The sequence below is a fragment of the Burkholderia sp. FL-7-2-10-S1-D7 genome, from assembly GCF_001524185.1.
In the GTDB taxonomy this organism is placed as follows: Bacteria; Pseudomonadota; Gammaproteobacteria; order Burkholderiales; family Burkholderiaceae; genus Burkholderia; species Burkholderia diffusa.
Genome location: NZ_LOWY01000011.1, coordinates 1 through 57,671, shown reverse-complemented (window position 1 = coordinate 57,671; position 57,671 = coordinate 1). Strand labels below are relative to the sequence as shown.

Sequence of the window (57,671 nt, the reverse complement as noted above, 5' to 3'; positions counted from 1 at the left end):
TATCCGGTCGTCGCACAGGTTCAGCCCGGCACGGCGCTGGACGTGTTCGGTTGCCTCAGCGACTACTCGTGGTGCGACGTCGCGCTGCCGGGCGTGCGCGGCTGGATCGACGCGGAGCAACTCGACTATCCGTACCAGGGCAATTATGTGCCGTTGCTCGAATACGGCGCGATCATCGGCGTGCCGGTGACCGGGTTCGCGATCGGCGCGTATTGGGACCGCTACTACCGCCACAGGCCGTGGTTTCACGATCGCGACCGCTGGGAGCATCGTGCCGAGCCGCGCATCGGCCCCGGCGGGATGCCGCCCGCCCACGGGCACCCGCAGCCGGGCGGACCGATCCAGCGGGCGCCGGGCGGTGCGTCACCGGAGCGGCATGATGCGCGGCCGTCGGCCACGCGCGGCGGCTGGAATGGCTCGAACCGCGCGCCGGCGCCGCAGGCCGCGCCCGCGCCTGCGCAGCAGCCCGCCCCCAGCGGGGGCGCGGCGCGGATGACGGTGCAGCCGACGTATCAGGGCGGCGGCGGTTACGGCGCACGGCCGCAAGGCGGTGGAAACAGCGGCGGGCACGGCGGCGGGAGCCACGGCGGCGGTGGTGGTGGCGGATCGGGCGGCACCGACGAGTTTCGTCATTGATCGATTGGCGGCACGGGTGCCGCGGCTTCGGGCCGGCGCCGGACGAAAAAAAGCCGCTCCGGAGAGCGGCTTCTGGTTCACGCAGGCGGGCCGTTCGCGCGGCCCGTCGCCCGGTGTCAGTCGTCGAGCAGCGACAGGTCGCGCACGGCGCCCTTGTCGGCCGACATCACCAGCTTCGCATAGGCCTTCAGCGCAGCGGACACCTTGCGCGGGCGCGGTTGCGCCGGCTTCCAGCCCTTCGCGTTCTGCTCTTCGCGGCGACGCGCGAGTTCCTCATCCGACACCAGCACGTCGATCGTGCGGTTCGGGATGTCGATGCGGATCCTGTCGCCGTCGCGCACGAGGCCGATCGCGCCGCCCGCTGCCGCTTCCGGCGAGCAGTGACCGATCGACAGGCCGGACGTGCCCCCCGAGAAGCGGCCGTCCGTCAGCAGCGCGCATGCCTTGCCGAGGCCCTTCGACTTGATGTAGCTCGTCGGGTACAGCATTTCCTGCATGCCGGGGCCGCCCTTCGGGCCTTCGTAGCGCACGATCACCACGTCGCCGGCCTTGACCTTGTCGTTCAGGATGTTCTCGACCGCTTCGTCCTGCGATTCGGTCACGTGAGCCGAGCCCTCGAACACGAGGATGCTTTCGTCGACGCCGGCCGTCTTCACCACGCAGCCGTCGAGCGCGATGTTGCCCGTCAGCACCGCGAGGCCGCCTTCCTTCGAGAACGCATGCTCGTACGAGCGGATGCAGCCTTCGGCGCGGTCGAGGTCGAGGCTCGGCCAGCGCGTGTTCTGGCTGAACGCGACCTGCGTCGGGATCCCGGCCGGGCCGGCCATGTAGAACGTGCGGACCGCTTCGTCTTCCGTGCGGACGATGTCCCACTGGTCGAGTGCATCCTTCAGCGTCGGCGCGTGCACGGTCGGCACGTCGGTGTGCAGCTTGCCGGCGCGGTCGAGCTCGCCGAGGATCGCCATGATGCCGCCCGCACGGTGCACGTCCTCGATGTGGTACTTGTTCGTGTTCGGCGCGACCTTGCACAGCTGCGGCACGATGCGCGACAGGCGATCGATGTCCTTCATCGTGAAGTCGATGCCGGCTTCCTGCGCGATCGCCAGCAGGTGCAGGATCGTGTTGGTCGAACCACCCATCGCGATGTCGAGCGTCATCGCGTTCTCGAACGCCTTGAAGCCGACCGAGCGCGGCAGCACGCGCATGTCGTCCTGCTCGTAGTGCTGGCGGGTCAGCTCGACGATGCGGCGGCCGGCGCGCTTGAACAGCTGCTCGCGATCCGCGTGCGTCGCGACGACCGTGCCGTTGCCGGGCAGCGACAGGCCGAGCGCCTCGGTCAGGCAGTTCATCGAGTTCGCGGTGAACATGCCCGAGCACGAGCCGCAAGTCGGGCAGGCCGAGCGCTCGACTTCGGCGACGTCGGCATCCGAATACGACGGGTCGGCCGCGATCACCATCGCGTCGACGAGGTCGAGCTTCTTCAGTTCGACGGTCTTGGTGATCGGGTTCGCGAGGCGCGTCTTGCCGGCTTCCATCGGGCCGCCCGACACGAAGATCACCGGGATGTTGAGGCGCATCGCGGCCATCAGCATCCCCGGGGTGATCTTGTCGCAGTTCGAGATGCACACCATCGCGTCCGCGCAGTGCGCGTTCACCATGTACTCGACCGAGTCGGCGATGATGTCGCGGCTCGGCAGCGAATAGAGCATGCCGTCATGGCCCATCGCGATGCCGTCGTCGACCGCGATCGTGTTGAATTCCTTCGCGACGCCGCCGGCGGCCTCGATCTCGCGCGCGACGAGCTGGCCGAGATCCTTCAGGTGCACGTGCCCGGGCACGAACTGCGTGAACGAGTTGACGACCGCGATGATCGGTTTCGAGAAATCGTCGTCTTTCATGCCGGTGGCGCGCCACAGCGAGCGCGCACCTGCCATGTTGCGGCCGGCGGTGGAGGTTTTGGAACGGTAAGTGGGCATTGTCGTTGCTGAAGAAATATCGCGGGAAAAGGGTGGAGGCACGGGGAATAAAGGCCTCTCGCGCGCCCGTGCGAACAACCTCTTGAGCTGCGCCCTGGGCAAACCCGACGATTATCCCACAGCCGCCGGGCGTGCGGCGCCCGCAGGCGCGGGCGAGCGGGCGCCGGGTGGGGCGCCTGGATGCGGGCGCGGGACACGCCGGTCGAACCGGACGGCGGCTTCATCGCCCCGCCTGCCGGCGATGAAGCCGCGCCTCGCGATCGTGCGTCAGTCGAGCAGCGTCAGGATTTCGTCGTACAGCGCCTTCGGAATCCGCACGCCGTGCGCGATGCTTCGCGCGCGGGCGTCGAAGCGCCGTTGCGACGGCAGCCGCGCGCCTTGCCCGGTGATCGACGCGAACATCCGCTCGCCGCGCGCGAGGCCCGCGTCGAGGTCGTCGCCGAGGAACACCTTCGGGTCGAACGCGATCACGAGCTCGCCGTGGCACGGCGTCGCGCCGACGCCTTCGTCGAAGTCCATCGACTCCTGGCTCGTCATGTCGCCGATCAGCGCGCCGCCGAGCAGCTCGACCATCGCCGCGAGCGCCGAGCCCTTGTGCCCGCCGAACGTGCGCATCGCGCCCTGGAGCGCGGCCTTCGGGTCGGTGGTCGGCTGGCCGTCGGCGCCGATCGCCCAGTGCGGCGGGATCGCCTTGCCCTGTTTTGCATGCAGCTCGATGTCGCCGCGCGCGATCGCGCTCGTCGCGAAATCGAATACGAACGGCACGCCGTCCGGGCGCGGCCATGCGAACGCGATCGGGTTCGTGCCGAACACCGGCTCGCGGCCGCCTTCCGGCGCGACCCAGCTGTGGCTCGGGTTCATCGCGATGCCGACCAGCCCCTCGGCGGCGATCGCCTCGACCTCGGGCCACAGCGCCGAGAAGTGGTAGCAGTGGTTGATCGCCATCGCGGCGATCCCGTGCTGCTTCGCCATCTCGACGAGCACCGGCAGGCCGGTTTCGAAGCTCAGCAGCGAGAAGCCGCGATGGGCGTCGACCGCGACGATCGACGACGATAGCCGGCGCAACGTCGGCACGGCTTGCGGGTCGACCTTGCCCTTCTTCAGCGAGCGCACGCACACGAGCAGCCGGTACACGCCGTGCGAGTGACACTCGTCGCGCTGGCCCTGCGTGATCACACGCGCGATCGCCCGCGCGTGCGCATCGGACATCCCGTGGTGCGTCAGCACCCGCAGCGCGAGCGCATGAACCTCATCGAGCGACAGGACGACTTCGGCGAGCGGCTCAGACATCGCGCGCTTCCCGCGGTGCGGGCACGCCGTCGATGCGTTGCGGCACGTTCAGCGGGTTGCCGTTGCGGATGGCGTCGGGCAGCAGTGCGTCCGGCACGTCCTGGTACGACACGGGGCGCAGGAAACGCTCGATTGCGCGTGCGCCGACCGACGTCGTGCGCGTGTCGGACGTGGCCGGGAACGGGCCGCCGTGCACCATCGCATGACCGACCTCGACGCCCGTGCCGAAGCCGTTGACGAGAATGCGGCCGGCCTTGCGCTCGAGCGTCGGGCGCAGCGCGGCGAACAGCGCGGCGTCGCCGTCGGCGAGATGCGCGGCGATCGTCAACTGGCCTTCGAGCGATTTCAGTACGCGGTGCAGCGTGTCGGCATCGGGGCAGCGCACGATGAGCGACGCGGGGCCGAACACTTCGTCACGCAGTTCGGGGTGGGCGATGAATGCGTCCGCCGAGGTCGCGAACAGCGCCGCGCGCGCCTGGTAGCGGCTGCCTTCCATGCCTTGCGCCAGCAGTTCGACCGCGTCGTGCTTGCTCAGGGCGGCCACGCCTTGCGCATAGCTCGCGTGGATGTGCGGCGTCAGCATCGTCTGCGCGGCGCTCGCCTGCATGGCGGTGGCCGCCGCGGCTTCGAACGCGCGCAGCGCGGGGCCGTCGACCGCGAGCACGAGGCCCGGGTTGGTGCAGAACTGGCCGGCGCCGAGGGTGAGCGATGCGACGAACTGCGGCGCGATCGCGTCGTGGCGCGCGTCGAGCGCGGCCGGGAACAGCAGCACCGGGTTGATCGAGCTCATTTCCGCATAGACCGGAATCGGCTCGTGGCGCGCGGCCGCGATGTTCATCAGCGCGACGCCGCCGCGGCGCGAGCCGGTGAAACCGACGGCCTTGATGCGCGCATCCGCGACGAGCGCCTGGCCGATTTCGCGCGACGCGTCGAACAGCAGCGAGAACACGCCGGCCGGCAGCCCGCATTCGCGCACGGCCTGCTGGATCGCGCGGCCGACAAGCTCGGACGTGCCCGGATGCGCGGAGTGCGCCTTGACGATCACCGGGCAGCCGGCGGCGAGTGCCGACGCGGTATCGCCGCCCGCGACCGAGAACGCGAGCGGGAAGTTCGACGCGCCGAATACGGCAACCGGCCCGATCGCGACGTTGCGCAGGCGCAGGTCGACGCGCGGCAGCGGCTTGCGGTCCGGGCGGGCCGGATCGATGCGCGCGTCGACGTAACCGCCGTCGCGCACGAGCGACGCGAACAGCGCGAGCTGGCCGACCGTGCGCCCGCGTTCGCCTTCGATGCGTGCGCGCGGCAGGCCCGTTTCGGTGACGCAGCGCTCGATCAGGTCGTCCCCGAGCGCCATGATGTTGCGGCCGATCGCATCGAGAAACGCGGCGCGTTGCTCGGGGTTCGTTTCGCGATACGTGTCGAAGGCTTCGTCGGCGAGCGCGCAGGCCGTCTCCAGGTCGTGCAGGCTCGCGCCGCCGAACGCGGGCTCGAGCGGTTCGCCGGTCGCGGCGGCGATCGCGTGAAGGGTGCCGTTCTGTCCGGCGATGGCCGACTGGCCGATCAGGAGCTGACCTGTGAGTTGCATGGGTTTTCCTCGGAAAATGCGGGGCCGGGCGTGGTGCACCCGGCCGGAGTGAAATGGGGAACGCGGGGGTGTCAGTCTTCGTCGTCGTCGAGCTGCAGCTTGTCGGAACGGATGCCGGTATTGGCGCCCCAGTAATAGATGACAAGCGCGACGGCCGCGACGACGACCGTGTCGTACGGATGCGCGAGCTGGCCCGTGCCGCCGAAGCCGCCGAAGTACGACAGCACGATCATGGCCGCATAGAACGCGATCAGCCACGCGGACGAACGCACTTGCTCGGCGAGGCTCAGATGCGCGGTCGGCACCCAGCGGCGGCACGCGAGATAGATCACGAACATGACGATCTGCAGGCCGAGCAGCCAGGACACCGTACCCCAGCCCGACCAATAGACGATCAGCGCGGCGATCACGAACGACGCGGGGCCGGTGATGCCGAACGCCACCGCGCGGAACGGCCGCGGCAGGCCGGGCGCGGTGCGGCGCAGCGCGGCGACCGACACGGGCGCGACCGCATAGCTCAGCACCAGCGCGGCGGACACGATGTTGATCAGCGCTTCCCACGACGGGAACGGCATGGTCCAGAAGATCGCAAGGCCGAACGTGAGCCACAGGCCCGCACGCGGGATGCCCGATGCCTCGTCGACGCGCGTGAACACCTTGAAGAACGTGCCCGTCTTCGCCCAGCCATAGACGACGCGCGGCGTCGCGTTCATGTAGATGTTGCCGCAGCCGCTCGGCGAGATCATCGCGTCGGCGACCACCATCACCGCGAGCCAGCCCACGCCGAGCGCGAGCGCGATGTCGCGGTACGGCAGCGAGAAGGCCTTGCTCACGTCGTGCCAGCCGGCGGCCAGCATGTCGGTCGGGATGCTGCCGATGAACGCGAGCTGCAGCAGCACGTAGATCAGCGTGGACAGGAGGATCGACAGGATCAGCGCGATCGGGATCGTGCGCTGCGGATTTCGCACTTCGCTCGCGACCGACACGATCGGCGTGAGGCCGAGATACGCGAAGATGATGCCGCCGGCCGACACGGCCATCTCGATGCCCGGCGTGCCGAACGGCGCGAAACCGTGCGCGGTGAGGTTGGCGGGCTTGAAGAACGTGAACAGCACCGCGATCACCGACAGCGGCACGATGAACTTGAAAATGCTGATGATGTTGTTCGCCTTCGCGAACGTCTTCACGCTCGAATAGTTCAGATAAAAGAAGAAGCACAGCAGCGCGGCCTGCACGAGCCAGCCGATCGTCGTCGGGTCGCTCGATCCCGCCTTGGTCAGGCCCGGGAACCACGCTGCAGCATACTGGCGCGCGGCGACCACTTCGATCGCGATCAGGCTAGAGAACGCGATCAGCGTGATGAAGCCCATCAGGTAGCCGAGCAGCGGGCCGTGCGAGAACACCGGGTAGCGAACCACGCCGCCTGCACGCGGCAGCGCGGCGCCGAGCTCGCAGTAGACGATGCCGAGCAGCAGCACCGCGAAGCCGCCGAGCAGCCACGAGAAGATGCCGGCCGGGCCGGCGATCGTCGACACGTGACTCGCGGCGAACAGCCACCCCGAACCGAAGATTGCACCGAGGCCGATGAACGTCAGGTCGGTCAGCGACAGCTGCTTCTTGAACTTGCCGTGACCGCCGTCGGCGGGCACGGAGCGGGAAAGCGGGACGGACGGGTGTGTGTTGCCTTGACCTGGCATGGGTTTGTCTCCTGGGAAATATCGGGGCAGGTGTGGCTTGCGCCGCGCTCCGACGCGCCGTGGCGCAACACCTGCCGGCCGGCGTGCGACCGGTTCGAACGGCCGCCGGGGCGAGCCGGGGTCCGTTCAAGTGCGGCGCGGGCAGGCGCCGCGGCGAACGGGCCCGTGCCGGCCATGCCGGACACGGAAGTGGCAATGCGACGGGGGGAGGCCGTTGCACCGCCGGGGGGAAATCGGTCAGCGGTTCGCGCGGTTCCGTCCGGCGCGATGCGCGGCGTCGAAAGCGATGGAAGCGCCCGGTATGAACCGGTTGCTGAGGACGGGGAAAACTCCGGTCAGCTGGATGGCGTTTCGGCTCACTGCAATCTCCTGCTTCGTATCGGTCGACGACAGGCGCGTCGACGTGCAACCAGTATCGCCGTGCAAACACCCATCACGCTTGAGCCGTATCGCGGAGCAAAATGACGAAATCGGCACAGTGGCCGCAAGGGTCGCGAAACGCGTTCCGGACTATGCCGATTTCGTCGCCGTCCTCATCGAAAAGCCACAAGCGAACGGACGCGTGACGGAGGAAGCTATGCTCCTTTCCCCACTTCGGACGGCTCATGATGAAGCGCATTCAGATCATCGATTCGCACACGGGCGGCGAACCCACGCGGCTCGTCGTGTCCGGCTTCCCCCCGCTCGGCAACGGCACGATGGCCGAGCGCCGCGACGTGCTCGCCCGCGAGCACGATCGCTATCGCACCGCATGCATTCTCGAGCCGCGCGGCAGCGATGTGCTGGTCGGCGCGCTGCTGTGCGAACCCGTGTCGCCGGAGGCCGCGGCCGGCGTGATCTTCTTCAACAACAGCGGTTACCTCGGAATGTGCGGGCACGGCACGATCGGCGTCGTGCGCACGCTGCATCACATGGGCCGTATCGAGCCGGGCGTGCACCAGATCGAAACGCCGGTCGGCACCGTCGAGGCGACGCTGCACGATGACCTGTCGGTCAGCGTGCGCAATGTGCTCGCGTACCGCCATGCGAAGGCCGTCGACGTCGATGTGCCCGGTTACGGTCCCGTGAAGGGCGACATTGCGTGGGGCGGCAACTGGTTCTTCCTGATCAGCGATCACGGCCAGCGCGTGGCGGGCGACAACGTGGCGGCGCTGACCGCCTATTCGTCCGCGGTGCGTGCAGGGCTCGAACGCGCGGGCATCACCGGCGCGAACGGCGGCGAGATCGACCATATCGAACTGTTCGCGGACGATCCCGAGCACGACAGCCGCAGCTTCGTGCTGTGCCCGGGCCATGCGTACGACCGCTCCCCGTGCGGCACCGGCACGAGCGCGAAGCTCGCGTGCCTCGCGGCCGACGGCAAGCTCGAACCGGGCGTCGTGTGGCGGCAGGCGAGCGTGATCGGCAGCGTGTTCCAGGCGAGCTACGCGCAGGCCGACGGCGGCATCGTGCCGACGATTCGCGGCAGCGCGCACCTGAGCGCGGAAGCGACGCTGCTGATCGAGGAAGACGATCCGTTCGGCTGGGGCATCGTGTCGTGAGCGAGACTCGGACCGACGTCGTCGTGATCGGCGCCGGCATCGTCGGCGCGGCGTGTGCCCATGAGCTCGCGCAGCGCGGGCTGCGCGTGCTTGTCGTCGACGACGCGAGCGGCGGCGCGACCGGCGCCGGCATGGGGCACCTCGTCGCGATGGACGACAACGCGGCGGAGCTCGCGCTGAGCCATTACTCGATCGAATTGTGGCGCGCGCTCGCCGGTGAGATGCCCGAAGGCTGCGCTTACCGCAACTGCGGCACGCTGTGGCTCGCGGCCGATGCCCACGAGATGGACCTCGCGCGCACCAAGCAGGCGACGCTCGCCGCGCACGGCGTGGCGGGCGAGCTGATCGACGCGGCGACGCTCGCGGGGCTGGAGCCGATGCTGCGCGCGGGCCTCGGCGGCGCGCTGAAGATCCCCGGCGACGCGATTCTTTATGCGCCCGTCGCCGCGAGCTGGCTGTTGCAGCGCGCGCAGGGCATCACGTTGCGGCGCGAGTGCGCGGTGGCGGTCGACGGCCCGAGCGTGACGCTCGCGAGCGGCGACACGCTGCGCGCGGAGCGCGTCGTCGTCGCGAACGGCGTCGCCGCGCGCACGCTGTTGCCCGAATTGCCGCTGCGCCCGAAGAAGGGGCATCTGCTCATCACCGATCGCTATCCGGGTCAGGTGTCGCACCAGCTCGTCGAGCTCGGCTATGCGGCGAGCGCGCATGCGAGCGACGGCACGTCGGTCGCATTCAACGTGCAGCCGCGGCCCACCGGCCAACTGCTGATCGGCTCGTCGCGCCAGTTCGACACCGAGGACACGCGCGTCGAGCCGCCGGTCCTCGCGCGCATGCTGCGCCGCGCGGCCGGGTACCTGCCGGATCTGGCCGACCTGAACGGCATTCGCGCATGGACGGGCTTCCGTTCCGCGAGCCCCGACGGTCTGCCGCTGCTCGGCGAGCATCCGGCGCGGCCGGGCGTATGGCTCGCGGTCGGGCACGAAGGGCTCGGCGTGACGACCGCGCCAGGCAGTGCGCGGCTCGTCGCCGCGCTGATGACCGGCGAACGGCCGCCCATCGACATCGAACCGTATTTGCCGGGACGTTTCCTGACGACGTCCCCCGTAGCCGGAGCGCTTTCTTCATGATCATTCATCTGGACGGCCGCGCGCTGACGGTGGCCGACGGCGCGACCGTCGCGGCCGCCGTCGCGGCGAGCGGCGACGACACGACGCGCGTGTCGTGCACGGGTGCGGCGCGCGCGCCGTTTTGCGGTATGGGCATCTGCCAGGAGTGCAGGATGACGATCGACGGCCGCCGTCGTCTGGCTTGCCAGACGCTGTGCCGCGACGGGATGCGGGTGGAGCGCACGCGATGAAACAGGAACGACTCAGCGTCGACGTCGCCATCGTCGGCGCGGGCCCGGCCGGATTGTCGGCCGCGCGGGCCGCCGCACGAAGCGGCGCGACGATCGCGATCGTCGACGACAACCCGCGCGCGGGCGGGCAGATCTGGCGCCAGGCGGCGGCCGCGACGCCGGCGCCGGCCGCGGCGGAACGCCTTGCCGTGCTGCGTCAGCCGAACGTCACGCATCTGGCGGGCACGCGCATCGTCGCCGAGACGCAGCCGGGCACGCTGCTGCTGGAGGACGACGAGCGCGGGTTCCTGCTCGAATTCCGCACGCTGATCGTGTGCTGCGGCGCGCGCGAGCTGCTGTTGCCGTTCCCCGGCTGGACGCTGCCGGGCGTGACCGGCGCGGGCGGCCTGCAGGCGCTGATCAAGTACGGTCTCGACGTGCGCGGGCAGCGCACCGTGATCGCCGGCAGCGGCCCGCTGCTGCTCGCGAGCGCGGCGACGGCCCGGCAGGCCGGCGCGCAGGTGTCGCACGTGCTCGAACAGGCTGCGTGGAGCGATGTTGCCGGTTTCGGCGCGGGGCTGTGGCGCTGGCCGTCGAAACTCGCGCAGGCCGCGAAGCTCGTCACGGCCGCCTATCGGCCCGGCGCACACGTCGTCGAAGCGTTCGGCGACAAGCGGCTCGAACGCGTGCGGATCCGGCAGGGCGAGCGTGAATTCGAGGTCGACTGCGACCGGCTCGCGTGCGGTTTTGGCCTCGTGCCGAACACCGTGCTGCCGAGCCACCTCGGCTGCCGGATCGAGAACGGCGCGGTCGTGGTCGACGCGCACCAGCGCACGAGCCGCGACGGCTGTTTCGCCGCAGGCGAGTGCACGGGTGTCGGCGGCAGCGAACTGGCGATGGTCGAAGGCGAGATCGCCGGCTGCGCGGCCACCGGGCAGACGGCACCGCTGGCCGGGCTGATCGCGCAGCGCGCGCGCTGGCAGGGATTCGCGGACGCGGTGCACGAACGCTTCGCGATCCGCGAGCCGATCCGCCGGCTCGCGCGGGCCGATACGCTGCTGTGCCGATGCGAGGACGTGCGCTTCGACGCGGTCGCGCCGGCGTCGGGCTGGACGGCCGCGAAGCTGCAGACGCGCTGCGGAATGGGCGCATGCCAGGGCCGCGTGTGCGGTGCGGCCGCGCAGGCGCTGTTCGGCTGGACGCCACCGGTCCCGCGCACGCCGCTCGTGCCCGCGCGGGTCGGCACGCTGATGCTGGACGACACGGTGTCCTGCGACGGCGCCTGACGCGCCACGGTGAAGTGGCCCGGTTCGTGCCGGGCCGCCGCGCCGCTCATTCCACCTCCACTTTCTCCCATCCGCCCACCTGCGGTGCCGCACAGGCACGCAGGCACTCGATCGCGGCGGCCACGGCCGCGCGATTCGCGCTGTCCGGATGCCAGTACATCGACACCGCGCCTTGTCCCTCGAGCCGCATCGGCAGGATGCGGATCGCGTTCAGTTGCTCGAAGCGCCGCGCGGCACGATGCGACGCGACGCCCAGCAGGTCGGTGTTGTTCAGCAGCGTGAGGTTCAGGATCGACGAATTCGATTCGACGCAATGCGGCGGCTGCACGCGGCCGGCGGCCGTCAGCGCGACCTGCAGCGCGTTGTGCACCGGTGTGCCGGACGGCCAGACGATCCACGAGTGGGCCAGCACCTCGTCCCAGCCGACAGCCGCCGCGCCGACGAGCGGATGATCGGGCCGCGCGACGAACACCACCGGATCGACGTACAGCGCTTCGGCGTGCAGATGCGGATCGACGGACGCGGAGCCCGAGCGGCCGACGACGATGTCGAGTTCGCCGCGCGCGAGTTGCGGCATCAGCTGGTTCATCGTGCTCTCCGCGAGCCGCACCTGCGCGCGCGGCATCCGCTTCAGCAACTGCGAGACCGCGAGCGGCACGGTATCGGCCGCCGCGACGCCCGACGTGCCGATCGTGACCAGGCCGCTGCCGCCTTCACGCAACGCGGCCATGTCGTCACGCACGACGTCGAGCTGCGCTTCCACGCGGCGCGCGTGCTCGATCAGCGCATCGCCGTAGGCCGTCGGCCGCAGGCCGCGCGCGTGCCGTTCGAACAGCGGCAGCCCGACATCCTCTTCCAGTTCCTTCAGCCATTTCGACAGCGCGGGCTGGGTGGTCGCGAGCGCCGCCGCCGACTGGCTCAGGTTGCCCGTGCTGGCCAGGCTCAGCAGCACTTGGAGGTGCCGCAATCGCAGCCGATAGGTCCAGTCCATCGCGTGCTCCGTGTCGGAAGGTATATCAAAAATAATATGGATTAGATGATTTCGCCATTTTACCGGGTATGTCTGCGTCGAATATAAATGTGCCGACGGACCGAAGCACGCGGTCCCCGACCCGACACAGCGCCGACCGCGATCGGCCGCACCAAGGAGACGTCATGACCAGCCGACACCCGGATACATCGCGCGCCGACTATTACGCACGGATTGCCGAACAGCGCCTCGCGCCGTTGTGGGAGTCGCTGCACAACCTCGTGCCGAAAGCGCCGCAGCCGGCCGCGCAGCCCTCGATCTGGAAGTACGCGCAGGTGCGTGACCTGGTGATGCAGGCCGGCGGCGTGATCAGCGCGGAAGAAGCCGTGCGCCGCGTGCTGGTGCTCGAGAACCCGGGGCTGCCCGGCAAGTCGAGCATGACGCCGAACCTGTACGCGGGCCTGCAACTGATCCTGCCGGGCGAGATCGCGCCGAGCCACCGGCATACGCAGTCGGCGCTGCGCTTCATCATCGAGGGCAAGGGCGCGTGGACCGCGGTGAACGGCGAGCGCACGACGATGCATCCGGGCGACTTCATCATCACGCCGTCGTGGGCGTGGCACGACCACGGCAACCCGTCGGCGGAAGACGGCGGCGAGCCGGTCGTGTGGCTCGACGGGCTCGACATCCCGCTGGTCGGGCACCTCGACGCAGGCTTCGCGGAGAACTACCCGGAAGCCGAGCAGCCCGTCAGCCGCGCGGAAGGCGACAGCTTCGCGCGCTTCGGCCACAACATGGTGCCGGTGCGCCATCGCGCGAGCGATCCGACGTCGCCGGTGTTCAGCTATCCGTATGCACGCACCCGCGAGGCCCTTGACGCGCTGTACCGCAACGGCGAGCTCGACGCGTGGGACGGCGTGAAGCTGCGCTACGTCAATCCCGCGACGGGCGGCTGGCCGATGCCGACGATCGCGACCTTCATGCAGTTCCTGCCGGCCGGCTTCGACGGCCGCACGTATCGCAGCACCGACGCGACGATCTACTGCGTCGTCGAAGGTAGCGGCACCGCGTACATCGGCGACGACGCGTTCGCATTCGAGCCGCACGACATCTTCGTCGCGCCGTCATGGGCGCGGTTGCGGCTGGCGGCCTCGTCCGACAGCGTGCTGTTCAGCTATTCCGACCGGCCGGTGCTGTCCGCGCTGAACCTGCTGCGCGAAGCGCGCGAGTGATGCCGCCGATTGGCCCGATTCTCCCGATATCCCTGATATCCCCGATTCGTCCGGTGCGCTGCGAAGGCGGCGCGCGGCCCTTCCTTCATGCCTACGCTGGAGCCGTTCATGACTTATGTTTTCCCGCCCGAAGCGCCGGTGGCGCTTCCCGTCGCCGGCAGCGACGCCCGCTTCGCGGTACGCCGCGTGTACTGCGTCGGCCGCAATTACGCGGCCCATGCGCGCGAAATGGGCTTCGATCCCGATCGCGAACCGCCGTTCTTCTTTTGCAAGCCGGCCGATTCGATCGTGCCGGTCGCCTACGGCGCAACGCTCGATCTGGCGTATCCGTCGCAAACGCAGAACTATCACTACGAAGCCGAACTCGTCGCGGTGATCGGCAAGGGCGGTTCCGACATTCCGCTCGAGCGCGCGCTCGAGCACGTGTGGGGTTATGCCGTCGGCCTCGACATGACGCGCCGCGACCTGCAGATGAAGATGCGCGAGATGGGCCGCCCGTGGGAAATCGGCAAGGCGTTCGACCGTTCCGCGCCGATCGGCCCCGTGCATCCGGCGAGCGAGGTCGGGCATTTCGAGCAGGCCGGCCTGTGGCTGACGGTCAACGGCGCGACGAAGCAGAAGAGCGACGTGTCGCACCTGATCTGGTCGGTCGCGGAAACGGTGGCCGACCTGTCGAAGTTCTTCCGCCTCGAACCGGGCGACGTGATCTTCACCGGCACGCCGGAGGGCGTCGGCGCGGTGGTCAAGGGCGACGTGATGAAGGTCGGCGTCGAGCGTCTCGGCGAATTGGCCGTGCGCGTGGTCTGACGCGCGTTATTCGATTTCCTCGAAAGGTCACATCGTGCAACTGCATAGCTTCTTCAACAGTTCGACATCCTATCGGGTGCGCATTGCACTCGCGCTGAAAGGACTGCCGTACGACACGCTGCCCGTGAACATCCGCACGGGCGAGCACCGCGAGGCTGGCTACGTCGCGCGGGTGAATCCGTCGGCGTCGGTGCCGGCGCTGGTCGATGGCGATTTCCGTCTCGGCCAGTCGCTCGCGATCATCGATTACCTCGACCAGATTCATCCGGCGCCGCGGCTGATTCCGCTGGAACCGCGGCAGCGCGCACGCGTGCTGGAACTCGCGACGCTGATCGCGTGCGACATCCATCCGGTCAACAACCTGCGCGTGCTGCGCTACCTCGACAGCGAACTGCAGGTCACGCCGCAGCAGAAGAGTGCGTGGTATCGGCACTGGATCGCGGAAGGCATGGCCGGCGCCGAGCGCCTGCTCGCACGCGCGGGCACGGGCCCGTGGTGTTTCGGCGCGGCGCCGACGCTCGCCGACGTCTGCCTCGTGCCGCAGGTCGCGAACGCGCTGCGGATGGATTGCGACCTGAGCGCATATCCGCGCAGCCTCGCGGTTCATGAACACGCGCGACGCGAGCCGGCGTTCGAAGCGGCGCAGCCGCAGCGGCAACCGGACTACGTCGCGTAACACGAAGGAGGAGACAGACATGGGCGAGACAAACATGACAGGCCGACGCGTACTCGTGATCGGCGGCGGCATCGGCGGGCTCGCGACGGCGCTGGCGCTCGCGCGCCAGGGCATTCGCGTGAAGCTGCTCGAACAGGCCGCGCAAATCGGCGAGATCGGCGCGGGCATCCAGCTCGCCGCGAACGCGTTCAATGCGCTCGACGCGCTGGGCGTCGGCGAAGCTGCGCGCGGCCGCGCGGTGTTCACCGACCGGCTGCAACTGATGGATGCGATCGATGCACGGGAAGTCGCGTGCATCGATACGGGCGCCGCGTATCGCGAGCGCTTCGGCAACCCGTATGCGGTGATCCATCGCGCGGACATCCACCTGTCGATCTACGAGGCGGTCAAGGATCATCCGCTGATCGAATTCCGGACCAGCACGCAGGTGTGCGGGTTCGAGCAGGACGGCAACGGCGTGACCGTGATCGACCAGCATGGCGAGCGTTATCGCGCCGACGCGGTGATCGGCTGCGACGGCGTGAAGTCCGCGATCCGGCAGGCGCTGATCGGCGACGCGCATCGCGTGACGGGGCACGTCGTGTACCGCGCGGTCGTCGACGTCGACAACATGCCGAAGGATCTGCAGATCAATGCGCCGGTCGTGTGGGCTGGCCCGCATTGCCATCTCGTCCACTATCCGCTGCGGGGCGGACGGCAATACAACCTCGTCGTCACGTTCCACAGCCGCGAGCAGGAAACCTGGGGCGTGCGCGACGGCAGCAAGGAGGAAGTGCTGTCGTACTTCGACGGCATCCATCCGCTGCCGAAGCAGATGCTCGACCGGCCGACGTCGTGGAAGCGCTGGGCGACCGCCGATCGCGACCCGGTCGAACGCTGGAGCGCGGGCCGCGCGACGGTGCTCGGCGACGCCGCCCATCCGATGACGCAATACATCGCGCAGGGCGCGTGCCAGGCGCTCGAAGATGCGGTGACGCTCGGTGCGGCCGTCGCGCGGACCGATGGCGACTTCGAGGCCGCGTTCGCGCTGTACGAACACGTGCGGATTCCGCGCACCGCGCGCGTGCTGTATTCGGCGCGCGAGATGGGGCGGATCTATCACGCGAAGGGCGTCGAGCGGCAGGTGCGCAACGCGCTGTGGGTCGGACGCACGCAGGCGCAGTTCTACGACGCGCTCGACTGGCTGCACGGCTGGCGCGCGCAAGATTGCCTGAAGACCGTCGCCTGACGCGCTTCAGCCCGGATCCGGCGGCGCGCATTCCAACGACATCGCGCGCGACCGCCTTCATGGAGGAGACATCATCATGGCCGATACGCTGTCCATCGACGTCAGCGAATGGATCGACCGGCATCGCGTTGCGCCGTTTCAGGTCGCGATCGTCGTGCTGTGCTTCCTGATCGTCGCGATCGACGGTTTCGACACGGCATCGATCGGGTTCATCGCTCCGGTCATTCGCGCGGAATGGGGGCTGTCGCCCGCGCAGCTCGCGCCGGTATTCGGCGCGGGGCTCGCCGGGCTGATGGCCGGCGCGCTCGTGTTCGGGCCGTTCGGTGACCGATTCGGCCGCAAGCGCCTGCTGCTCGCGTGTGTCGCGTGCTTCGGCATCGCGAGTGCGGCGTCGGCAAGTGCGGGCGGCTTGAACGAACTGATCGCGTGGCGCTTCGTGACGGGCCTCGGGCTCGGCGGCGCGATGCCGAACGCGATCACGCTGACGTCCGAGTATTGCCCCGCGCGGCGGCGCTCGCTGCTCGTCACGACGATGTTCTGCGGCTTCACGATCGGCTCGGCGCTCGGCGGGCTCGCGGCCGCGTCACTGATCGAACGAGACGGCTGGCGCGCGGTGCTCGTCGTCGGCGGTGCCGCGCCGCTGCTGCTCCTGCCGGTGCTCGCGTGGCGACTGCCGGAATCGGTGCGCTATCTCGTCAACACCGGCGCGTCGCGCGAGCGAATCGCGGCGATGCTCGCGCGCATCGCACCGTCCCCGCATCTCGTGCACGCGTCGTTCATCGTGCCGCGCGGCAAGCCGGCCGGCTCGCCGCTCGGCCGCCTGTTCGCCACCGACCTGCTGCGCGGCACGCTGCTGCTGTGGCTGACGTTCTTCATGAGTCTGCTCGTCATCTACCTGCTGTCGAGCTGGCTGCCTACGTTGTTGCGCACGACCGGCGCGACGCTGCAGACGGCCGCGCGCGTGACCGCGATGTTCCAGGTCGGCGGCACGCTCGGCGCGATCGTGCTCGGCTGGCTGATGGACCGCTTCGATCCGCATCGCGTGCTCGCGTGCAGCTATGCGGCGGCGGGCGTGTTCGTCGCGGCGATCGGGGTGCTGGCCGCGTCGCCGGCGGGCGCGGCACTGGCCGTGTTCGCGGCCGGCTTTTGCGTGTCGGGCTCGCAGGTCGGCGCGAATGCGCTGTCGGCTGCGTTTTATCCGACCGAATGCCGGACCACGGGCGTGAGCTGGGCGAACGGGATCGGCCGCGGCGGCTCCGTCGTCGGCTCGATGGCGGGCGGCGCGATGCTCGCGATGGGGCTGCCGCTGTCGACCGCGTTCGCATTCGTCGCGGTGCCGTGCCTGATCGCCGGGATCGCAGTGTTGGTGCTTGGCGTAGTGCGGGCCGGTGCGAAGCGCGCGGCGGCAGCCGAGGCAATTGCCGGCGAGCAGGCATAGTGGCGGCAGGGGGGGCGGCCATTGCCGATGGCACCGTCCTCTGACGGCACCGAACGAAAGTACGGATCAACATTATATAAATACATATAATGTTGATCCGTTAATCGTGTGCCGTCCCCCGTCATGAACGACTTCGCTTCCACCGGGCTGCCCCAGCCCGACCAGATGCGCGCCGCCGCCGAGTCGGCCTGCGCGTTGCTCAAGGTGCTGTCCAATCCCGACCGGCTGCTGCTGCTGTGCGAGCTGTCGCAGGGCGAACGCTGCGTGAGCGATCTCGAGGCGCGGCTGGATATCCGCCAACCGACGCTGTCGCAGCAGCTCGGCGTATTGCGGGACAACGCATTGGTCCGCACGCGCCGCGAAGGCAAGAACATCCACTATTCGCTCGACAGCCCGGCCGTGATCGCGGTGATGGGCGTGCTGTACGAACAGTTCTGCGGCACGGCCGCGAAGGGGGCGCGCCATGCAGCTTGATGTCCTTCATTTCACGCCGTGGCTGTCGCTTGCAGGTGGTGTGCTGATCGGGCTTGCGGCGGCGTGGCTCGTTGCGTTCAACGGGCGGATCGCCGGGATCAGCGGCATCGTCGGCGGCTTGTTCACGGCCGGTGCAGCTGAGCGCGACTGGCGCGCCGCATTCGTCGCCGGGCTGATCGCCGCGCCGCTGATGATGCGTATCGCCGGTGTCGCCGCGGCGCCGCAGGTCGATGCGGGCTGGGGCGAGTTGCTGGCGGCCGGCCTGCTGGTCGGGATCGGGACGCGCTATGCGGGCGGATGCACGAGCGGTCACGGCGTCTGCGGGCTGTCGCGCGGTGCGGCGCGATCGATCGTCGCGACGGCGGTGTTCATGGTCGCGGGGTTTGCGACCGTATTCGTGCAACGGCACGTGATCGGAGGCTGACATGCAGGCAGGATTCGCGTTTCTGGCGGGGCTGCTGTTCGGCGCCGGGCTCATCGTGTCGGGGATGGCCAATCCGCAGAAAGTGCTCGGTTTTCTCGACCTGGCAGGCCGTTGGGATCCGTCGCTCGCGTTCGTGATGGCCGGCGCGATCGGTGTTGCCGTGTTAGCGTTCGCTTGGGCGAAGCGTCGGACGCGATCGTTGCTCGGCCTGCCGATCCAGTGGCCGGCCGTGCGGACGATTACCGTGCGCCTCGTCGCAGGGAGCGCCGTGTTCGGCATCGGCTGGGGGCTTGCCGGGTTCTGCCCGGGGCCCGCAATCGTGTCGATCGGACTCGGGTCGGTCAAGGGCATTGCGTTCGTCGTCGCGATGTTGATCGGGATGGCGTTGTTCGAGTGGATCGAGCGGGCGCGGAAGGGGCGGTAGCTGGGCGGGGTGGCTGCGGGCGAAGTTGTCGGCTCGGTCGAGTCGACCCGGCGCGGTGACGGTGACGGTGACGGTGACGGTGACGGTGACGGTGACGGCGCCGGGACAGGATCACGCTCGTTGCCGGGGTGGGCGACAGGGCGATCACATGACGATATCGGCGATGGCGCGAGCCGCCGCGTCAGGGTTGCTCGCGCACTTGCCGCTCGCCGAGTAGCGGCCTGGACACCCGGTGCAGCCATGCGCGCCATACCGCGAACACGCCGGACCGAGCCTCGGGTTCCGCGACGGTCGCGGCGACCGGCCCGACACCGGCTGCGGACAATGTCACGTGACCGGCCGTCTCGATCGTCAGGCATTCGCCTTCGTCGAGCACGCGGCGAACGTAATGCGGCGTATCGGGTAGCCAGTCGAGCCCGCCGTGACGCAACGTGACCGCGAGCGCGCCGTCGAGCACGATGACCTGGCTGTCCTTGTCGAACCACGCAAAGTGGCTTTGCCCGGCGTCGAGCCGGATCTCTTGCGTCCGCATGGCGAGTCCTTTTCCTGGTTGCGCGGCCCGGCGACGGCGGGGCGACAGCGTGCAATCAGATTAAGGAAACACGTGCGGGCAGGACAGATTCAGGGGACGGGAATCTGTTGCGGTGCAGGTGACGATCTTGATCCTCTGTATCGGTCTGTTTCCCCTGAATCTGTATCTGGCGTGCGCTGGGGCGCGCGGGCACGATGACCCGCATGACGCTCATCACAGACTCGTTCCGAACACCGTTGCCGATGGCCGGCGAGCCGCTTTACGAACGACTCGCCGAGCATTACCGCCGCATCATCGCGGCGGGTACCTTGTCGCCCGGCGACCGGATGCCGTCCGTGCGCGCATTCATGGCACAGCACGGCGTGAGCCTGTCGACCGCGATCCAGGCGTTTCGGCGGCTCGAGGATACAGGCTGGTGCGAAGCCCGGCCGCGCTCGGGCTATTTCGTGAGGCGGCGCGCGGCCGCCGCGCTCGATGCGCTGCCGGAAAGCGACGGGGCGCCGCTGAGCGTCGCGCCGCCATTCGCGGGACTGCATGAACGCGTGTCGCGCGTGATCGATCGCGCGAATGCGATGCCCGATGCGCTGAATCTCGGCGGCGCGTCCGCGCTGGCGACGCTGTATCCGGCCGAGCGCCTGCAGACGCTGGCGATCCGGTTGCTGCGGCGCAAGCCGACGCTGCTGACCGACGCCGGGCCGGTTGGCGGGTCGCCCGAATTCCGGCAGACGATGGCAAAGCGCGCGCTGTCGTACGGCGTGGCCGTGTCGCCGGACGACGTGATGTCGACGAGCGGCGGCGTCGATGCCGTGAATCTCGCGCTGCGCGCGGTGGCACGCCCCGGCGACACGATCGCGATCGAATCGCCGGCCTTTTTCGGCTTGATCCAGCTGCTCGAAAGCCTCGGCCTGCGTGCGCTCGAGATCCCGGCCAGCCCGACGACCGGACTGTCGATCGAAGCGCTCGATGTAGCGCTGACCGCGTACCCGGACATTCGGGCCGTGGTCGTCGTGCCGAATCTGCAGAACCCGCTCGGCAGTGTGATGCCCGACGAACGCAAGGCCGCGCTGGTCGCGCTGTGCTCGCGCCACGGCGTGGCCGTGATCGAGGACGAGCCGTATCGCGAGCTCGTGGAAGCGCTGCACGTGGTGAAGCCAGTGAAGGCATGGGACCGTGACGGCACGGTGATCTATTGCCCGTCGTTCAACAAGGTGCTGGCGCCCGGGATGCGGCTCGGCTGGATGAGCGCGGGCCGCTGGCACGCGCGCGTGAAGATGCTCAAGTTCGCGCACAGCCGGCACAACGCCGCATTGCTGCAGGCCGTCGCGGCCGAATTCGTCGGCTCGGGCGCGTTCGATCGCCACCTGCACCGGTTTCGCGAGCAACTGCGTGTGCAGCGCGATGTGACGATCGATGCGATCGCGCGCCATTTTCCGGCCGGCACGCGGATGAACCGGCCGCCCGGCGGCATGCTGTTGTGGATCGCGTTGCCGGACGGCGTGCGTTCCGAAGCATTGTTCGATGCCGCGCTGGCACGCGGGATAAGGATCGCGCCAGGCGCGATCTTTTCGAACTCCGACCGCTTTGACGCGTATATCCGGCTTGCCTGCACGCGGGTGTTCGACACGGCACACGAAGCGGCGATCGAAACGCTCGGCCAGCTGATACGCGACGCGGCGGCGGCCGCCGCGTAAGCGGGACAGGTGTGGACCGGGCCGGCGCGTTGGCTACCGGGCTGGGCGGTCGTGACGGGGGCACGGGTCGGCCGATCCGGCACGCCGCGTTCACCGTGGACGGCCGCCGCGCGGCGACGCGCCGACGATACGATTTCGGCGATTTCATCGGCTGACCGCATGCGCGGCGAGGTGCTGGCGGATCAGCGACAGGTAGCGATCGCCGACCGAGAAGTCGCGTGCGGCACGCGGCCGTTCCGCCTGGCGCAGCGTGGCCGGCGCGCTCATGCCCAGGTACCGGCATACCGCCGACGGGAAAGGCTTGCGTGTATGCCCGAGCTGGCGCGCCGCGCGCTCGACGCGGGCGTCGCCGACCTGCGCACGCAGCCATGCTAGCACTTGGCGATCGGTGTCGTTGACGATACGGACCAGATGTTCCACTTTAAACAGGGACCCTTGTTGCATAAGGCTCTCCGGGGTGTTTTCGTCGATATGTCAGGTCTGGCTACCACGCTAGCTACCATGAAAGGCCGCGCTGGACCTGGAGCCACCAACCAGTGGTATCGACGGTAGCGCCGAGCTTCGTGCCGCCGCCTCAAATACTGGTTGGTTATACAGCTGTTTATCCATACAGTATTTTGGGCGAAGCGGGTTGTCAAGCGCAATGTCGAGCTATGTGTGGGCTTAGGGGGAGATGAAGCGGGAGGGCGGCGCTTGGGTCCGAGCGCCAGAGGGGCGAGTTAAGCTGCGTCCGTGCCGGCCATGATCGCTTCGGCATATCCATGACCGCCTTGATGCGATACAGCGTCTACGACGTGGTGGTTTCCATGTTCGACCTGGTGTGGTCGTGGCCTGAGCGCGTGTGTTACGGAGCGCTCTGACACGTCGCAACACAATCCAGGTGACTATCGTATCGTCCTCGGCGTCAGCCGAAGAGCCCCAACGAAGGTACTGCGTAGGTGGCGAGATAGAACAACACGACGAATAGCGTCACCACGGCAAACACGGTGCCCCATCTCCGATTCGACCATCGCTTATACGCGACTGCGTTCAACGCGCAGAATACGATGGCAGGCCACAGTAGCAGTCCTAGCGTCGTCAGGAAAAAGGCGGCATGAGAGCCACAATGCTCCAGGTCGTTGCAGCCGGTTGAATGTGAGGGAGGCGTTGGCCAGTGCATGTGGCTGAATGTGTAGCCTGACGCCCATGTGACCAGCAAGCCCCACACGAGCCCCAACGTCGCAAGCCCGATACGCTTCATTTCACTTCCCAAAAAAGGATTTCTTTCGAGTTGGCTAGATCGGAGAATGCGTTGTCTCGTCGACCTCGAAGCCAGGACAACGGATTGGGCATCGATGACATGCCAACGCGGAACCGTAGAAACGACGCCCAGTTGGGCGTCAGCGTGTCCTTGTTCCACAAGTCGATGTGACCGCCGCTAAGGCTATCGGAAGAATCGCCGTCTTGTCGCCAGTAACCAAAAAAGTAAATGATCCCCGTTCGGCCTTTCACTTTGCTCTGCCAATCTGCGCCAGTAATGTTCTCCGGTTTGCCGAGTCCCAAGAAAGGTTGCAGTTTCAACCACTCTGCAAGCTCATAAGCACGGGTTGCCGTAGGTTTGTCATTAAGCATGAGACGGCCCAACACTTTCTTTCCAGGCATGGGCTTCACGACCTTCTGGGAAAACGACTTCATATCGCTTCCTATGTTGTGAAAGGTCACGCTCATGCGGATGGCACACTGGTTCTCATACTGACCTGTCTTATCGTCGTATGGATCTTTGCTCGGGTAGGCGTTCCAAAGCTCTTGAAACGCAATTGACTTCAATTGAGTGGGCTTGACCGAGTCATGCGTACTGTTCGAGCGTACCTTCAGCGGTTTGTTCGGCTTGGTTAAGCCGCATTCTGCTTGGCGATTGCATCGTCACCCCAGTAGACCGTATAGTCGTCGGCGCTGTGGCCCGTATGGACGCGCGGTAACATGCCGCTTGCGTCGAGACGTCCTTGGAACACACGACCATCCGTTGTCTCGATGCAGTAGGGGTAGCCTGCCGGACCATCAGCCGTCGCCTTTACTTGTTCGTCGTACGGCTCGACCAGGTTGGACGCAATAGCGCCAGCAGCGGCGAAACCAGAAGAGGTGTGCTGACCGCTACCGCCTAGGTTGTCGTCGCACCATGACTCACCACTAAGCGCAGCAATAATGCGCGGTGGCCTCGGGCATTTGCACATTACGATGTCGCCATCCAGGGCAACTTCCGCCAAGAACTGCAAGCGGTAAGGTCCCCCGGACTTGGTAATGACGCCGTTGCTCTTACAGGCGGTGCAAAATGCTTGACCTCCGATCAGGGCGACTTGATGACCCATGAATGTCATCGGTGGTCCATCCGCAGGTAGAACGGTGCCACCACTGGACAAAACGTCGCCCGCAGACGCGATTCTTCTTTGCATTGTTTTCCCCGCTCAGAAACCACGATCTTAGTCGCGTGGCTGCGCAATCCATCTCAGTATTCCCGAGGGGCGCTATATCGTTCTTTTCAATGAGTGGTTGATCACACGTGACCTTTCGAGCTTCAAGTGAACCGAGGTTCGGATTCTCCATATTCTCGATGTCCCAGTCCCGGATGTAGATCGACCCTTCGGCGAGACTGACCATCGCCTTTTCCTTGTAGTCGTCACAAAGCTGGCGGACGGTCAGCGCACCGGCGCCGGTGTGCGGGCGGCAGGCGATCCGATAATCCGGGCGGCAGGCGCGGCGGGCGGGACGATATTCGCGTAGCGCGCGTCGGTCAGCGTGCCGAGGAACGCGACGATGTCGTCGATTTCCGCGTCGGTGAGTGCGGGCTGCGTGCCCGGCCGGCGGTTCATCGGCGTCGAATTGACGTTGATGTTGCCGCGATAGGCGGCCGGCACGTCGTCGAACGTCCTGGCGCCGTGATACCAGTAGCCCGGGTCGGTCGAGCGCGTGTTGTAGAACGCGACCGCGTCGCGCAGCGTCGTGAACACGCCGTTGTGCATGAACGTCTGCTTGACCGCGACGTTGCGCAGCCCCGGCGTGCGCAGGTAGCCGCACCATTGCGTCGGCTCGGGCCAGCGCAGCCGCGCGGCCGTGTCGCACAGCCCGTTGTCGAAATGGCGCGGATCTCGGTTCGCGGGCAGCACGCGGTTGCGCGGCACCGCGATCGCGTCGTAGCCGAAATCGGTGAAGAGCGAGCGCTCCGGCCGGCTCGACGTCTCCGTCAGCGTATGGCAACTCATGCAGTTGCCCTTGTCAGGATTGCGGAACAGCGCCAGACCGCGCATCTCGGCCGGCGCGAGCGGCTTGCGCGTGCGCAGGTACGCGTCGAAGCGCGACGTGAACGGCGCCATGTCGTCGCTCTGCAGATAGGCCTCGACGGCCGAGCCCAGCGCGCGCACCAGCTGCTCGGGGTCGCGCCGCACCGATGCGCCGAAGCGCGCGGCGAGATCGTCCGCCAGTTCGGTGCCGCCGACCTTGCGTAGCAGCGCGGCCGGCGAACGATTGTTCATCTCGTTCGGATCGAACAACGGCCCGCGGATCTGTTCGGCGAGCGTGTCCGCGCGGCCGTCGCTGAAGAGGCCGCCGAACGGCGACGGCGCGGGCGCGTCGTCATCCTGGTAGAAGTGGCGGCGCGGCACGTAACGCACGTAGAGCAGCGACGGTGCATTGCGCAGGCTGAAGCGCCCGTGGCGGCTGCCTTCCGGCACGCCGGGCCCCTCGAGCGAAGCGGCCGACAGTGTCGGCGCGAACGCGCGTCCCGGATCGTGGCAGCCCGCGCACGACATGCCGCGCGGCTCGGACAGCCGCGGATCGAAGAAGATCCGGCGTCCCAACGCGACGAGCGTCGGATCGGGCGCGAAACGGGCGGCCGCCGCGTCGACCTTGCCGGCAACCTGCGGCGTGCCGTCGCCGATCGTGCCGACGACGCGCGACGGCGCACCGGGAAGAAGGAGCGTCTCGGACGGTGTGGCATGGGCCGCGAGCGCCGCGCCGGCGAGCAGGGCGGCGGCGAGCACGCGTACCGTCCGGCTACCGCCGGCGACCGGAACCGAAGCGCAAACCCGATGCTCGGCAGCGGTCGCCGACGAAACCGTCGGCTTCCGCGAGCCGGCCATCCGTCGCCGGCGGCCGGTCGAATTCGTCAAATCATCGCTCAATCGAACTTCGTCACTCACGGCGCGATGAACCCCGTCTTGTCGCATACGAGCGTGTTGCCCGACTGGTCGCACGACGCGAGCAGCTTGCCGGCCGCCGAATACGCATGGAACACCCAGCCCGTCGCCGGCGCCGCGCGTCGCTCCATGATCAGGAAACCGAAGCTGTTGTGGTGTGACAGTCGTTCGATCACGGCGCCCGGCGCGGGCGTCAGGCCGGCCGGGAATGGATCGGGCAGCGCGACGTCGAGGTTGTCGCCGCCGTTGCCGGACACGATCGTCGCCGGATGCCCGGACGAGAAGTTGATCGCCTGGAAGTCGTGCACGTGCCCGTGCAGCGCGACCTGGATGCCGGGCGGGTAGTACGCCTGCGCGTTCAGGCTCGCCATCACCGACTGCAGTGCGAGGTTGCCCGGCGCCGGCGTGCTGCCGGCGATCGGCGCGAATGCGAGGATCGGATGGTGGTTCGTGAAGATCGTCGTCGACATGCCGGCCTTCGACGCGAGCGACGCGACCGTCTGGAACTGCTTCTGGTAGATGCGGAACTGCGCGTCGGTCGTCTTCAGCGGATTGCGGCCGACCTTTGCGGTGTCGAACACGATCACTTGCGTACCGCCGCCGAGCGACACCGCATACGGATCCGAGTAGTTCGCGTCGTCGTCGTTGGCCGGATCGTCGCACGAACGGGCTGGCGAATACGGGCGCGGATCGAGGAAGCGGTACCAGCCCTGGCCAGCCCGCGCGCATTCCTCGTGGTTGCCGCGCACGACGACCCACGGCGCCTTCGCGAACAGCGGCGCGGCCGGGCGGAACAGGTCGGCCTGCCACGTATCCCAGCCGTAGCCCCACGGGCTGTCCTTGCAGCCGGCGATGTCGGGCGGGCACGCGTTTTCGCGGTAGTGATAGTCGCCGACGTGCAGCACGAGGTCCGGCGACAGCTTCGCGACGCTCGCTGCGATCGTGTCGAACGGCCAGACCGTCGCGTCGTTGCACGCCTGCCATGCGTTGTCGGCCTTCTTCATGCGGCAGCCGGTGTCGGCGATGATCGCGATGCGCTGCGGCTGCGCTTTCGGCAGCGGCAGCGTGCGGCCCGCGACGCTCGCCACCTGTGCATCGGTCGGCAGCATCGCTTCGCAGACCGACACCGGGAAGCTCGACGGTTTCGAGTCGGCCGGGGCGCTCGCCGTCGGACGTTGCGCGACGGTCGCGGCGGCGGCACGCAGCGTCATGCGCGACAGCTTGCCGTCGACGGACAATTGCGGACACAGCGGATCGCTCGTGGACACGGGGCTGTAGTTCGTGACCACGCGTGCGATCGCCTGGTTCGCATCGCCGATCTCGACCCACGCGGCCTGAACGTTGATCGCGGCACTGGCCGGGTCGGCGGGCGTATCGATGTGATTCGAACACGCGGACAGCGCCACGAGGGCAACAAGCGGAGCGCAGCGCACGAACAGCGCGCGGGAGAGGAGTCGTCGCATGGGAGGCACCGTAGGAAAGTCGTCAACGATACGGAACGGGAATGTAAGAAATGTGAAGGACGGGGTGCGAATACCGGCGCGGCGCGCGAGTCGTGCCGCGTTCGCAGCCTTGACCTCAAGCCGGCTTGAAGCAGCATAGTCTGGATCACGGTCAACGATGCGGACAAAAGGAGATTCGACGATGGAAGGCAACCGGACAAACGAAGCGCAGTCTGCGCTCTGGAATGGCCCGTCGGGGCTGGCATGGGTCGACGCGCAGCGCTCGCTCGACCGGATGTTCGAGCCGTTCGAGGCATTGCTCGCGGATGGGGCGGTGGCGGCGTCCGCGAGCAGCGTGCTCGACGTCGGCTGCGGCACCGGCGCGGTGACGCTCGCGATCGCACGGCGGATTGGCGCGCACGCGCACTGCACGGGCCTGGACATTTCGGCGCAAATGATCGCCGCTGCACGGGCACGCGTCGAACGCGAGGGCGTTGACGCCGACTTCATGCACGCCGATGCGCAGACGCATGCGTTTGCGCCGGGGCAGTTCGATCTGATCGTGTCGCGCTTCGGTGTGATGTTCTTCGACGATCCGGTGCAGGCCTTCGCGAACCTGCGGCACGCGGCGCGCCCGAACGCGCAACTGCGATTCGTCGCATGGCGCGGCGCCGCCGACAATCCGTTCATGACGACGGCAGAGCGTGTCGCGGCGCCATTGCTGCCGGCCCTGCCGGCGCGGCAGCCGGGCGCGCCGGGACAATTTGCGTTCGGCGACCGGCAACGGATCGCGTCGGTATTGTCGGACAGCGGCTGGGCCGACATCGCGATCGAGCCGATCGATATCGCGTGTGCGTTGCCGGTGTCCGAGCTGGACGACTACATTGCGCGACTGGGGCCGGTCGGGCTCGCGCTTCGTCAGGTGGACGACGCGACGCGCCGGCGCGTGATCGATACGGCTCGCGCTGCGTTCGGGCGCTATGTGCAGGGCGCGAACCTGTACTTCGACGCGGCGTGCTGGCTCGTCACCGCGCGGGCGCCGTCTGCATGATGCGTCGGGAAAATGGCAGCAGCCCGTTGTTCGGCATGCGTGTTGCCGTTCATGCGTGACGAGGCTGCGGCGCCGTGCACAAGGCAGGTGTCAGTCGCGCCGCGCACGCAACATCAGCCAGGCGCAGCCGGCCGCCACGAGCGCGAGCCCGAGCAGCACCGCCTCGACACCGAGTGCGAAACCGGGCGGCATCTCGCCGCTGTTCGGCATGGGCGACAGGTTGGCGGTGATCGCGATCGCGCCGCCGGCCAGCAGCGCGATGCAGAAGATCCAGTAAACCTTGCCGCGCGAGGCGGCGGTGCGGATCCGCCACAGCGCAAGGCCGACGCCGCCGAGGTAAAGCACCGCGAGCGTCGCGAGCGCGATGAAGTCGCCGGTGCGATTGTTCAGGAGGCTGCTCATGGCATGGCTCCGTCGGCTGCCGCGCGTCGGCTCGACAAGCGGAACGCCGCGGTCGGATTCATTCGGCCTCCGTTGCGTGTCCCGGCGCGCGGCTCAGCAGATGCGTACGCTGGTCGGCCGCGAGCGAGACGTAGCGTTCGTACTGACGCAGAACATCGGCGATCAGTTCGTCGCCGCGCAGATATTCGATGTCGTAGCCGAGCCGGCCGTCCTCGAAGAACGTGACGATGCCGTACACGTGCGGACGCTCGGATTCCGGCTCGGCCGCTTCGCGTACCCGGAAGGCCGCCGCGGATTTCGCCGTGACGCGCGCGCCGTAGACGAAATCGCGGTGTTCCGCGGTCGGCACGGTCAACCGCACCGCGTCGTCGCTGTCGCGCTGCACGTGTGCGTCGACACCGCCCGAACGCAGCTCGTCGGCGACCTTGCGCAGCGCGGGCTCGACGGTTTCCGCGACGAACTGGCGTGCGTCGGCTTCGGTCGTCTGCCGCAGGATGTGGGTCAGGCGATGGCGCCAGTGCTGGCCGGTCCAGAAGCTCGTCGCGGGCGCGACGTCCTGGGAATAGTGCGCGCGATCGGCCGCGAGCCCGCGCCACAGCCCGTAACACAGCGCGAGCATGATCAAGGCGACCGGCAATGCGGCGATCAACGTCATCGCCTGCAGCGCGCCGAGCCCGCCCGCGACCAGTAGCACAGCCGCCGTCACGCCCAGCAGTGCAGCCCAGAACAGCCGCTGCCAGACCGGCGAATGCGCGCTGCCGCGCGTCGCGATCTGGTCGATCACGAATGCGCCGGAATCGGCGGACGTGACGAAGAACACCGCGATCAGCACGATCGCGACGAGCGACAGCAACTGCGGAAGCGGCAGGAAATCGAAGAAACGGAACAGCAACGCATCGACATTGCCCGCCGTTTGCGCGAGCGCGCCGGCCGCGCCGTGCGTGTCGAGCCAGATCGCGCTGTTGCCGAACACGGTCATCCACACGAGATTGAATGCGGTCGGCACGAGCAACACACCGATCACGAACTGGCGGATCGTCCGGCCGCGCGAGATGCGCGCGATGAACATGCCGACGAACGGTGACCACGATACCCACCATGCCCAGTAGAGGATCGTCCAGCCGCCGAACCAGCCTTCCTCGCGCGGCGGCGCGTACGCATAGGTGCGGAACGACAGGTCGACGAGATTCGACAGGTACTGGCCGATGTTGTCGCCGAGCGCGCGCAGCAGGAACGACGTCGGGCCCGCGACGACCACGAACGCGAGCAACAGGAACGCCAGCAGCAGGTTCAGCTCGGACAGCCGCCGCACGCCCTTGTCGAGACCGCTCGCGGCCGATGCGCCGGCCAGGATCACGACGATCACGACGAGCCCGATGCGGAACGCGTTGCCGCTCGTATCCCAGCCTGCGACCGTATGCAGGCCCGCGCTCAACTGCATCACGCCGTAGCCGAGCGTCGTCGCGATGCCCGCGACCGTGCCGACCAGCGCGAACGCGTCGACCGCGTGGCCGATCCAGCCGTTCACGCGCTCGCGCAGCACCGGATACAGGCCGGAGCGCAGCGTCAGCGGCAGGTTGTAGCGGAATCCGAAGTATGCGAGCACGAGCCCCATCAGCCCGTAGATCGCCCACGCATGAAAGCCCCAGTGGAAGAAGGTCATCAGCATGGCCTCGCGCGCGGCGGCCGGCGTGCCGGGGTCGACGGTCGGCGGCTTCAGGAAGTGCTGCATCGGCTCGCCAACGCCGAAGTACATGAGGCCAATGCCCATGCCGGCCGCGAACAGCATGGCTGTCCACGACAGGAAGCTGAACTCGGGCTCGGCGTCGTCGGGGCCGAGCCGGATGTTGCCGAAGTCGCTTGCCGCGATCAGCACGAGAAACACGAGGAACGTGGTGACGGCGAGTACGTAGAACCAGTCGAAGCGCGCGACGACCCATTGCTGGCCGGAGGAGAAGAGCGCGCCTGCTTCGTTCGGGCGCAGCGCGCATACGACGAGCAGTGCACCGATGACCGCGAGCGCGGGCAGCACGACCTGCGGCTTGAATGTCGTGCGGGGCGAGGAACGGGAATCTGGCATGGCTGGCATCCAGTTGTGGGCGCAACGAGGCGCGACGCCGCCCGGCGCGCGTGTCGCGCGTCGGACCCTGATACGGCGTGCGTCGAGTGTACCGCGGTGTCAGGACTGCATGGAGGGATATGCAGCAGGGATAATCCTGACGAATTGTAAGGTATCGCGGCGATCGCGAAAACCCGCACGCTGCGCGCTGCGTGCGAAACAGGTGGGTGACGAACGTCAACCGGCGCCCCGGACGATGCCGGATCGCCCGGGGCTCAAGCAGGGGAGGTGCAGCCGTACGGGCTCAGAACGTCATGGCGATCCCGGCCATGCCGACGAACTGGCCGTGCGTCGTCGACGGCGTGAGCTGCTGCGAATCGCCGACGATCGGCGCCGCGTCGACGATATGGCCGGCGCCCAGCGCGCCGAGCGTCCGCCCGCTCGAATGCGTGTACGCCTGCAGCGCATAGAGCGTCGTGCGCTTCGACAGGCTGTACGACTCCTTCAGCGAATACTGCTGGTAACGGGCCGCGTCCGACACGCCGTTCGCCTTCGACGCGAGCGTGTACGCGAACGCGCCGGCCACCGAGAAGGTCGGCGTGAAGCGGTACGCGGCGAGGGCGCCGTAGGTGTTGAACACGGCCGTGTCCGTGAACGCGGAGCCGTTGCCGGGCAGGTACTTCACGTTCGAGTAGTTCAGGCCCATCGTCAGGTTGCCGAGCGTGTAGTTGCCGGCCGCTGCGACCTGCTCGACGGCCTTCGCGGTCAGGTAGCCCTGGTTCAGCACGGACACCGCGAAGCTGCCCGATGCCGCGGTCGCCGGATTGAGGAAGCCCGCCGACGAGCCCGAGCTGTTGATGCGCAGGTAGCCGGCCGCGATTCCGACCGGCCCGTTCGCATAGCGCAGCGCGGCGCTGAACGTGTTGCCCTTGCCGGTCGCGCCGGCGATGCCGCCGAACGCGTACATCGCGCTCGCGGTCAGCCCGGAGAAGGTCGGCGACGTATAGGTGACGGAATTGTTGACGCGGATCGTGGTGTCGAGCCCGTCGATGTCGCCCGGATGCGCGCCCGTCGCGCCGGTCAGCCAGCTGCTCGACGCGTACGGGCCGACCAGCAGGAAGTACGGCGTGTACTGACGGCCGGCCGTCACCGTGCCGTAATGATCGTTACGCAGCCCGACGAAGGCCTGGCGGTTGAAGATCGTGCCGGCGGCGGCCTGCGCGCCGGTGTTCAGGTTGAAGCCGGATTGCAGGTCGAAGATCGCGTGCGTGCCGCCGCCGAGATCCTCGTCGCCGCGCAGCCCGAACTTCGACGCATACAGGTTGCCGTCGCGCATGTAAATGTTCGAGTGGCCCTGCTGGTTGTTGACGTACGCGAGCGAATCGTCGACCACGCCGTACAGCGTCACGCTGCTCTGCGCATGGGCGGCGGAAGCGCCGAGCGACGCGGCCGATAAAATCAGGATTGCAGAATAGTGATGCGATGCTTTCATTGACGATCTCCAAGTCTCTTCAGGGGCGGGAGGCTGTTCGGCCTCCTCTTTGGTGGAGGGGCGGGCCGTGTGCGCGGCCCGCCCGATCTGAGGGTTCGGCGTTGTCCCGCGCTTGCGCGGTCAGTCGTCGAATGCCACGACGACGCGACGCCACGCGCCGTCCCGCGCATCGTGTTCGACGCACGCACCGCGCACGGCAAGCGCGCCCTGCAGCGATGCCGGCAGCAGGATCTCCACGCGCTCGGCAGGGCGGTTCATGCGGCCTTCCCAGCGGACCGACACGCCGAGTTCGCCGGACGCCGTGCGTCCGGTCTCGACGCGCCACAGCCCGTATTCGCCGTCGCGCCACGCTTCCGTTTCGCCGTCGTCCTCGACGCATTCGCCGTACGCAACGCCGTCCTCGACGCGCGGCGCGACGAGGAAGCCGCGCGTGTCCGCGCGTGCGCCGAACCGTTGCTCGGCGACGTTCAGCGGCAGCACGCGGCCTTCCCGCAACAGCATCACCGGCGTGTCGAGCGGCGCGGGCAGCGTTACGTTCGCGCCGCCGTCGAACGACTGCGCGCTCGCACAGCACAGCCAGCGCGCACCGGAAGGCAGGTAGACCGCGCGCTCCGTGCGGCCCGGCTCGACGACCGGCGCGACCAGCAGCGCGTCGCCGAGCATCATGTCGTCGCATTCGTCGTAGCAGCGCGGGTCGCCGGGGAAGTCGCCGAAGGTCGGCCGCAGCACCGGCTCGTAGCGCGTGGTCGACAGCCACAGCAGGTGATAGAGGTAAGGCAGCAGCCGGTAGCGCTGCTTGAGCAGCGACGCGATCCGCGCGGTGATCTCCGGATACATCCACGGTTCGTTGACGGTTCCGTCGTCATTCCACGAATGGATGCTGAAGCGCGGCATGAAGATGCCGAACTGCACCCAGCGCAGCAGCAGCTCGGGCGACGGGGCGGGGCCGGCGAAGCCGCCGATGTCGTGACCGATGTTCGACACGCCCGACAACGCGAGCCCGAGGCCCATCTTCAGGTTGTAGCGCAGCGTTTCCCACGACGTGTAGTTGTCGCCGGACCAGGTCTGCACGTAACGCTGCATGCCGGCGCCGCCGGAGCGCGACACGAGGAACGGCCGCTGCGCCGGCGCATGCGCGCGCTGTGCGTCGCGCGACGCGCGCATCATCAGCATCGTCTGCAGCACCTTCGCCTCGCGTGCGGGAAACGGCTGGCCGAAGCCGTGCGCGATCGCGTCGGGCGACCAGATCTCGTATTCGTTGTTGTCGTTCCACGTCGACTCGATCCCGTAGTCGAGCAGCGCCGACGTGACCTGCTCGCGCCACCAGTCGTAAGCGTCCGGTTGCGTGAAGTCGAGATACGCGCCGACCTCGTCCCAGAATTGCACCCATGCCGGTTCGCCGGATGCCGAGCGGATCAGCAGCCCGCGCCGCGCGGCGTCGTCGAACGCCGGGTGGTCGCGCAGCAGGCACGGCTTGATGTTCGCGCACAGGCGGATGCCGTGGTCGCGGTAGTGCTTCACGAAACCCTTCGCGTCGGGAAACTTCTCGCGGTTCCAGTTGAACACGTAGCGCTTCTCGCCGATCGACGTATAGCCCGACGACAGGTGGAACGAATCGCACAGAATGTCGTGCGATTCGCACCGCTCGACGAACTGGTTCATCTGCCGCTGCGCGTCCGGCGCGTCGGTGTAGCTCATCGTCGAGCCCGAATAGCCGAGCCCCCATTTCGGCGTGCGCGCCGGGCGCCCGGTGAGCCACGTGAAGCGCCGCGCGGCCGTGAGCGGCGTGTCGGGCGACGCGATGAAGTAGTAGTCGAGATCGCCGTGCTCGGCGACGAAGTAGCGGTAGAGCCCGTGGTAGTTGTCGAGTTCGCGGCCCATGTCGAACGCGCAATCCGACAGCGTGTCGTAGAACAGCCCGAAGCCCTGGCACGCGCCGGGCGACCACGTGACGTAGAACGGAATGTGCTTGTAGAGCGGGTCCGTGTGCTTCGCGCTGTAACCCATCGCGTCGATGTTGCGCATCTCGAAGCGCGCGCCGGTGCGGTCGAGGTCGCCCGCGCGCTCGCCGAGACCGAACACTTTGTCGCCGCGCTCGCGAGCGACGTAGTGATAGGCGCGATCGTCCCACCAGCCGAAGTTGTACGCCTGCGTCGCGCGATCGGCGAGCACGACGCGCCACGCGCCGTCGGCGCCGCGCATCGACCACGTGCAATGGCCGCCTTGCCGGCTGACCGTCAGGCGGATCTGCGCGGTTTCGATGCGCACGCCGCCGTCGTCTTCGACGAAGTCGTAAGCCGGCAGCGCGAAGCCGCTCAGGTCGAGACGGTCGCGCCCTTCGAGCGGCACGTCGTCGAGGCCCGGCGCGATGGTCCAGGTGCGCGGGTTGCGCGCCGTCGCGTCGGGCAGCACGCGCACGCGCACGATGTCGTCCTCGAGCACGAAGATCTCGATGGTTGCGCCCGCGTCGGACGCGAGCAGCACACGGTTCGCCTGCCGGTCGGCGACGTGGAACACGGGCGGATGAAGAAGCGAAGTCATGTAAGCGATTCCTGGTGAAGACGGAGGTCAGGCGTGCTGCGCGAGCAGGCGCTCCTGCTTCGACTGCCCGCGGATCAGCACCGCGAGCAGCGTGACGCCGATGATGTCGAACAGGCCGAGGCACGCGAACAGCGGTGCGTAGCCGATCTTGTCGGCGAGCGCGCCGACCAGTAGCGAGAAGCCGAGCCCGCCGATCCACGCGGCCATGCCCGCGAAGCCGCTGGCGGTGCCGACTTCCTCGGGATCGAACACGTCGGCCGACAGCGTGTTGACGAGCGCGGAGATCATCTGGTGCGCGAAGCCGCCGACGCAGAACAGGCCGATGGCCGTGTACGGCGACGACACGAGCCCGATCATCGCCGGCCCCAGCATCAGCACCGCGCCGAGCGCGACGCCGGCGACACGCGACCACACGAGCGGCAGCTTGAATCGGTTCGCGAGGTAGGGCGACAGATAGCCGCCGGCGATGCCGCCGAGATCGGCCGCAAGAAACGGCATCCACGCGAACACGGCGATCTGCGTGAGCGCCATGTGGCGTTCGGTGGCGAGGTACAGCGGAATCCAGAAACTGAAAGTCTGCCACGCGGGTTCCGCGAAGAAGCGCGGCAGCGCGATCGCCCAGAAACGGCGCGCGGTGACGACGTCGCGAATCCGGCGCTTCGACGCGGCCGGCATCGTGGCCTGACCGTCGCGGATCAGTGTGCGCTCCTGCGACGTGATGCGCGGATGATCGGCCGGCGACCGGTACTGCGTGTACCAGAGCGCGGCCCACACGAAGCCGAGCGCGCCGGTGACCATGAACGCGGATTGCCAGCCGAATCGCATCGACAGGAACACGACGAGCGGCGGCGCGATCGCGGCGCCGAGCGACGTGCCCGCGTTGAAGTAGCCGACCGCGACGGATTTCTCGCGATCGGGAAACCATTCGGCGACGGCCTTCATCCCTGACGGAATCGCGGCGGCCTCGAACAGCCCGAGCAAGCCGCGCAGGATGCCGAGCGACAGCCAGCCCGACGCGAAGCCGTGCGCGACGCCGACCACGGACCACAGCATCGCGAACAGCGCGAACCCGACCCGCAGGCCGATCAGGTCGACGATGAACCCGCATACCGGCTGCATGATCGTGTAGCCGATCTGGAATGCCCCGACGATATACGAGTATTGCTGCGTCGAGATCGCGAACACCTGCTTCAGTTCCGGTGCGAGCACCGCGAGGGAATTTCGCGCGAGGTAGTTGAGGATCGTGCCGAGACATACCAGCACGATGATCCACCAGCGCAACGCCTTGACTGTTTTCACTGCTGTCTCCTGAGCCATGCAAGTCGCCCGGCTGGGGGCGTCTTATGCGGTCATGTTTGTACGATGTCTGATCTTGATGAGCGGCCGATTCACCTGGCTTCTATCGGAATCGCCGCATTCGATCGAACATTTCGCTGCTATTGAAAGCCAACGTTATCAGACGACTGATCATTTTCGAGCATCCTATGTTCGAATTCGAATCAGGTCAATGTGAATCTGCATTCGAACGAACATCCTTGGGGTATTCCCGATAGGTTCGCGAATGGGATCCTCGGTGCGTTGCGCGACGAGGGCGCCGAATGCTGGCCCGACGGCGGTCGGGCGGCCGTCGCACGACCGACTGCATCAGGCGGGCCCGGCAGGGGGCGTGGGAACCCTGATGAAAATTTATTTTTTTCCGGTCGGCAGGTTGTGTAAATTGATTTTCATCAACCTTGCAAAACCATTCGCATGACGCCTCTCGTTCCGCACGATGCCAGTCACCAGGAATCCGCGATCGCGGAGCGCATCGCCTCGGCCATGCCGCGGATGACGCCGATCCACCGCCGGATGGGCGAGTTCGTGCTCGCGAATCCGTTTCGCGCGGCGACGATGCGGATCGACGAGCTGGCGCAGGCCGTGAATGCGTCGATCGCGACTGCGAACCGCTTCGCGAAGGCGCTGGGTTTCGACGGCTATCCGGCGATGCGCGCGGCGCTCGTGCGCGGCTTCGAGGCGACGCTCGGCCCGGTCGAGCGGCTGCGTTCCGCGCAGGAGCAGGAACAAGAGCATGAGCAGGGCGTGCGCGGCGCAGCGTGGATCGACGCGGTGTTCGACCAGGCCGTCGCGAACATCGAGAACACGCGTGCTCAGCTGGATGCGGCCGACGTCGAGGCGGCCGTCGAGGCGATCGTCGGCGCGCGGCGCGTGCTGATTCTCGGCGCCGGTTCGAGCGCGTTTCTGACCGGGCTGATGGAACACGGATTGTCGGTGTGTCACGACAACGTGCAGTCGCTCGCGCTGCCCGGGGGGCCGTCGCATGCGGCACGTCGCCTGTACACGGCCGACTCGCGCGATCTCGTGATCGCGCTCGCGTTTCCGCGCTACGTCAAGGACACGATCGAGCTGGCGCGCCGCGCGGCCGCGCGCGGCGCGCGCGTGCTCGGCATCTCCGACGGGCCAGGTTCGCCGCTTGCACCGATCGCGTCGCTGAATCTGTACGTCAAGGCCGAACGGCGTTTCGCGGCCACGTCGGAGGCGGCCGTGCTGACGATGATCGAGGCGCTGATCGACGCGGTCGCGCTGCGCACGCACCGCTCCGCGAAGTCCGCCGCCGAAATGACCGAATTCCTGTTGCCGTGGCTGACCTGCCCGCAAGCGGTGCTGCCGGCCGCCAACCCTTCTTCCTCCGGTCCGAAAAAATCATGACTTCACACGCGATCGTCGCGATTCATGGCGGTGCAGGCACGATCCTGCGCGAAGCGATGGACACCGACACCGAACGCCAGTACCGCGCCGAACTCACCGCGATCCTGCAGGCCGCGCAACAGGTGCTCGCCGATGGCGGCAGCGCGCTCGACGCCGTCACCGTCGCGGTACGGCTGCTGGAGGACTGTCCGCTGTTCAACGCTGGGCGCGGCGCCGTTTATACGGCCGAAGGCAAACACGAACTCGACGCGGCGGTGATGGACGGCACGACGCTCGCGGCCGGTGCGATCTGCTGCGCGACCCGCGTACGCAATCCGGTGCTCGCTGCACGGCGCGTGATGGAGGCGAGCGAGCACGTGCTGTTGGCAGGCGCGGGCGCCGACGCGTTCGCGGCCGCGCAGGGCCTCGAACTCGCCGAGCCCGGCTACTTCGACACCGAAGCGCGTCATGCACAGTGGGTCAAGGCGCGCGCGGCGGCCGGCATGATGCTCGATCACGATGCCGCGACCTTCGCGTTCGGCGCCGGGCAGCCGGCCGAGCCGCTCGATCCCGACCGCAAGCACGGCACGGTCGGCGCGGTCGCGTGCGACGTGCACGGCCATATCGCGGCGGCGACGTCGACCGGCGGCATCACGAACAAGCAGCCCGGCCGCGTCGGCGATTCGCCGATCATCGGCGCCGGCTGCTACGCGGACGACGCGACCTGCGCGGTATCCGCGACGGGGACGGGCGAGATGTTCATCCGGCTCGCGACCGCGCATGACGTGGCCGCGCAGATGGCCTATCGCGGCGCATCGCTCGCCGATGCCGCGCACGACGCCGTGATGAACAAGCTGTCGCGCCTGGCCGGGCGCGGCGGGATCGTCGCGGTCGACGCGCATGGCAACGTCGCGATGCCGTTCAACACGGAAGGGATGTATCGCGGCTACGCGCGCGTCGGCGAGACGCCCGTGGTCGGCATCTATCGCGACGATGCGGCCTGATTCCGGATCGTACGAGGAGACCTCCGCATGACTTCGAGCCGAACCCCGTCCGCGCTGGTGTTGCCGGAGCAGCGCGTCGTCGCCGTCGACGACCTGTCGGTCATGTTTCGCCGCGAAAACGCGACGTTCGATGCGGTGCGCAACGTGTCGTTTCACGTCGATCGCGGCGAGACGCTCGCGATCGTCGGCGAGTCGGGCTCCGGCAAGTCGGTCACGTCGCTCGCGCTGATGCGGCTCGTCGAGCATGGCGGCGGCGAGATCACGAGCGGGCGGATCGCGTTGCGGCGTCGCGGCGGCGCGCTCGTCGACCTCGTGCAGGCGAGCGCGGCGACGATGCGCGGGATCCGCGGCGCGGACATCGCGATGATCTTCCAGGAGCCGATGACGTCGCTGAACCCGGTGTTTACGGTCGGCGACCAGATCAGCGAGGCGATCGCGCTGCACCAGTCGAAGAGCGCGACCGAAGCCCGCGCGGAAGCGTTGCGGCTGCTCGATCTCGTGCGCATTCCGGAGGCGCGCCGCGTGTTCGCGCGCTATCCGCACCAGTTGTCCGGCGGGATGCGGCAGCGCGTGATGATCGCGATGGCGCTGTCGTGCCGGCCCGCGCTCCTGATCGCCGACGAACCGACGACCGCGCTCGACGTGACGATCCAGGCGCAGATCCTGCAGTTGATCCGCGGCCTGCAGGACGAAATGAACATGGGCGTGATCTTCATCACGCACGACATGGGCGTAGTCGCCGAAGTGGCCGATCGCGTGCTCGTGATGTATCGCGGCGAGAAGGTCGAGGAGGGCGAGTCCGAACGCATTTTCGCGACGCCCGCGCATCGCTATACGCGGGCGCTGCTCGCGGCCGTGCCGCGGCTCGGCTCGATGCAGGGCACCGATGACCCCGAGAAATTCCCGCTGCTGAAGGTGGACGGCGCGAGCGCGGCCACGCCGGCACCTGCCGCGAACGACGCGGCCGCGGCCCCCGTCGCCGCGCAGCCGCACGTCGATCCGGCCGCGCCGCCGATCCTGCGCGTGCGCGATCTCGTCACGCGGTTTCCGGTGAAGAGCGGCGTGTTCGGCCGCGTGTCGCAATACGTGCACGCGGTCGAGCGCGTGAGCTTCGAGCTGCGCGCGGGCGAGACGCTCGCGCTCGTCGGCGAATCGGGCTGCGGCAAGTCGACCACCGGCCGCTCGCTGCTGCGCCTCGTCGAATCGCAGAGCGGCTCGATCGAATTCGACGGCCGCGACATCAGCGCGATGAAGGGCCATGAACTGCAGGCGCTGCGCCGAAACATCCAGTTCATCTTCCAGGATCCGTTCGCGTCGCTGAACCCGCGTCTGACGGTCGGTTTCTCGATCATGGAGCCGCTGCTCGTACACGGCGTCGCGAGCGGCCGCGACGCGCAGGCGCGCGTCGACTGGCTGCTCGAGAAGGTCGGCCTGCCGCCGGAGGCCGCACGCCGCTATCCGCACGAATTCTCGGGCGGCCAGCGTCAGCGGATCGCCATCGCACGCGCGCTCGCGCTGAATCCGAAGGTCGTGATCGCCGATGAATCGGTGTCGGCGCTCGACGTGTCCGTGCAGGCGCAGATAGTGAATCTGATGCTCGACCTGCAACGCGAGCTGGGCGTCGCGTATCTGTTCATCTCGCACGACATGGCCGTCGTCGAGCGCATCAGCCATCGCGTCGCGGTGATGTATCTCGGCCAGATCGTCGAGATCGGCCCGCGCCGCGCGGTGTTCGAGGCGCCGCAGCATCCGTACACGAAGAAGCTGATGAGCGCGGTGCCGGTGGCAGACCCCGCGCGCCGGCATGCGCCGCGCCAGCTCGCGGCGGACGAGATTCCGAGCCCGATCCGCGCGGTCGGCGACGAGCCGATCGTCGCGCCGCTCGTTGCGGTCGGCCCCGATCATTACGTCGCGACGCATCGCGTCGGCGGCGCGTATTGATTGCACGACGAGGCGGATATGGACCGCAGCTGCGCACGCGCCAGGCAACGGCGTCATTTTCCCGAGCGGATGCAGTCACGCCGCGATTTCCACCACGCGTTACCGAATCATCCACAGGAGCCAGACAAAATGAACAAGTCGCATTCGTTCCCGATGTTCCGTCCGCGCGCGTTGTTCGCCGCGGGGGCTGGCGCGCTCGCGCTGTCGGTCGCCGTGCCCGCGTTCGCGCAACAGAACGTCGTGGTCGCCGTGTACTCGACGTTCACGACGATGGACCCGTATGACGCGAACGACACGGTGTCGCAAGCTGTCGTCAAGTCGTTCTACGAAGGGCTGTTCGGCTTCGACAAGGACATGAAGCTCGTCAACGTGCTCGCGACGAGCTACCAGGCGTCGCCCGATGCGAAGGTCTACACGGTCAAGCTGCGCCCGGGCGTGAAGTTCCACGACGGCACGGATTTCAACGCCGAGGCGGTGAAGGCGAACTTCGACCGCGTGACCGATCCGGCGAACAAGCTGAAGCGTTACGGGCTGTTCCGCGTGATCGAGAAGACCGAGGTGGTCGATCCGATGACGGTGCGCTTCACGCTGCGCGAGCCGTTCTCCGCGTTCATCAACACGCTCGCGCACCCGTCGGCGGTGATGATTTCGCCGGCCGCGCTGAAGAAGTGGGGGCGCGACGTGTCGCTGCATCCGGTCGGCACGGGCCCGTTCGAGTTCGTCGAATGGAAGCAGACCGACGACATGAAGGTGAAGAAGTTTGCCGGCTACTGGAAGAAGGGCTATCCGAAGGTCGATTCGATCGACTGGAAGCCGGTGGTCGACAACAACACGCGCGCCGCGTTGCTCAAGACCGGCGAGGCCGATTTCGCGTTCACGATCCCGTTCGAGCAGGCTGCCGACCTGAAGAGCAATCCGAAGGTCGACCTGATCGAGCGGCCGTCGATCATCCAGCGCTACATCTCGCTGAACACGCAGAAGAAGCCGTTCGACAATCCGAAGGTGCGTGAAGCGCTGAACTACGCGGTCAACAAGGAAGCGCTCGCGAAGGTCGTGTTCGCCGGCTACGCAACCCCGCAGACGGGCGTCGCCCCGGTGGGCGTCGAATATGCGACCAAGCTCGGGCCCTGGCCGTACGATCCGGCGAAGGCGCGCGCGCTGTTGAAGGAGGCCGGTTATCCGAACGGCTTCGAGTCGACGCTTTGGTCCGCGTACAACCATTCGACGGCGCAGAAGCTGATCCAGTTCGTCCAGCAGCAGCTCGCGCAGGTCGGCGTGAAGGTGCAGGTGCAGGCACTCGAGGCCGGCGAGCGGGTCGCGAAGGTCGAGAGCGCGCAGGATCCGGCGACGGCACCGGTGCGGATGTACTACAGCGGCTGGTCGGCCTCGACGGGCGAGGCGAACTGGGCGCTGTCGCCGTTGCTCGCGTCCACGTCGGCGCCGCCGAAGCTCTACAACACCGCGTACTACAAGAACGGTGTCGTCGACGACGATCTCGCGAAGGCGCTCGAGACGACCGACCAGGCGAAGAAGGCCGCCCTGTACGCCGACGCGCAGAAGCAGGTGTGGGCCGACGCGCCGTGGATCTTCCTGGTGCAGGAAAAGATCGTCTATGCGCGCAGCAAGCGCCTGCACGGCATGTACGTGATGCCGGACGGCTCGTTCAACTTCGACGAAATCTCGGTGAAATGACGGCGATTCGCCCGTTGCGCGGCGCCGGCGGCGCACGCTGCCGGCGCGCTGATTCGATCGGTGCCCCATGCTGAATTTTCTCGTCAAACGCCTGTTCGGCCTGCTGCCCACGCTCGCGATCGTCGCGGTGCTGGTGTTCCTGTTCGTGCACCTGCTGCCCGGCGATCCGGCGCGGCTCGCGGCCGGCCCGGAAGCCGACGACGCGACGGTCGCGCTCGTGCGCGCCGATCTCGGGCTCGACCGGCCGCTGCCGGCGCAGTTCGCGAACTTCTTCGTGAAGATCGCGCACGGCGATTTCGGGACGTCGACGCGCAGCAAGCGTCCGGTGTCGACCGAGATCGGCGAGCGCTTCATGCCGACGCTGCTGCTGACGCTCGTCAGCATGGTCTGGGCGACGGCGTTCGGGATGGCGATCGGGATCGCGTCGGCGGTATGGCGCAACCGCTGGCCCGATCGCCTCGGGATGACGATCGCGGTGTCGGGCATCTCGTTTCCGGCGTTCGCGCTCGGCATGCTGCTGATGGAGATATTCTCGGTGAAGCTCGGCTGGCTGCCCGTCGTGCCGGACGGCACGTGGAAGAGCTACGTGCTGCCGTCGCTGACGCTCGGCGCCGCGGTCGCGGCCGTGATGGCGCGCTTCACGCGCGCGTCGTTCGTCGAGGTGCTCAACGAGGACTACGTGCGCACCGCGCGAGCGAAGGGCGTGCACGAGCCGATGGTCGTGCTCAAGCATTGCCTGCGCAACGCGATGATCCCGGTCGTCACGATGATGGGGCTGCAGTTCGGCTTCCTGCTCGGCGGCTCGATCGTCGTCGAGGCCGTGTTCAACTGGCCGGGGCTCGGGCGCCTGCTGGTCGACGCGGTGACGATGCGCGACTACCCGGTGATCCAGGCGATCGTGCTGCTGTTCTCGCTCGAATTCATCCTGATCAACCTGACCGTCGACGTGCTGTACGCGGTCATCAACCCGACCATCCGGTTCAAGTGAGGCGCGCATGAACGCGACTGTCCAGCCCGCGGCGTCGGCCGCATCGAGCGCGATCCGCACGCCGTGGCGCGAATTCTGGCGCAAGTTCCGCAAGCAGACCGTCGCGCTGGTCGCGGGCGGTTTCGTGCTGGCGCTCGTCGTGCTCGCATTCGTCGGCCCGCACATCGTGCCGTTCGATCCGGAGAACTATTTCGACTACGACGCGCTGAACGCCGGGCCGTCGGCCGTGCACTGGTTCGGCGTCGACTCGCTCGGCCGCGACATCTTCAGCCGGATCGTCACCGGCACGCGCATCTCGCTCGCCGCCGGCTTCTTCTCGGTCGCGCTCGGCGCGCTCATCGGCACGTTCTTCGGGTTGCTCGCGGGCTACTACGAAGGCTGGTGGGACCGCATCACGATGCGCGTGGCCGACGTGCTGTTCGCGTTCCCGGGGATCCTGCTCGCGATCGGCGTGGTCGCGATCCTCGGCAACGGGATGGTCAACGTGATCTGCGCGGTTGCGATCTTCAGCATTCCTGCGTTCGCGCGGCTCGTGCGCGGCAACACGCTGATGCTCAAGCACATGACCTACGTGGAAGCCGCGCGCAGCATCGGCGCGTCCGACTGGACGATCATCATGCGACACATCCTGCCGGGGACCGTGTCGTCGGTCGTCGTGTATTTCACGATGCGGATCGGTACGTCGATCATCACGGCCGCGAGCCTGTCGTTCCTCGGGCTCGGCGCGCAGCCGCCGACGCCGGAGTGGGGCGCGATGCTCAACGAGGCGCGCGCCGACATGGTGACGGCGCCGCACATCGCAGTCTTCCCGAGCCTCGCGATCTTCCTGACCGTGCTCGCGTTCAACCTGCTCGGCGACGGACTGCGCGACGCGCTCGACCCGAAGCTGGAGCGCCGCTGATGCGTGCGGTTCCGATGTGGAGCACGACGCTGCCGGCCGGGCCGCGCGGCACGATTGCCGACGTGCCGGGCGTGACGGTCGGCCATGCGACGCTCGATGCTGGCGACGTGCAGACGGGCGTCACCGTCGTGAAGCCGCATCCGGGCGACCCTTACCGCAGCAAGGTGCCGGCCGGCGCGGCCGTGATCAACGGCTTCGGCAAGAGCGTCGGGCTCGTGCAGGTCGACGAACTCGGCACGCTCGACACGCCGATCGCGCTGACCAACACGTTCGGTGTCGGCGCGGTCGCACAGGCGCAGATCCGCGCGGCGATCGCGAAGAATCCGCACATCGGCCGCGACTGGTCGACCGTCAACCCGCTCGTGTTCGAGTGCAACGACGGCTATCTGAACGACATCCAGGCGTTCGCGGTGACGGCCGCGCATTATGACGAAGCCTGCAATACCGCGGCGCGCGACTTCGCACGTGGCGCGGTGGGCGCCGGGCGCGGGATGTCGTGTTTCGACCTGAAGGGCGGGATCGGCTCCGCGTCGCGCGTGGCCGTCGCGGCCGGCAGGCCGTACACGGTCGGCGCGCTGGTGCTCGCGAATTTCGGCCGGCTGCCGATGCTGACGCTCGGCGGCGTGCCGCTCGGGCGTATCGTCGCGCAGCGGCGTGCCGCCGCGGACGCGCAGGCGGCGCCGGAGCAAGGCTCGATCATCCTGCTGCTGGCGACCGATGCGCCGCTCGACGCGCGGCAACTGTCGCGGCTCGCCCGCCGCGCGGGCGCGGGGCTCGCTCGCACCGGTTCGGTTTACGGGCACGGCAGCGGCGACATCGCGCTCGCCTTTTCGACCGCGTACACGATCGCGCACGATGCGTCGACCATTGCGCTACCGGCCCTCGTGGCCGATGCGGCGCTCGATCCGCTGTTCATGGCCGCGGCCGAGAGCGTCGAGCACGCGATCGCCGACGCGCTGCTGCAGGCCGTGACCGTGACCGGGCGCGACGGCCACGTGCGGCAATCGCTGCGCGACGCGGTGCCCGATCTCGATCGGTTATTCAACGAAGGTAACGAAGGACGTCCGATCCATTCATGAAGATTCTGATTTCGACCGACATCGAGGGTGTCGCCGGCGTGTTCGCCATCGAGCAGACGCGTGCCGGCAATCCGGAATACGAACGTGCGCGCCGCTGGATGACCGCCGAGGCGAACGCGGCGATCGAAGGCGCGTTCGCCGGCGGCGCGCAGGCCGTCTGGGTCAACGATTCGCATGGCGGCTTCCGCAATCTGCTGCCCGACGGGCTCGATGCCCGTGCCCGCGTCGTGCTCGGCAAGCCGCGCACGCTGGGGATGATGGCGGGCCTCGAACAGCAGCCCGACCTCGTGTTCATGATCGGCTTTCACGCGAAATCGCAGACGCGCGGCGTGCTTGCGCACACCATCAACAACTTCGCGTTCACGCAGGTGTGGCTGAATGGCGTCGAGCTCGGCGAAGCCGGGCTGTACGGCGCGCTGGCGCGCGAATATGGCGCGCACGTCGCGCTGGCGTCGGGCGACGACGTGTTCGCCGAGGAAACCCGGCCGCTGTTTCCGGACGCGCGTTTCGAAACGGTCAAGACGGCCGGCGGCGCATCGAGCGGCGACACGCTCACGCCGGCGGCGTCCTGCGCGCGCATCGCGACCGCCGCACGCGAAACGGTCGCGTACGCGCTGTCGTCCGGCTGGCGCGCGGGTGCGCATCGGCCCGCGCCGGCTGCTTGCACGCTGCGCGTGCAGACGGCCGCGCTCGCCGATCTGTTCTGCGTGCTGCCGTCGCTCGAGCGGGTCGATGCGGTGACGCTGCGCTTCGACGGGCCGTCGGTGGAGCACGTGGTGCGCACGCTGAACAGCCTGTCGGCCATGTCGTTCATGCTGCGGTGATGCGTGCCGATTGGATGCCGGACGGCGATCTCGTCGCTGAAATCCGTGTCGGCCCACGCCCCACGAGATGAAACGTATTGGACATCTCCGCTCCAATGAAGTCCCTGTCCGGCCGATTCGGCCGTCGGGTCTCGCGGCCGTCCGGTCGCGCAAGCGTGGAGCGGATCGTAGACCGATCGAAGGTGCCCCGCCTTCGCTATCGGGTCACTCATGATGGAATTCGGGCTTTGAGAAATACGCTGCTGGATCCCTACGAACATATTCCGCGTAGCGTCGTGGTGATCGCCAACGACTACGCGGCGGGTACGACGTTTCCGGAGCACGCGCACGGGCGCGGGCAGTTCGCGTTTGCGTCGCGCGGCACGATCAGCGTGTCGACGCCGTACGGCCGCTGGCTGGTGCCGCCGCAGCGCGCATGCTGGGTGCCGGCCGGCGTGCGGCACGAAATGACGATGACCGGGCCGGTCACGATGCTCAACGCGTTCGTGTCCGAAGACGCGGCCCGGGCCGCGGGGCTGTCGGCCCAGTGCGGCGTATATGGTGTGTCGCCGCTCCTGCGGCAGTTGATCGACGATGCGATCGACCTGCCGGCGATGTACGACGTCGACGGTCGGGCGGGCAAGCTGATGGCGCTGCTGATCGCCGAAATCGCGACGATGCCGCGGCTGTCGCTGCACGCGCCGCTGCCGACCGATGCGCGTCTGGCGAAGATCTGTCGGCATCTGTTCGCGTCGCCGTCGATCGAGGCCGATCTCGATCGGGTGGCGACCGATGTAGGCGTGAGCCGGCGCACGTTTACGCGGCTGTTCCGCGCGCAGACCGGTATGAGTTTTGCCGCGTGGCGTCAGCACGTCTGCATGTTGGTGGCGATTACACGGCTGAGCGACGGGCAGCCGGTGACGCGTGTCGCGCTCGATCTCGGATATGCGAGCGCGAGCGCCTTTACGTCGGCATTTCGCCGCATCCTCGGCGAAACCCCGAGCCGGTATCTGGAGGCGCGCCGCTAGCCGGAGCGGATACGGCGGCGGGCGCGGTGCCGTGCTTCGGTCATGGACGAAAAAAACGCGCCTGCCAGGTTTCGGTCAGACGCGCTTAAAGGCACCCGGTCAGAAAAAATGCGCGACGGCCAGTCGTGCCGTAGTCGCGCATCAAGGCGTGAAATTATTGCTTGATCCGATTCAATTCCGTCAGCGTGCTGCGGATAGCAAAGCATACGCCGCATAACGCACAAACGATATCGCGCGGCCTCAACGATTCATGTGCAGTCGCAGCATGCGTTTTAAGCGCGCGTTCGATTTCGGGGTCTGAAGCAGGCAACCACGGGCGTTCGACGATCCTGACCGGACGTGCTGCGGCACGGCATCGAATCTTGGCGCCCGAAAACGAAAACCGCCGCGCGCCGCGATGCCTGTTGGTATCGCGCCACGCGGCGGTTCGGTGCGATCAGCCGGCCGGCGCCGGCTCGCGCGTCACACGTCGAAGAACACGGTCTCGTTCGGCCCCTGCATGTGGATGTCGAAGCGGTACACGACGGGCCGGCCCGGCTGCGCGTCGCGCTTCGCGACGAGCGTCGCGCGGCGTTCGGCCGGCACCAGGTTCAGCACCGGATCGGCCGCGTTCGCGGCAGCTTCGTCGTCGAAATACACGCGGGTGAAAGCGTGGGTCAGGATCCCGCGCATCATCACGGTCACGTTGACGTGCGGTGCTTCGTCGGCGGCGATGCGGCCAGGTTTCACTGTCGGTACGACGAAACGGTTCTGCGTATCGGTGCCCGTGCCGACGCGCGCGAAGCCCGTGAAACCGGACTTCGCGATGTCGTCACGCGACGCGGGATAGCGACCCGCCGCGTCCACCTGCGTGAATTCGAGCACCGCGTCGCTGACGACGTTGCCGTCGCCGTCGAACACCTGTCCGACCAGGAGCACGTGCTCGCCTTCGGCCTCCGGCGTGGCGATCGTCGGCGTGAACAGGCTCTTCAGGTCGTAATCGTATTGCTGCGGGCACAGGCCGTACGCGAAGTACGGGCCGACCGTTTGCGAAGGGGTTTGCTTCAGCGTCGTCATGGTTCAGCGCTCCATCGGGGTAGCGTCGCGGCCGCGCAGCACGATGTCGAATTCGTAGCCGAGCGCATAGCCTTCTTCGGTGATGTCCATCGAGAAGCGCGAGATCAGGCGGTCGCGCGCTGCTTCCGGCGTGCCCTGGAAGATCGGGTCGTACGCGAGCAGCGGATCCCCGGGGAAGTACATCTGCGTGACGAGACGCGAGCCGAAGTAGTCTCCGAACAGCGAGAAATGGATGTGATTCGGACGCCACGCATTCGGATGGTTGCCCCACGGATAGGCGCCGGGCTTGATCGTCAGGAAGCGGTAGCGGCCTTCGGCGTCGGTCATGCAGCGGCCGGCGCCGAGGAAGTTCGGGTCGAGCGGCGCGTCGTGCTGGTCGACCTTGTGCACGTAGCGGCCGGCCGCGTTCGCCTGCCATACCTCGACGAGCGTGTTGCGCACGGGCTTGCCGCCTTCGTCGAGCACGCGGCCGGTGACGACGATGCGCTCACCGAGCGGCTCGCCGTTCTTCACGGCGTTCTTCGTCAGGTCGTGGTCGAGCGCGCCGAGATCCTCGGCGCCGTAGACGGGCGCGAACTGGTCGCGCAGCTTTTCCTTCAACGGGATCATCGGGCGCGTCGGGCCGCGCTTCACCGACGAACGGTACTCGGGGTGGACATACGCGGGATGCGACGGCCAGTCGCGCGGCGTGAGGATCGTGGGGGAATCCATCGGGCGTCTCCTGTTGGGTATTTCGCGAAGTGGATGGCAAGACTTTAGTCAATCCGGAAAGTTATGAAAAATGAACTTTTTTCGCGAATTGCATAACCATTCGTTATGTTATGAGGCGCCAGTGAAAATCCGCCTGTCCGGCGGAGAGGGCGATCGGGCTTCGCGTCGTCGGTGACGACTCCAGGCACGGCCCTCCAGCCAGCCTGTCGCTGCTTTTTTTTGTTTCGTTGTTGTGGTTATCCGGTCTTCCTGAGCGTGCCCGTCGCTCGTCAGTCGTTACGGCCGGGCGGGATCGAAGACGATCCCGTCGAATTCGGGCGATAGCGTGTCGCTGCGCGGCAGTGCGGCACGGCTCTGCTGATCGCGAAACGGATCCGGGAGCCGACCGGATTCCACGCGCCGCGGCGTCATGCGTGACACCGCGCCGAATGCTTGGGTCTTTCCGGAAAGTTATGCAAAATGGCATTTCATTGCCACTCGCATAACTACTCGTTATGAATAACCGTATCGCAGACGGCCGCGTCAAGTTCCGGCACCTGCAGTGTTTTCTCGCGGTCGCGCAACTGGGCGGCGTGCAGAAGGCGGCCGAAAGCCTGTCGATCACGCAGCCGGCCGTGTCGAAGACGATCGCCGAACTGGAGTCGATCCTCGGCGTGAAGTTGTTCGAACGCGGGCGGCACGGCGCGCAGCCTACCCGCGAAGCGCAACTGTTCATCCCGCATGCGAATGCGTGCGTGCTGGCGCTGCGGCAGGGCGTCGGACTGCTCGCGCGCGAGGGCGGCGCGGCTGCGGCGACGCTCGAAATCGGCATGCTGCCGACGGTTGCGGCATCGCTCGCCCCCGCGCTGATGAAGGCGCTGATCGCACGCTGGCCGCGCATCGTGGTGCGGATCGCGACGGCCGCGAATGCCGAGCTGCTCGAGCGCCTGAAGGCCGGGACGATCGAATGCGCGATCGGTCGCCTGTCGGAGCCGGAGCGGATGATCGGGCTTGCGTTCGAGCAGCTGTACAACGAACCGCTCGTCGCGGTCGTGCGCGCCGGCCATCCGCTGCTGGCGAGCGCCGCGCCGGCTGCCGAACTCGCGTCCTACCCGGTCGTGCTGCCGCCGTACGGCACGCTGATCCGCCAGTCGGCCGAGCACCTGCTCGGCGCATGCGGCGCGCCGCCGCTGGATTCGTTCATCGAGGTGCTGTCGGTGTCGGTCGCGCGCGCGCTTGCGTTCGAGAACGACGCCGTGTGGTTCGTGCCGCTCTATGCGGCCGAATACGACCTGTCGGCCGGTGCACTCGCGCGGCTGGCGCTGCCGTCCGCGGGCACCGACGAGCCGGTCGGGCTTATCCTGCGCACCGATGCGCAACCGTCGCCCGTCGCCCGGACGTTGATCGACGCCGTGCGCGAGATCGCGCAGGCGCGGTTCGGCGATGCGCACACCCATCGCACGCCCCGCGGCGCGCGCAAGCCGGCTCGCCGCGCGCGTTGAGACACCGGGCAGGGCGTGGGCGGGTGGTGTCCGGCCGTCGTTTTTTCACCTTCACTCGTTAGCCGTTCGGTCAGTAGCGGGCCTCGTCATGCTTGGCATATCGTACCGTTTTTGATACGCTCGATGACACGACGATGGCGAGACAGCAGATTCAGATCACGCTCGGCGTGCGGTTTTTCCGCACCGCGCGTGGTAACGAGCCGGTGCGCGAATGGCTGGAGGCGCTCGGGCAGATCGAGCGCAGGATGATCGGCGAAGAGATCAAGACCGTTCAACTCGGCTGGCCGCTCGGCATGCCGCTGGTCCGGAAGATGTCGGCGGATCTTTGGGAAATCCGCGTGATGCTGCCGCGGCGAAGCGCGCGCGTGCTGTTCACGATCGTCGGCGACACGATGGTGCTGCTGCATGCGTTCTTCAAGCAGTCGCAGGCCACGCCGTCCGACGATCTCGACGTGACCGTCGCGCGGCTGAAAGCGCTGACGCGCGCCATCTGAATTCCCCCGGCCGCGCCGCCACATGAGATCGGCGATGGGTCGGCCGGCAACGCCATGCACTGGAGTACTCATGACGACCACGAACAACCCGCATATCGGCAGCGACTTCGACACATTCCTCGAGGAGGAAGGCCACCTCGAAGCGGCCACCGCCACCGCGATCAAGCGCGTGATCGCGTGGCAGATCGGGCAGGAAATGAAGGCGCAGCACATCACGAAAACCGCGATGGCCGCGCGGATGAAGACGAGCCGCGCCGCGCTCAACCGGCTGCTCGACGAAACCGATACGAGCCTCACGCTCGCGACGCTCGCGAGCGCCGCCACCGCGCTCGGCAAGCGGCTCAGCTTCGAACTCGTGCCGGCCTGACGCGCCGGGCGAAGCGGTGCGGGGCGGGCCCGTGCATCGCGGCGAACGGGCGCACGCTCGTCCGCACACGGGCACCGGCGCGCGATCACGTGCGCTGTCCGGCCATCCGCAGATACAGCAGCGCACCGCCCGCGAGCAGCAGCGGGCACAGGAAATACCAACCGGTCGTCAGGAACAGCCCGGCGACGGCGACCAGCGAAATCCACGCGCAGCGATACGCGATGCCGCCGCGCGGCAGCAGTTTCAGCGCGGCGGCCGCGCCGAGCCCGTACACCATCACGAAGCATCCGGACGTGACGAGCACGAGCGGCTTCGGCCCGACGTTCGAGAGCGTCGTCGCGGCCAGCGCGACGGCCGCCAGCAGTGCGATCACGCCGAGGCTGCGGCGCGGTACGCCGCCGACCTGGCTGCCTTGTGCGAGCCACGCCGGCAGTGCGCCGTCGCGCCCGAGCGCGGCGCCGAGCTTGGCCGCGCCCGCGAAATACGCATTCATCGTGCCGAGCGTGAGCAGCAGCGCAGCCGAGGCCGCCAGCACCTGCGCATGACCGCCGATGCCGCCCGCGATCAGTTCCGCAAGCGGCGCACCGGACGCGCCGGCCGACGGCCCGAGCACCGTCACGCTCGCGGCCGCGACCGACAGATACAGGAAGCCGACGACCACGACGGCGATGCCGGCCGAACGCGGCATGTCGTGCGCGGGCCGGCGAAATTCGGCCGCGAGGTGCGTGATCGCTTCCCAGCCCGCGAAGCTCCACACGAGCAGTGCGGCAGCCTGGCCGACCGCGAGCCACCCGTGCGGCGCGAACGGATGCAGGTTCGCCGTGCGCGCATGTGGCGCGGATGCGAACACGGCGGCCAGCAGCAGCGCGACGAGCAGCGCCGACAGCACGAGCTGCATGCGGCCCGACACCGTGACACCGAACGCATTCGCGGCCGACACCGTCCCGATCAGCGCGGCAGCGGTGACGATGACCGTCGTATGCCCGCCGCTCGTGACAGCCGCGACGTACGCGCCGCCGAACATCGCGGCGGCCGGCGCACCGGCCGGCACCGCGAAATAGAAACACCAGCCGACGATCGCCGCGGCCTTCGGCCCGAACGCGCGTCGCGCGTAGGTCGATACGCCGCCCGCGTCCGGATAGCGCGCGCCGAGTGCGGCGAAGGTGGCCGCAAGCGGCCCCGACAGCACGACGAGCGCGGCCCACGCAAGCAGCGACGCAGGGCCTGCGACCTCGGCGGCGAGCGCGGGCAACGCAATCACACCGGTGCCGAGCACCGCGCCGATATATAGCGCGGCGCCCTGGAAAATCGTCAGCGAGCCCGCGTGATGAGCGGCGGGCGAATCGGCATGCGAGGACATGAAGGGCAGTCTCCGGAAGGCTTGTTCTGGGCGCGGTCGGCCGCGCGGTGAATCGTTCGATGCTACCCGAACGGGCACGGCGCTGCGGCGCGGCGTTCAGTAGTCCGCGACGTGCCGCGTGTCAGCCGATGTCAGTAGCGGCGAGCGAGCCGCAGCCGCGCATCCTCGCGTGCAGCGGGCGGCAGCTCGGGCACGTAGTGGAACGTGCCCGATACGAGCGACGCGACCGGCACGCCATCGCGGAACAGCACGCGATTGCCGGCCAGCGCGGGCACCTTGTCGCCGGGCAACAACGTGCCGGCCAGGTTCAGCGGATCGGCGCCCGTCACGCACACGTACTGGCCGTCGCCCGGTTGGCGACGCAGTTCACGCAGGATCGGGATCGCTTCCGGCAGCGCGAACTGCTCGCCCGCGAGCCCCGCGACGAAGCGTCCGCCGCGAATCTCGCCGCGCGCTTCGAGACGTTGCAGCACGCGCACGAGTTCGCGCCAGCTCGGCAGCCAGTCGGCCTCGCGTTCGAGCAGCCGCCAGAACACCACGCCATAGCGGCGCAGTAGCGTCCAGGCGATATGTTCGAGTGCGTCGGGATCGGTCGCGGCCGGGCCGCGCTTCGGTGCGGGCGCACCGTCCGGTGCCGAGGCGCGTTGCACGAGCGCCCAGCGGCCGGCGTCGTCCATCCCGCCGATCAGCGCGCCGCCGCGCCGCGTGCGCGGCGCATACGTCGCGCTGCGCTTGACCGCCGGCTTCAACAGCGCGCGCAGCCCGGCGAAGCTGTCCGCATTCACGAGGCCGGCCGACACGAGTTCGCCGAGCGCCTGTTCGAGTTCGACGGGCAGCATGTGCAGTTCGTCGAGCAGCGCGTCGAAGAACATCGCACCATGCCTGGCGAGTGCGTCACGCACCTGCGTCGCGCGCGCGGACAGCGCCGGTTGCGGGTCCGCGTTGCGCAGCGCCTGCCATGCACCGAGGTGGCGGCGCGGCAGCAGCACGACTGGCGTCGTTTTCACGGGGGCGCCGGCCGCGCGGGCCGGCGCGCCGATTCGGGTCCACACGAGCTTGCCCGAGCGGCACAGCTCGTCGAGGCCGCCTGCCGTGTAGTCGGTCAGGCGCGCCGGCAGCAGCGCGTCTTCCCATGCGCTCGCCGCGGCTTCGTAGCCTTCGAGCTGTGCGACGACGGCCGCGAGCGCGTCGCGGCCCGTGCCGCGCGTGTCGGGCGTCAGGTGCTGCCAGTGGAACAGGAAGCGCATGAAATCGGCGCGCTCGACCGGTTCGATCTCGCGGCGCAGCCGCTTGACCGTGTAGCGATGAATGCGGGCGAGCAGGTGGCGTTCGCACCATTCGTCGGTCGTCGCGCCCGGCGTGAAGCGGCCGCGCATCACGTAGCCTTCGCGCTCCAGTGCCGCAAGCGCGGTCGCGACCGTCGCGGATGGCAGGCCGAGTGGCTGTGCGATCGCGTCGAGCATCAGCGGCCCGAAGCCGGTGAGCCGCGCGCGGATCACATCGACGAGCGCGGCATCGGCTTCCCATGGTTGCGCGCAGGCGGCGGGCACCTCCAGCGCGGGCGCGACGCGTGCGTCGGGGTGCAGCGCGCGCATGCAGACCAGCCGTTCGACCGGCACCCACACCGCTGCGCCGTCCGGCGTGACGAGTTTCGTCGCGCGGCGGCGTTCGGCCAGTTCCGCGAGCCGCTCGGGCCAGCCTTCGTGCGCGCGCGCTTCGCTGTCGGCGACGCAGGCGAGCGTGAGCAGTGCATCGTGCATTTCGTCGGCATCGCGCACGAGCGGCCATGCTTCGTCGCGCACCGCGTCGATCGCGTCGGCGTCGAGCGCGCCGAGATCGTCGGCCGATTCGGGATCGCTCCAGCGGCGCGACTGCACGGCCTGCGTGCGGCGCTCCTCGAGCGGCGCGTCGTCGAGGAACGCATAGGGCTTCGCGTTCAGGATCTCGGCCGCCAGCGGCGACGGCGCGGGCAGGTCGCGCGCGATCAGCTCGATCGCGCCGCTTTCGATCCGGCGCAGCAGCGCGAGCCAGCCGTCGGTATCCATCGCGTCGTGCAGGCAATCGTCGAGCGTCTGGTCGACGAGCGGATGATGCGGGATCTCGCGTTCGCCGACGATGTTCTCGAGGCACGCGACCTGGTCGGGGAACACGGTCGCGAGCAGATCCTCGCTCTTCATCCGCTGCAACTGCGGCGCGGTGCGCCGGCCGCCGGTGAAGCGCGGCAGCGCGAGCGCGGTCGTCGCGTTCCAGCGCCAGCGCACGCCGAACATCGGTGCGTCGAGCAGCGCCTGGACCAGCACGTGCTCGGCGCTGGCCGAGCGGAGGTAGCGCCACACTTCGTCGAGCGCGAAGCTGTGCGCGAGCGACAGCGACAGAATGATCGCGTCGTCGGTCGCAGCCGCCTGCAGCTCGAAGTTGAAACTGCGGCAGAAGCGCTTGCGCAGCGCGAGCCCCCACGCGCGGTTGATGCGGCTGCCGAACGGCGAATGGATCACCAGCTGCGTGCCGCCCGATTCGTCGAAGAAGCGCTCCATCACGAGCGTGTCCTGCGTCGGCAGTGCGCCGAGCGCCGCGCGCGCGCGCGCGAGGTAGTCGGCGATCTGGCGGGCCGCATCGGGCGACAGATGGAGATCGTCGACGAGCCAGCGCAGCGCCGGCGCGAGGCGGCTTTCGGCCGTTTCGATCGCGGTGCCGACGGCATCGTTGGGCGAATCGGCGGCGGCACGGGCTTGCGCCGCTTGCCTGGCGTTGCCGCGCGTGCCCGTCTTGCCGGCCGCGTCGCCGCTCGTGTGCTTGCGTCCACCGGCCTTCGCGAGCCGATCGCCTTCGGCGAACAGCCCGTCGAGCCGCGCGCGCAACCGGCCGACCGCCGCCGACAATTCGTCGCTGCGCCCGGGCGCCTCGCCGAGCCAGAACGGAATGCTCGGCGACTGGCCTTGCGCGTCCTCGACACGCACGCGGCCCGTTTCCACGCGAATGATCCGGTACGACTGGTTGCCGAGCTGGAACACGTCGCCCGCGAGGCTCTCGATCGCGAAATCCTCGTTGACCGTGCCGACCTGGATGCCCTGGGGTTCCAGCAGCACCGCGTAGTCGGCCATGTCGGGAATCGTGCCGCCCGACGTCGTCGCGGTCATCATCGCGTTGCGGCGCCCGCGCACCGTGCCACCGACCACGTCGCGATGCAGATACGCGCCGCGCACGCCGCGACGGCTGGTGAAGCCTTCCGCGAGCATCTTCATCACGTCGTCGAAGCGTTCCCGCGACAAGCGTGCATACGGCGCCGCCCGCGTGAAGCTCGCGTACAGCGCGTCCTCCTGCCATTCCGCGCAGGCGACTTCGGCGACGATCTGCTGCGCGAGCACGTCGAGCGGCGCTTCGGGAATCCGCAACGCGTCGAGCTCGCCGCGTTGCACGCAGTCGAGCAGCGCCGCGCATTCGACCAGCTCGTCGCGCGACAGCGGGAACAGGCGGCCCTTCGGCACGCCGCCGACATGGTGACCCGAGCGGCCGACGCGTTGCAGGAACGGCGCGATCCCGCGCGGTGAACCGACCTGGCACACGAGATCGACGTCGCCGATGTCGATGCCGAGTTCGAGCGACGCGGTCGCGACGAGCAGTTTCAATTCGCCGCGCTTGAGCCGTTGTTCGGCTTCGAAGCGATGCTCCTTCGCGAGACTGCCGTGATGCGCCGCGATCGCGTCCTTGCCGAGACGGTCGGCGAGATGGCGCGCCATGCGCTCCGCGGTGCGCCGCGTGTTCACGAACACGAGCGTCGTGCGATGCGCGGCCGCGAGCGCGGCGATGCGGTCGTACACCTGTTCCCACACGTCGGTTGCCATCACCGGTTCGAGCGGTACGTTCGGCAGTTCGAGCGCGAGGTCGCGCTCGCGCGTGTGGCCCGTGTCGACGATCGTGCAGTCACGCGGCGCGTCGGCCGGGCCACCGACCAGGAAGCGCGCGACCGCGTCGATCGGTTTCTGCGTGGCCGACAACCCGATGCGCGGCAGCGCGCGGCCGGTCAATGCGTCGAGGCGTTCGAGCGACAGCGCGAGGTGGCTGCCGCGCTTGGACGATGCCAGTGCGTGTATCTCGTCGACGATCACGGAACGCACGTTCGACAGCATCTGCCGCCCCGACGTGGACGACAGCAGCACGTACAGCGACTCCGGCGTCGTCACGAGAATGTGCGGCGCGCGCTTGCGCAGCGCCGCGCGTTCGGCCTGCGTGGTGTCGCCGGTGCGCACGGCGGTGCGGATCGCCGGCACCGGCAGGCCGAGCAGCGCGAGCGACTCGGCGATGCCGGCGAGCGGCGCATCGAGGTTTACGTGGATGTCGTTCGACAGCGCCTTCAGCGGCGACACATAGACGACCAGCGTCGCGTCGGGCAGCGCGCCGTCGTGCGCGAGCGCATCGCGTACCAGATCGTCGAGCGCGCACAGGAACGCGGTAAGCGTCTTGCCGGAGCCGGTGGGCGCGGCGACCAGCGTCGAGCGGCCGGCCTTGATGTGCGGCCACGCGAGCGCCTGCGCGCCGGTGGGCGCGGCGAACGTGCGCCGGAACCACGCGGCGACGGCCGGGTGGAACACGTCGAGCGCACTGGCGGCAGGGCGGGTAGCGGTGACGTCCATCGGAGCGTTGAATTGGGGTGCGAGCGCGTGGGCGGCGCGCGCCAAGCGTCAGTGTGCCAGACGTCGCGTGTGCGTGCCGGGCACGGTGTGTCGGCGATTCAGACGTTGATCATGCGTCAGGCAAGAAGCCTGAATCGTCATGGCTCGGAAAGCCAAGCGGTTCACTCACTACCAACGAGGTAGCCATCGAGCCATCCAAATGTCCGGAGCCTGGCTGACGCCTACGCTTCGCCCTTGGGAAGTATTTTGTCCTGTCGGTTTTTCCTGTCTTAGCCATGTCGTATTCACGTACCAACGACTGATTTGGATGCCGGATCCGCCGCAGAAAATCGGGTGGAAATGCCCGTGATGTTTAAAAAAATACCGGGGCGTGAAGGTAGTTGGCATGGCCTGTTCGTAACGATAGTTACCGTTGAGCCGCGGCGAGGCATCCGCGATGCCCGGCCTACACCTTGGCGTAGCGCCCGGTGCATGACGACATCACATAGCAGCCACAGGCCAGTTGTGCTGGCTCGAAAACCAGCGGGCGCCCATCAAACAGTGCAAATTGATCGCCGCCGGATACCAGCGGGAATGTCCCGTTATGCGTGGGACATTCTGCCTTGTCGCCCATGAGGCATTGCGGGACACCGTCCACCGGAAAGCCGGTGGCTTCTATCATGGTGCCGCCACCGGAATGGCGGTCTCCCAAGCGAATCGCTCCATAAGCCATAGTTCGAGGCTCCTCTTTTGTTTCCCGTACCGGACGCTTGCTTCGGTAATCGGGTGGTTGCATGTCATCCTTTTCGTATCACGTCGTCGATCTTCCACGTGAGCAAGCATCAGGACGCGCCGTCAACAGGTCGCGCAGAGTGCGCGTAGTTACATCGGGTTAGGTCTCGTCGTCGTCCGGTAAGCCACAAAGTGCGTCGATCTCGTGCGGGAACCGCGCATAAGGCACGCTGTATTCGATGACTTCTGCGAGGCTGTCAGGGAAGACCATGCAGACGAGCCAGATCAGCTTGCCGAGCACGAGCCAGGGCTTGCGCAGCCAGTCCTTGGCGGTCGGCAG

49 protein-coding genes (1 of these 49 running past the window's edge) are annotated in these 57,671 nt (G+C 68.0%); 27 read left to right on the top strand and 22 right to left on the bottom strand.

The genetic code is table 11. The features are described 5' to 3' along the window. Positions 1–636: the 3' portion of an SH3 domain-containing protein gene (locus WS75_RS03070; RefSeq protein ID WP_059679284.1), read on the top strand. The gene continues 132 nt to the left of window position 1, outside the view; 636 of the gene's 768 nt are visible here — the last part of the coding sequence; the start codon falls outside the window, past its left edge; its stop codon occupies positions 634–636. Positions 637–752: 116 nt separating this feature from the next. Here WS75_RS03070 and ilvD read toward each other — a convergent pair whose 3' ends face one another. The 4 genes from ilvD to WS75_RS03050 all read right to left on the bottom strand — a co-directional run bounded on the left by ilvD (position 753) and on the right by WS75_RS03050 (position 7,184). Then, positions 753–2,612: a dihydroxy-acid dehydratase gene (gene ilvD / locus WS75_RS03065; protein WP_059679106.1), complete on the bottom strand. Its 1,860-nt coding sequence runs from the start codon at positions 2,610–2,612 to the stop codon at positions 753–755. Positions 2,613–2,879: 267 nt separating this feature from the next. Then, complete coding sequence (locus WS75_RS03060) at positions 2,880–3,902, bottom strand: Ldh family oxidoreductase (RefSeq protein ID WP_059679105.1); 1,023 nt, start codon at positions 3,900–3,902, stop codon at positions 2,880–2,882. Next, positions 3,895–5,487: an aldehyde dehydrogenase (NADP(+)) gene (locus WS75_RS03055; RefSeq protein WP_059679104.1), complete on the bottom strand. Its 1,593-nt coding sequence runs from the start codon at positions 5,485–5,487 to the stop codon at positions 3,895–3,897. Before WS75_RS03055 ends, WS75_RS03060 begins: the two co-directional genes overlap by 8 nt. Positions 5,488–5,558: 71 nt before the next feature. Beyond that, a complete protein-coding gene (locus WS75_RS03050; RefSeq protein WP_059679103.1) occupies positions 5,559–7,184 on the bottom strand; it encodes an APC family permease in 1,626 nt (541 codons plus the stop codon). A 608-nt stretch (positions 7,185–7,792) separates the two neighbouring features. Here WS75_RS03050 and WS75_RS03045 point away from each other — a divergent pair. From WS75_RS03045 to WS75_RS03030, 4 genes are read left to right on the top strand one after another with little or no spacing between them, the layout of a single operon-like run. Then, the gene (locus WS75_RS03045; RefSeq protein WP_059679283.1) at positions 7,793–8,725 is read left to right on the top strand and encodes a 4-hydroxyproline epimerase; all 933 of its coding nucleotides are present in this window, start codon (positions 7,793–7,795) and stop codon (positions 8,723–8,725) included. Continuing rightward, on the top strand, positions 8,722–9,852 hold the full coding sequence (locus WS75_RS03040) for an NAD(P)/FAD-dependent oxidoreductase (protein WP_059679102.1): 1,131 nt from the start codon (positions 8,722–8,724) through the stop codon (positions 9,850–9,852). Before WS75_RS03045 ends, WS75_RS03040 begins: the two co-directional genes overlap by 4 nt. Continuing rightward, complete coding sequence (locus tag WS75_RS03035; protein WP_011658575.1) at positions 9,849–10,082, top strand: 2Fe-2S iron-sulfur cluster-binding protein; 234 nt, start codon at positions 9,849–9,851, stop codon at positions 10,080–10,082. Before WS75_RS03040 ends, WS75_RS03035 begins: the two co-directional genes overlap by 4 nt. Beyond that, positions 10,079–11,347 (top strand): NAD(P)/FAD-dependent oxidoreductase, encoded by a 1,269-nt coding sequence (locus WS75_RS03030; protein WP_059679101.1) that lies wholly within the window; start codon positions 10,079–10,081, stop codon positions 11,345–11,347. The genes WS75_RS03035 and WS75_RS03030 overlap by 4 nt, the downstream gene beginning before the upstream one ends. A 46-nt stretch (positions 11,348–11,393) precedes the next feature. Here WS75_RS03030 and WS75_RS03025 read toward each other — a convergent pair whose 3' ends face one another. After that, positions 11,394–12,338 carry a LysR substrate-binding domain-containing protein gene (locus tag WS75_RS03025; RefSeq protein WP_059679100.1) on the bottom strand — a complete coding sequence of 315 codons (945 nt, stop codon included), beginning with the start codon at positions 12,336–12,338 and terminating at the stop codon, positions 11,394–11,396. A 164-nt stretch (positions 12,339–12,502) separates the two neighbouring features. Between WS75_RS03025 and gtdA the strand changes: the two genes are divergently transcribed. The 8 genes from gtdA (at position 12,503) to WS75_RS02985 (ending at position 19,020) form a co-directional block, all read left to right on the top strand. Next, positions 12,503–13,549 carry a gentisate 1,2-dioxygenase gene (gene gtdA / locus WS75_RS03020; RefSeq protein ID WP_059679099.1) on the top strand — a complete coding sequence of 349 codons (1,047 nt, stop codon included), beginning with the start codon at positions 12,503–12,505 and terminating at the stop codon, positions 13,547–13,549. A 108-nt stretch (positions 13,550–13,657) separates the two neighbouring features. Then, the gene (locus WS75_RS03015; RefSeq protein ID WP_059679098.1) at positions 13,658–14,356 is read left to right on the top strand and encodes a fumarylacetoacetate hydrolase family protein; all 699 of its coding nucleotides are present in this window, start codon (positions 13,658–13,660) and stop codon (positions 14,354–14,356) included. A 34-nt stretch (positions 14,357–14,390) separates the two neighbouring features. Then, entirely contained in the window at positions 14,391–15,032 is a 642-nt protein-coding gene (gene maiA, locus WS75_RS03010) for a maleylacetoacetate isomerase (RefSeq protein ID WP_059679097.1), read from the top strand. 19 nt (positions 15,033–15,051) lie between these two features. Further along, positions 15,052–16,260, top strand: coding sequence for a 3-hydroxybenzoate 6-monooxygenase (locus WS75_RS03005; protein ID WP_059679282.1), 1,209 nt, complete (start codon positions 15,052–15,054; stop codon positions 16,258–16,260). Between the two features lie 76 nt (positions 16,261–16,336). After that, the gene (locus WS75_RS03000; protein ID WP_059679096.1) at positions 16,337–17,698 is read left to right on the top strand and encodes an MFS transporter; all 1,362 of its coding nucleotides are present in this window, start codon (positions 16,337–16,339) and stop codon (positions 17,696–17,698) included. Positions 17,699–17,821: 123 nt separating this feature from the next. Further along, positions 17,822–18,172 carry an ArsR/SmtB family transcription factor gene (locus WS75_RS02995; RefSeq protein ID WP_059679095.1) on the top strand — a complete coding sequence of 117 codons (351 nt, stop codon included), beginning with the start codon at positions 17,822–17,824 and terminating at the stop codon, positions 18,170–18,172. Further along, positions 18,162–18,596, top strand: a complete 435-nt coding sequence (locus WS75_RS02990) for a YeeE/YedE family protein (protein ID WP_059679094.1) — start codon at positions 18,162–18,164, stop codon at positions 18,594–18,596. The genes WS75_RS02995 and WS75_RS02990 overlap by 11 nt, the downstream gene beginning before the upstream one ends. Before the next feature lies 1 nt (position 18,597). Then, a complete protein-coding gene (locus WS75_RS02985; RefSeq protein ID WP_059679093.1) occupies positions 18,598–19,020 on the top strand; it encodes a DUF6691 family protein in 423 nt (140 codons plus the stop codon). A gap of 181 nt (positions 19,021–19,201) precedes the next feature. On the opposite strand, the gene WS75_RS02980 is transcribed toward WS75_RS02985, so the two are convergent. Next, on the bottom strand, positions 19,202–19,552 hold the full coding sequence (locus WS75_RS02980; RefSeq protein WP_059679092.1) for a hypothetical protein: 351 nt from the start codon (positions 19,550–19,552) through the stop codon (positions 19,202–19,204). 194 nt (positions 19,553–19,746) lie between these two features. Between WS75_RS02980 and WS75_RS02975 the strand changes: the two genes are divergently transcribed. Beyond that, on the top strand, positions 19,747–21,243 hold the full coding sequence (locus WS75_RS02975) for an aminotransferase-like domain-containing protein (protein ID WP_059679091.1): 1,497 nt from the start codon (positions 19,747–19,749) through the stop codon (positions 21,241–21,243). A 144-nt stretch (positions 21,244–21,387) separates the two neighbouring features. Here the strand turns inward: WS75_RS02975 and WS75_RS02970 are convergent, their stop codons facing one another. The 5 genes from WS75_RS02970 to WS75_RS02945 form a co-directional block, all read right to left on the bottom strand. After that, positions 21,388–21,663: a hypothetical protein gene (locus tag WS75_RS02970; protein ID WP_057928306.1), complete on the bottom strand. Its 276-nt coding sequence runs from the start codon at positions 21,661–21,663 to the stop codon at positions 21,388–21,390. Positions 21,664–22,479: 816 nt separating this feature from the next. After that, the gene (locus tag WS75_RS02960) at positions 22,480–23,097 is read right to left on the bottom strand and encodes a type VI secretion system amidase effector protein Tae4 (protein WP_082729476.1); all 618 of its coding nucleotides are present in this window, start codon (positions 23,095–23,097) and stop codon (positions 22,480–22,482) included. A 17-nt stretch (positions 23,098–23,114) separates the two neighbouring features. Continuing rightward, complete coding sequence (locus WS75_RS02955; RefSeq protein WP_059679089.1) at positions 23,115–23,672, bottom strand: PAAR domain-containing protein; 558 nt, start codon at positions 23,670–23,672, stop codon at positions 23,115–23,117. Positions 23,673–23,915: 243 nt separating this feature from the next. Further along, positions 23,916–25,355 carry a cytochrome-c peroxidase gene (locus tag WS75_RS02950; RefSeq protein WP_373558496.1) on the bottom strand — a complete coding sequence of 480 codons (1,440 nt, stop codon included), beginning with the start codon at positions 25,353–25,355 and terminating at the stop codon, positions 23,916–23,918. 56 nt (positions 25,356–25,411) lie between these two features. Continuing rightward, positions 25,412–26,875 (bottom strand): metallophosphoesterase family protein, encoded by a 1,464-nt coding sequence (locus WS75_RS02945; protein ID WP_059679088.1) that lies wholly within the window; start codon positions 26,873–26,875, stop codon positions 25,412–25,414. 181 nt (positions 26,876–27,056) lie between these two features. Between WS75_RS02945 and WS75_RS02940 the strand changes: the two genes are divergently transcribed. Then, positions 27,057–27,905, top strand: a complete 849-nt coding sequence (locus WS75_RS02940) for a class I SAM-dependent methyltransferase (protein ID WP_059679087.1) — start codon at positions 27,057–27,059, stop codon at positions 27,903–27,905. A gap of 90 nt (positions 27,906–27,995) precedes the next feature. Here the strand turns inward: WS75_RS02940 and WS75_RS02935 are convergent, their stop codons facing one another. From WS75_RS02935 to WS75_RS02915, 5 genes are all read right to left on the bottom strand, one after another. Next, positions 27,996–28,307 carry a hypothetical protein gene (locus WS75_RS02935; RefSeq protein ID WP_059679086.1) on the bottom strand — a complete coding sequence of 104 codons (312 nt, stop codon included), beginning with the start codon at positions 28,305–28,307 and terminating at the stop codon, positions 27,996–27,998. 58 nt (positions 28,308–28,365) lie between these two features. Then, positions 28,366–30,387, bottom strand: coding sequence for a BCCT family transporter (locus WS75_RS02930; protein ID WP_059679085.1), 2,022 nt, complete (start codon positions 30,385–30,387; stop codon positions 28,366–28,368). A gap of 283 nt (positions 30,388–30,670) precedes the next feature. Then, a complete protein-coding gene (locus WS75_RS02925; RefSeq protein WP_059679084.1) occupies positions 30,671–31,858 on the bottom strand; it encodes a porin in 1,188 nt (395 codons plus the stop codon). A gap of 120 nt (positions 31,859–31,978) precedes the next feature. Beyond that, a complete protein-coding gene (locus WS75_RS02920; protein WP_059679083.1) occupies positions 31,979–34,399 on the bottom strand; it encodes a glycoside hydrolase family 31 protein in 2,421 nt (806 codons plus the stop codon). 27 nt (positions 34,400–34,426) lie between these two features. Then, a complete protein-coding gene (locus WS75_RS02915) occupies positions 34,427–35,698 on the bottom strand; it encodes an MFS transporter (protein WP_059679082.1) in 1,272 nt (423 codons plus the stop codon). A gap of 450 nt (positions 35,699–36,148) precedes the next feature. On the opposite strand from WS75_RS02915, the gene WS75_RS02910 reads away from it, so the two are divergent. From WS75_RS02910 to WS75_RS02870, 9 genes are all read left to right on the top strand, one after another. Beyond that, positions 36,149–37,105: a MurR/RpiR family transcriptional regulator gene (locus tag WS75_RS02910; RefSeq protein WP_059679081.1), complete on the top strand. Its 957-nt coding sequence runs from the start codon at positions 36,149–36,151 to the stop codon at positions 37,103–37,105. Then, on the top strand, positions 37,102–38,088 hold the full coding sequence (locus WS75_RS02905; protein WP_059679080.1) for an isoaspartyl peptidase/L-asparaginase family protein: 987 nt from the start codon (positions 37,102–37,104) through the stop codon (positions 38,086–38,088). The genes WS75_RS02910 and WS75_RS02905 overlap by 4 nt, the downstream gene beginning before the upstream one ends. Positions 38,089–38,115: 27 nt before the next feature. After that, positions 38,116–40,029 carry a dipeptide ABC transporter ATP-binding protein gene (locus WS75_RS02900; RefSeq protein WP_059679079.1) on the top strand — a complete coding sequence of 638 codons (1,914 nt, stop codon included), beginning with the start codon at positions 38,116–38,118 and terminating at the stop codon, positions 40,027–40,029. A gap of 129 nt (positions 40,030–40,158) precedes the next feature. Continuing rightward, positions 40,159–41,721, top strand: coding sequence for a glutathione ABC transporter substrate-binding protein GsiB (gsiB, locus tag WS75_RS02895; RefSeq protein WP_059679078.1), 1,563 nt, complete (start codon positions 40,159–40,161; stop codon positions 41,719–41,721). A gap of 67 nt (positions 41,722–41,788) precedes the next feature. Continuing rightward, on the top strand, positions 41,789–42,709 hold the full coding sequence (gene gsiC, locus WS75_RS02890) for a glutathione ABC transporter permease GsiC (RefSeq protein WP_057928296.1): 921 nt from the start codon (positions 41,789–41,791) through the stop codon (positions 42,707–42,709). A gap of 7 nt (positions 42,710–42,716) precedes the next feature. Next, positions 42,717–43,610, top strand: coding sequence for a glutathione ABC transporter permease GsiD (gene gsiD, locus WS75_RS02885; RefSeq protein WP_059679077.1), 894 nt, complete (start codon positions 42,717–42,719; stop codon positions 43,608–43,610). Then, a complete protein-coding gene (locus tag WS75_RS02880; protein ID WP_059679076.1) occupies positions 43,610–44,689 on the top strand; it encodes a DmpA family aminopeptidase in 1,080 nt (359 codons plus the stop codon). Before gsiD ends, WS75_RS02880 begins: the two co-directional genes overlap by 1 nt. After that, positions 44,686–45,513: a M55 family metallopeptidase gene (locus tag WS75_RS02875; RefSeq protein ID WP_059679075.1), complete on the top strand. Its 828-nt coding sequence runs from the start codon at positions 44,686–44,688 to the stop codon at positions 45,511–45,513. Before WS75_RS02880 ends, WS75_RS02875 begins: the two co-directional genes overlap by 4 nt. Positions 45,514–45,740: 227 nt before the next feature. After that, complete coding sequence (locus tag WS75_RS02870; protein WP_059679074.1) at positions 45,741–46,520, top strand: AraC family transcriptional regulator; 780 nt, start codon at positions 45,741–45,743, stop codon at positions 46,518–46,520. Between the two features lie 462 nt (positions 46,521–46,982). Here WS75_RS02870 and pcaG read toward each other — a convergent pair whose 3' ends face one another. After that, complete coding sequence (gene pcaG / locus WS75_RS02865) at positions 46,983–47,576, bottom strand: protocatechuate 3,4-dioxygenase subunit alpha (protein ID WP_059679073.1); 594 nt, start codon at positions 47,574–47,576, stop codon at positions 46,983–46,985. A gap of 3 nt (positions 47,577–47,579) precedes the next feature. Further along, positions 47,580–48,287 (bottom strand): protocatechuate 3,4-dioxygenase subunit beta, encoded by a 708-nt coding sequence (gene pcaH / locus WS75_RS02860; RefSeq protein ID WP_059525082.1) that lies wholly within the window; start codon positions 48,285–48,287, stop codon positions 47,580–47,582. Between the two features lie 494 nt (positions 48,288–48,781). Here pcaH and pcaQ point away from each other — a divergent pair, with 494 nt between their 5' ends. The 3 genes from pcaQ to WS75_RS02845 all read left to right on the top strand — a co-directional run bounded on the left by pcaQ (position 48,782) and on the right by WS75_RS02845 (position 50,629). Continuing rightward, on the top strand, positions 48,782–49,768 hold the full coding sequence (gene pcaQ / locus WS75_RS02855) for a pca operon transcription factor PcaQ (protein ID WP_059679072.1): 987 nt from the start codon (positions 48,782–48,784) through the stop codon (positions 49,766–49,768). A gap of 134 nt (positions 49,769–49,902) precedes the next feature. Further along, positions 49,903–50,262 (top strand): type II toxin-antitoxin system RelE/ParE family toxin, encoded by a 360-nt coding sequence (locus WS75_RS02850; protein WP_059598893.1) that lies wholly within the window; start codon positions 49,903–49,905, stop codon positions 50,260–50,262. A gap of 70 nt (positions 50,263–50,332) precedes the next feature. Then, positions 50,333–50,629, top strand: a complete 297-nt coding sequence (locus WS75_RS02845; RefSeq protein ID WP_059466239.1) for an XRE family transcriptional regulator — start codon at positions 50,333–50,335, stop codon at positions 50,627–50,629. A gap of 85 nt (positions 50,630–50,714) precedes the next feature. Here WS75_RS02845 and WS75_RS02840 read toward each other — a convergent pair whose 3' ends face one another. The 4 genes from WS75_RS02840 to WS75_RS34015 form a co-directional block, all read right to left on the bottom strand. After that, a complete protein-coding gene (locus WS75_RS02840; protein ID WP_059679071.1) occupies positions 50,715–51,989 on the bottom strand; it encodes an APC family permease in 1,275 nt (424 codons plus the stop codon). Positions 51,990–52,120: 131 nt separating this feature from the next. Next, on the bottom strand, positions 52,121–56,620 hold the full coding sequence (locus WS75_RS02835) for a DEAD/DEAH box helicase (protein WP_059679070.1): 4,500 nt from the start codon (positions 56,618–56,620) through the stop codon (positions 52,121–52,123). A 445-nt stretch (positions 56,621–57,065) separates the two neighbouring features. Next, a complete protein-coding gene (locus WS75_RS31385; RefSeq protein WP_218919261.1) occupies positions 57,066–57,395 on the bottom strand; it encodes a PAAR domain-containing protein in 330 nt (109 codons plus the stop codon). A gap of 96 nt (positions 57,396–57,491) precedes the next feature. Then, a partial coding sequence (locus tag WS75_RS34015) for a hypothetical protein (RefSeq protein WP_179948867.1) occupies positions 57,492–57,671 on the bottom strand: 180 nt, incomplete at its 5' end.

What these genes read in the sequence shown, in the direction of transcription:
- WS75_RS03030 (WP_059679101.1), top strand. Translation starts at nt 10,079, where the DNA reads ATGAAACAGGAACGACTCAGCGTCGACGTCGCCATCGTCGGCGCGGGC.
- WS75_RS02985 (WP_059679093.1), top strand. Translation starts at nt 18,598, where the DNA reads ATGCAGGCAGGATTCGCGTTTCTGGCGGGGCTGCTGTTCGGCGCCGGG.
- WS75_RS03055 (WP_059679104.1), bottom strand. Translation starts at nt 5,487, where the DNA reads ATGCAACTCACAGGTCAGCTCCTGATCGGCCAGTCGGCCATCGCCGGA.
- WS75_RS02835 (WP_059679070.1), bottom strand. Translation starts at nt 56,620, where the DNA reads ATGGACGTCACCGCTACCCGCCCTGCCGCCAGTGCGCTCGACGTGTTC.
- WS75_RS03050 (WP_059679103.1), bottom strand. Translation starts at nt 7,184, where the DNA reads ATGCCAGGTCAAGGCAACACACACCCGTCCGTCCCGCTTTCCCGCTCC.
- WS75_RS02990 (WP_059679094.1), top strand. Translation starts at nt 18,162, where the DNA reads ATGCAGCTTGATGTCCTTCATTTCACGCCGTGGCTGTCGCTTGCAGGT.
- WS75_RS02840 (WP_059679071.1), bottom strand. Translation starts at nt 51,989, where the DNA reads ATGTCCTCGCATGCCGATTCGCCCGCCGCTCATCACGCGGGCTCGCTG.
- gsiB (WP_059679078.1), top strand. Translation starts at nt 40,159, where the DNA reads ATGAACAAGTCGCATTCGTTCCCGATGTTCCGTCCGCGCGCGTTGTTC.
- WS75_RS03025 (WP_059679100.1), bottom strand. Translation starts at nt 12,338, where the DNA reads ATGGACTGGACCTATCGGCTGCGATTGCGGCACCTCCAAGTGCTGCTG.
- gtdA (WP_059679099.1), top strand. Translation starts at nt 12,503, where the DNA reads ATGACCAGCCGACACCCGGATACATCGCGCGCCGACTATTACGCACGG.
- WS75_RS02920 (WP_059679083.1), bottom strand. Translation starts at nt 34,399, where the DNA reads ATGACTTCGCTTCTTCATCCGCCCGTGTTCCACGTCGCCGACCGGCAG.
- WS75_RS02995 (WP_059679095.1), top strand. Translation starts at nt 17,822, where the DNA reads ATGAACGACTTCGCTTCCACCGGGCTGCCCCAGCCCGACCAGATGCGC.
- WS75_RS02845 (WP_059466239.1), top strand. Translation starts at nt 50,333, where the DNA reads ATGACGACCACGAACAACCCGCATATCGGCAGCGACTTCGACACATTC.
- pcaH (WP_059525082.1), bottom strand. Translation starts at nt 48,287, where the DNA reads ATGGATTCCCCCACGATCCTCACGCCGCGCGACTGGCCGTCGCATCCC.
- WS75_RS02975 (WP_059679091.1), top strand. Translation starts at nt 19,747, where the DNA reads ATGACCCGCATGACGCTCATCACAGACTCGTTCCGAACACCGTTGCCG.
- WS75_RS02955 (WP_059679089.1), bottom strand. Translation starts at nt 23,672, where the DNA reads ATGCAAAGAAGAATCGCGTCTGCGGGCGACGTTTTGTCCAGTGGTGGC.
- WS75_RS02880 (WP_059679076.1), top strand. Translation starts at nt 43,610, where the DNA reads ATGCGTGCGGTTCCGATGTGGAGCACGACGCTGCCGGCCGGGCCGCGC.
- pcaQ (WP_059679072.1), top strand. Translation starts at nt 48,782, where the DNA reads ATGAATAACCGTATCGCAGACGGCCGCGTCAAGTTCCGGCACCTGCAG.
- WS75_RS02945 (WP_059679088.1), bottom strand. Translation starts at nt 26,875, where the DNA reads ATGCGACGACTCCTCTCCCGCGCGCTGTTCGTGCGCTGCGCTCCGCTT.
- WS75_RS03035 (WP_011658575.1), top strand. Translation starts at nt 9,849, where the DNA reads ATGATCATTCATCTGGACGGCCGCGCGCTGACGGTGGCCGACGGCGCG.
- WS75_RS03005 (WP_059679282.1), top strand. Translation starts at nt 15,052, where the DNA reads ATGGGCGAGACAAACATGACAGGCCGACGCGTACTCGTGATCGGCGGC.
- WS75_RS02930 (WP_059679085.1), bottom strand. Translation starts at nt 30,387, where the DNA reads ATGCCAGATTCCCGTTCCTCGCCCCGCACGACATTCAAGCCGCAGGTC.
- WS75_RS03060 (WP_059679105.1), bottom strand. Translation starts at nt 3,902, where the DNA reads ATGTCTGAGCCGCTCGCCGAAGTCGTCCTGTCGCTCGATGAGGTTCAT.
- WS75_RS02910 (WP_059679081.1), top strand. Translation starts at nt 36,149, where the DNA reads ATGACGCCTCTCGTTCCGCACGATGCCAGTCACCAGGAATCCGCGATC.
- WS75_RS02940 (WP_059679087.1), top strand. Translation starts at nt 27,057, where the DNA reads ATGGAAGGCAACCGGACAAACGAAGCGCAGTCTGCGCTCTGGAATGGC.
- WS75_RS02875 (WP_059679075.1), top strand. Translation starts at nt 44,686, where the DNA reads ATGAAGATTCTGATTTCGACCGACATCGAGGGTGTCGCCGGCGTGTTC.
- WS75_RS02905 (WP_059679080.1), top strand. Translation starts at nt 37,102, where the DNA reads ATGACTTCACACGCGATCGTCGCGATTCATGGCGGTGCAGGCACGATC.
- WS75_RS31385 (WP_218919261.1), bottom strand. Translation starts at nt 57,395, where the DNA reads ATGCAACCACCCGATTACCGAAGCAAGCGTCCGGTACGGGAAACAAAA.
- gsiC (WP_057928296.1), top strand. Translation starts at nt 41,789, where the DNA reads ATGCTGAATTTTCTCGTCAAACGCCTGTTCGGCCTGCTGCCCACGCTC.
- WS75_RS02935 (WP_059679086.1), bottom strand. Translation starts at nt 28,307, where the DNA reads ATGAGCAGCCTCCTGAACAATCGCACCGGCGACTTCATCGCGCTCGCG.
- WS75_RS02980 (WP_059679092.1), bottom strand. Translation starts at nt 19,552, where the DNA reads ATGCGGACGCAAGAGATCCGGCTCGACGCCGGGCAAAGCCACTTTGCG.
- WS75_RS03000 (WP_059679096.1), top strand. Translation starts at nt 16,337, where the DNA reads ATGGCCGATACGCTGTCCATCGACGTCAGCGAATGGATCGACCGGCAT.
- WS75_RS03045 (WP_059679283.1), top strand. Translation starts at nt 7,793, where the DNA reads ATGAAGCGCATTCAGATCATCGATTCGCACACGGGCGGCGAACCCACG.
- WS75_RS02950 (WP_373558496.1), bottom strand. Translation starts at nt 25,355, where the DNA reads ATGGCCGGCTCGCGGAAGCCGACGGTTTCGTCGGCGACCGCTGCCGAG.
- WS75_RS02925 (WP_059679084.1), bottom strand. Translation starts at nt 31,858, where the DNA reads ATGAAAGCATCGCATCACTATTCTGCAATCCTGATTTTATCGGCCGCG.
- WS75_RS02900 (WP_059679079.1), top strand. Translation starts at nt 38,116, where the DNA reads ATGACTTCGAGCCGAACCCCGTCCGCGCTGGTGTTGCCGGAGCAGCGC.
- WS75_RS03015 (WP_059679098.1), top strand. Translation starts at nt 13,658, where the DNA reads ATGACTTATGTTTTCCCGCCCGAAGCGCCGGTGGCGCTTCCCGTCGCC.
- gsiD (WP_059679077.1), top strand. Translation starts at nt 42,717, where the DNA reads ATGAACGCGACTGTCCAGCCCGCGGCGTCGGCCGCATCGAGCGCGATC.
- WS75_RS02850 (WP_059598893.1), top strand. Translation starts at nt 49,903, where the DNA reads ATGGCGAGACAGCAGATTCAGATCACGCTCGGCGTGCGGTTTTTCCGC.
- pcaG (WP_059679073.1), bottom strand. Translation starts at nt 47,576, where the DNA reads ATGACGACGCTGAAGCAAACCCCTTCGCAAACGGTCGGCCCGTACTTC.
- ilvD (WP_059679106.1), bottom strand. Translation starts at nt 2,612, where the DNA reads ATGCCCACTTACCGTTCCAAAACCTCCACCGCCGGCCGCAACATGGCA.